This window comes from Dactylosporangium sp. NPDC050688 (assembly GCF_040654515.1).
Classification (GTDB): Bacteria; Actinomycetota; Actinomycetes; order Mycobacteriales; family Micromonosporaceae; genus Dactylosporangium.
Map to the genome: position 1 here is coordinate 1 of NZ_JBFAIC010000023.1, position 56,781 is coordinate 56,781.

Below are 56,781 nucleotides of genomic sequence, written 5' to 3' on the forward strand. Positions count from 1 at the left end.
CCCCCGGCCGCCCCCCCCCCCCCCCGCGACAGGGTGAAGGCCGCGACGCCGGGCGGCGTTAGCGGATCTGCCCGGGCGAGATGGTCACGGGAAACGGCAGGTCGGTGGCGAACGTGGCGCCGGCGGGCACTGTCGCCGTGGTCAGGTAGCCATCGGCGTGCGGGCCGGCCGCCGGGTCGGTGTGCACCGTCAGGGTGTGGCTGCGGGAGTCGAAGATCCAGAACTGCGGGATGCCCGCGGCGGCGTAGTCGTGGCGGCGCAGGACCAGGCCGGGCAGTGGGTTGCTCAGGGACATGACCTCGATGACGGCCAGGACGTCGGCGGCGGGGACCGCGTCGCCGTCGTCGTCGGGCGACTCGTCGAGGGAGCCGGCGATCGCCTCGGTCCCGGTCACGATCAGGTCGGGGACATAGGTGCGACCATCGCCACAGTCGACGCCGAGGCCGACGGCCAGGACGGTGAACTGCGAGGGGCACGCCTTGCGCAGGACCGTCTCGAGGCGGTGGCTGGCACGGCGGTGGGAAATGGCCGGCGTCGGGGGCGTGACCAGGGACTCGTCGGCCGCCCGACCCTGCACGCGCTGCGCTGTCATCACCGGCATCGTCATACCCGGCATGCTGCCACCAGGGTATGACATTTTCCTTTTCCACCTGGTGGAGCGGGTGGAACTCGGCTGAGCCGAGCGACACGGCTCTCGTAGGCTGGCGCCATGCAGCTCATCTCTTTCGCCCGTGGCGCACCCAGTCTGGACATCATCGACGTCGACGGGCTGAAGGCCGCTGCGGTGCGGGCCTTCGAGGCCGACCCGGCTGGCATCACGGCGTATGGCACGTCGGTCGGCTACCTTCCGCTGCGCTCGTGGATCGCGGCCAAGCACGGCGTCGACGCGGACCAGGTCATCGTGACCAACGGCTCGCTGCAGGCCGACGCGTTGCTCTTCGAACACGTGGTGAAGCCGGGTGACGCGGTGGTGGTGGAGAAGCCCACCTACGACCGGACCCTGCTCAACCTGCGCAACCTCGGTGCCGAGGTGCACCAGGTGACGGTCGACGCCGAGGGCATCGACATCGATGAGCTGCGCCGCCTGCTGGAGTCGGGGGTGCGCCCGACGCTGGCGCACATCATCCCCAACTTCCAGAACCCCGCCGGTGTCACCCTGTCGCAGGCGCGCAGGCAGGCACTGGTGCAGCTGGCCGAGGAGTTCGGGTTCACGATCTTCGAGGACGACCCGTACGCGGACATCCGCTGGCGGGGCGAGAAGCTGCCGACGATGCTGTCGCAGGACACGGCCGGGGTGGTCGTGCACGCGAGCTCGTTCACCAAGACGATCGCACCCGGGCTGCGGGTCGGTTACCTGGTCGGGCCGCAGGACACGATCGCGGCGATCGCGAAGCGGGCGACCAACCTGTACATCTCGCCGAGCATGGTCGCCGAGGCGATCACCCACCAGTTCTGCGTGAACGGCGACATCGAGCGGTCGATCGCGAAGGTGTCGGCGACGTTGGGTGAGCGGGCCCGGCTGCTCGCGGACGGGCTGCGCAAGCACGTGCCCGACGCGACGTTCGTGGAGCCCGACGGCGGCTACTTCCTGTGGGTGGAGCTGCCGGAGGACGTCGACACGACCGAGCTGGAGAAGGTGGCGGCGCGGGACTTCGGTGTCGCCGTGGTCAAGGGCAGCGACTTCCTGCTGGAAGGCGGGAAGCATTCGGTGCGGCTGGCGTTTTCGGCGGTACTGACGGACCAGGTCGACGAGGGCGTGTCCCGCCTCGCCGCCGCGATCGAAGCCGTCCGCAAAGGCTGAAGCAGGCGGCCCGAAGCGCTGAAGCGAGCGGTCTGCAATCGCTGAAGCAGACGGCCCGAAGCGCTGCGGCAGACGGTCCGAAGGCGCTGAAGCACGCGGTCCGGAAGGGCTTCGGCAAAAGCGACACCAAACCGTGATGGTGGGGTGGGTTCCGCAGTCGGCTCCGGATGGCCCAAAATCCAGCCCGGCGCGCTTTGCTGAATCGCGCTGCAGACATCACCCCCCGCCCCCCAACGGCACCGGGTGGGTCGACCGCGCCCCCACCCCCCACCTGCGGTCGACTCACCCGGTGCCTACTTTTTTGCCCCAGCTACGACACGGCGGGAGGTCGCGATGACCGACGAGCAACTCGCGGGCTCGTTCTCCAGGGCATTGGCCCGTCCGGTACGAGCGATGTCGCGCATCCTGAGCCCGGCCGCGCCCAGCACGGCGACGGTCGAGCCGCCGTCCACGACCAGTTCGATCGTCGACTGTGCGCTGTACGTCGACGGTGTCCGCCAGCCCGGCCAGTGGCACTACGCGGAGGCGCTCAACGCGGCCCGCAAGCACCGGAACGCGTTCGTGTGGGTCGGGTTGAAGGAGCCGGGCGGGCGGGAGATGGCCGCGATCGCCGAGACGTTCCGGCTGCACGAGCTGGCGGTGGAGGACGCGGTCAACTCCTCGCAGCGGCCGAAGGTCGAGCGGTACGGCGACATGACGTTCGTGACGATGCGCACCGCGCGGTACGTCGAGCACGCCGAGCTGACCGAGAGCAGCGAGGTCGTGGAGACCGGCGACGTGCTGATGTTCATCGGTGAGCACTTCATCATCACGGTCCGCCACGGCGACGCGTGCCGGCTGACGCCGGTGCGCACGGACCTCGAGCGGCGCCGGGAGGTCCTGGCGAGAGGGCCGTGGGCGGTCGCCTACGCGGTGGCCGACACGGTCGTCGACGTGATGATGGAGGTGGTCACGGCCATCGAGGAGGACGTCGCGATCATCGAGGACCAGGTGTTCAGCCCTTCCAGGGGCGGCAAGGGCAAGGACACCACCGATCGCATTCAGCGGGTGTACCAGCTCAAGCGCGAACTGATGGAGTTCAAGCGGGCCGTCCTGCCGCTGCAGCGTCCGCTGGGCGGGCTGGTCAACGGCCAGCTCGCCGAGGTGCCTGAGGAGATCCGCCGCTACTTCCGGGACGTCAACGACCACCTGATCCGCACGGTCGAGCAGGTCCTGTACCTCGACGACGTGATCAACTCGGTGCTGCAGGCGCGGCTTGCGCAGGTCAGCGTCGACCAGAACAACGACATGCGCAAGATCGCGGCGTGGGCCGGTATCGCCGCCGTGTGGACCTCGGTCGCCGGCGTGTACGGGATGAACTTCGACTTCATGCCGGAGACGAAGTGGGTCTTCGGCTACCCGGGCGTCATGACGCTGATGGTGGTCGCGTCGGCGCTGCTGTACCGCGCGTTCCGCCGGTCCGGCTGGCTTTAGCCTGCAAGAACAAAGAACAAAGTCTGCAGGAACAGAACGCGGACGGGCCGTCCCCCGTGGCTGGGGAGGGCCCGTCCGCGCGTCCGCGCGTCAGGAGCGGCTGTTCTTCGACGCCGCCGGCGGCATCGGGTGCTTGTCGTACTCGCCGCTGCCCGAGGGGCCGGTGTTGGTGGTCTTGCTGCCGATCAGGTCCGAGGCGCGGTCCTTGGCCGCCTCGCCCATCGTCTTGGCCTTGTCGACCCCGGCGTCCATCGTGGACTTCGCCGACTCGAGCATCGAGCCGGTGTCGCTGGTCGTGCGGGTCGAGCCGTACTCGTCCCAGGCCTGGTCGGCCCGGCGGCGCCGCATCATGGCGGTGGCCGCGCCGACCGCCGCACCCGCGATGAGCAGCCCGCCGAGGGTCATCGGCCAGCGGCGGCTGTTGCGGCTCTCCTTCTTCATCATCTTCGCTTTCCCCTTGCGCCCCATATTCTCGGCCTGCTTGCTCGCCTGGCGCGAACGGTCCCGCGCGATGACGACGATCGTCCCCGCCGTGCCGCCGGCCTTGGCGAGGCCCGGCTTGACCGCCTTGCGGGCCGTCTCGACACGGGGTGCCAGCGCACCCGAGGCGCCATCGGCGGCGTGCGCCGCGGCCAGCCGCAGGTGGCCCAGGCTTTCGCCGAGCTCCTCCTGCATGAGCCGGCGGTGCGTCTTCACCTCACGACGTCCAAACACTTGCTCCACCTCCATGGCCGCGAAACCTCGTCCTGCAGGGTTTACCCAGGCAGGACTTTCCGAACCGGTCCGCTGCTGGTCATCCTGCCGCGAACCGGCGGCCCGCACACCCGGATCCGCCAGAATCAGCGTCCGATACGGTGATGACGGAATGTCACCAAAGAAAGGGAGAACTGGTGGCCGAGCAACTGTTCGCGACGCTGCACACCAACGTCGGCGCCATCCGGCTGGAGCTGTTCCCCAACCACGCCCCGAAGACGGTTCGTAACTTCGTGGAGCTCGCCGAGGGCAGCAAGGAATACACCGACCCGCGCACGGGCGAGCCGGGCAAGGGCCCGTACTACAACGGCGTCATCTTCCACCGCGTGATCGACGGCTTCATGATCCAGGGTGGTGACCCGACGGGCACCGGCACCGGCGGTCCGGGCTACAACTTCAACGACGAGATCCACCCGGAGCTGCACTTCAACCGGCCGTTCCTGCTGGCCATGGCCAACGCGGGCATCCGCTTCGGCCAGGGCACCAACGGCTCGCAGTTCTTCATCACGCTCGGCCCGACGCCGCACCTCAACGGCAAGCACACCATCTTCGGCGAGGTCGTCGACGACGACTCGAAGAAGGTCGTGCAGCAGATCGGCGGCACGCCCACGGGCCAGATGGACCGCCCCCGCCAGGACATCGTCATCGAGCGGGTGGACATCGAACGGGTCTCATGAATGACGGCTGGCTAATCTTGTCAGCATGACTCAGCCGCCGGCGAACGTGGTCCCCCGCTGCTACCGGCACCCTGACCGCGAGACGTATGTCCGGTGCACCCGCTGCGACCGGCCGATCTGCCCGAATTGCATGAATGAGGCGTCGGTCGGCTTCCAGTGTCCGGAGTGCGTGCGCGAGGGTGCCAGGACGCAGCGTTCTGTCCGGACCGCGTTCGGCGGCGGCCGTGAAGGCGCCGCCGGTGCCGTGACGATCACGCTGATCGTCGTCAACGTGCTGGTGTTCATCGCCGGGGTGATCAGCTCCGGCAGCGCCGGGTCGATCGCCGGCGGCGGGCTCGGCGGGCTGCTGGGCGGCGGGACGCCACTGCACGAGTGGGGCTCGCTGGTCACGTACAACTCGCGGCCGGTGAGCCCGACCGAGGCGGAGATCGTCTCCGGCGGGCTGATCGACGGCCAGTACTACCGCCTCTTCACCTCGATGTTTCTGCACTACGGCGTGTTCCACCTGCTGATGAACATGTGGGCGCTGTGGGTGCTCGGCCGGCCGCTGGAGGCGATGCTGGGCCGGGCCCGCTTCGCCGCGCTCTACCTGGTGGCCGGGTTCGGCGGCAGCGTCGCCACCTATCTGTTCGCCAACCCGCTGAGCCAGACCGCCGGCGCGTCGGGCGCGATCTTCGGGCTGTTCTCGGCGCTGATCATCCTGCTGCGCAAGATGGGTCGCAGCGTCGCCGGGATCGTGCCGGTGCTCGTGCTGAACCTGATCATCACGTTCAGCGTGCCGGGCATCTCGATCACCGGGCACCTCGGCGGTCTCGTCGCCGGTGCGGCCGCGGCCACGGCGCTGGCCTACGCGCCGCAGCGGCACCGGACCATGATCCAGTCGGCCGTCCTGGCCGCCGTCGTGGTCGTGTTGGCGGTGCTGACCATGGTGCACACCGGTGGCCTCATGCCGACCGGCGAATACGTGGACCAGCTCAACCGGGGCAGCTAAGCCCGCCAGACACGGCCCTGCAGCAGCGAGTCGGCCCCGACCCAGACGAAGTTCATCATCCGCGTCGCGGTGTGGTCGGGGTCCTCCTCCTCGTGGTCGGCGAGCCAGTCGGCGAGGGACTCGGCGGCGCCGACGTAGGCGTAGGCCATCGCGGTGAAGTCGCCGGGGCGGCCGGGCACCTCCGCCGCGGTGGCGGCGCTCTCCAGCAGCCCGGCGACGACCTCGACGATCCTGGCCCGCATGCCGGCGAGCTCGCCGGCGAAGTGCGGCTCGCTGCGGGCCTGCCGGTAGAGGACCCGCCAGCCGTCGCGGTGCGCGCCGACGAAGGTGAAGAACGCCCGCAGGCCGTGCCACAGCTGCTCGTCGGGCCTGGCGGCGGGCCGCACCCCGGCCGCCACCGCCTCCATGAGCCTGGTGGCCTCCCGGTGCAGGCACGCGATGAACAACTCGTCCTTCGTGCCGAGATACGCGTAGACCATCGGCTTGGAGATGCCGGCGACTTCCGCGATCTCGTCCATCGACGCGGCGTGGAAGCCACGCTTGGAGAAGACGTGTACGGCGGCGTCGAGCATCTGCTGCTCGCGCACGACCCGCGGAAGTCGTTTCAGCACCTTGTCACCTTACCTACTCGTGCGTAAGGTTACGCATCAGTAGCTTATTTCCATGACCACGAAGGGCACACCGACATGGCCGACCTCGACGCACTGGGCGACTTCAACAACGTCGACCCGAAGCAGTTCGCGCAGCTCGTGAAGGGCGCGTCCGACGCGCAGCTCGGCGAGCTCATGGCGGGCCCGCAGCGCAAGGCGATCCTGGACACGATCTTCTCCCGCTTCCCGGAGCTGTTCCGCGCCGACCGCGCCGGCTCCACCAACGCGATCATCCACTGGACGATCACCGGCGCGCCCGACGGCGGCGCCGACACCTATGAGCTGGTCATCGCCAACGGCACCTGCGTGCTCTCGCCGAGCCCCGACCAGGAGCCGAAGCTCGCGATCACCGTCGGCCCGGTCGACTTCCTCAAGGTCGTCTCCGGCGCCGGCAACCCCATGATGATGTTCATGACCGGCAAGCTCAAGGCCAAGGGCGACCTGGGCCTGGCCGCCAACATCGCGAACCTGTTCGACATCCCGAAGGCGTAACGCGCCATGCCCGAGTTCTCGCTCGATCTGAACGAGGAACAGCGGGACCTCCGCGACTGGGTGCACGGCTTCGCCGCCGACGTCGTGCGCCCGGCCGCCGCGGAATGGGACGCCCGCGAGGAGACCCCCTGGCCGGTGATCCAGGAGGCGGCGAAGATCGGCCTCTACGGGTTCGAGTTCCTCGCCAACACCTGGGGCGACCCGACCGGCCTGTCGCTGTGCCTGTCCAGCGAGGAGCTGTTCTGGGGCGACGCCGGCATCGGCATGGCGATCTTCGGCACCAGCCTCGCGGTCGCCGCGATCTACGCCTCCGGCACGCCCGACCAGATGCTCGAATGGGTCCCGCAGTGCTTCGGCGACGCCGCCGACCCCAAGGTCGCTGCGTTCTGCACCACCGAGCCCGAGGCCGGCTCCGACGTCGGGTCGATGAAGACCCGCGCCCGGTACGACGAGGCCACCGACGAGTGGGTCATCAGCGGGCAGAAGGCGTACGCGACCAACGGCGGCATCGCCAACGTGCACGTGGTGACCGCCAGCGTCGAGCCGGAACTGGGCTCGCGCGGCCAGGCGGCGTTCGTCGTGCCACCCGGTACACCTGGACTCAACGGCAGCAAGAAGCTCAAGAAGCTCGGTCTGCGCGCCTCCCACACCGCCGACGTGTTCCTCGACGACGTGCGGGTGCCCGGCCGGTGCCTGCTCGGCGGCAAGGAGGCCCTCGACGCGCGGCTGGCCCGGGCCCGCGAGGGACGCCGGGCGCAGGGGCAGGCCGCGATGCGCACGTTCGAGCTGTCCCGGCCGGCGGTCGGGGCCCAGGCGCTCGGCGTGGCCCGCGCCGCGTACGAGTACGCGCTGGACTACGCGAAGGGCCGGGTGCAGTTCGGCCGGCCGATCATCGAGAACCAGGCCATCGCGTTCGCGCTGGCCGACATGCGCATGGAGATCGACGCCGCGCGCCTGCTGGTGTGGCGGGCCGCCTGGATGGGGCGCAACAACCGCCCGTTCGAGGCCGGCGAGGGCTCCATGAGCAAGCTCAAGGCCGGCGAGGTCGCCGTCGCGGTGACCGAGAAGGCCGTGCAGATCCTGGGCGGCGCCGGCTACCTGCGCGAACACCCCGTCGAGCGGTGGTACCGCGACGCCAAGATCTACACGATCTTCGAGGGCACCAGCGAGATCCAGCGCCTCGTCGTCTCCCGCGCAATCTCCGGCACCTACATCCGCTGACCGACGGCACCGGCCCCCCGCCGAGGGGCCGGTGCCGTTTTGAAGGAGCCATGGACACGCCCTTCATCCTGCGCACGATGGCAAGCCGGAAACTGCTCAACCCCGGCAGCCCCGCGCGGATCGTCCGCCAACTCAACGCGCTGCGCCGCTGGGGCTTCGGCCTCTACGGCGAGATGCGCTCCACGGCCGCCCGCGACCCCGACCGGGTGGCCGTGATCGATGAGGACCGCCAACTCACCTACGCCCAGCTCGACCTGCGGGTCCGCCGCCTCGCCAACGCCCTGCGGGCCGAGCACGGGGTCCGCGCCGGCGACCGGGTCGGCCTGCTGTGCAACAACTCCGCAGGCATGGTCGAGGCCATGCTCGCGCTGATCGCCCTCGGCGCCCAGGCCGTGCTCGTCAACACCGGCCTGGGCAACACGCAGCTCGAGGCGGTCGCCCACGACCAGTCGCTGACCCTGCTGGTGCACGACGACGACCTGCTCGGCCTGCTCGCCGCGGTGCCGCCGAACCTGCCGCGGCTGGCGATGTCGAAGACCGGCGGGCTGATCCACCGGGCCCCGTCGGCGGAGCTGCGACCACCGGCCGACGCCGGGTCGGTGGTCGTGCTCACGTCCGGCACGACCGGCGCCCCCAAGGGCGCGCGGCGGCGCAACCCGTCGAGCCTGGGGCCGCTCGCCTCCGTCGTGTCGCGGATCCCGCTGTACGCCGGCGAGCGCATGTTCGTCGCCGCGCCCCTGTTCCACACGTGGGGCCTCGCCGCCCTGCAGCTGTGCCTGGCGCTGCGGGGCACGATCGTCGTCGCCCGCCGATTCAGCCCCCAGTCGACGGTGGACGCCGTCCGCGCCACCGGCTGCACCTCGCTGTTCGCCGTGCCGGTGATGCTGCAACGGCTGCTGGAGGCGCCCGCGCCGATGCCGACGCTGCGGGTCGTGGCGACGTCCGGCTCGGCGCTCACCGGCCCTCTCGCGTCGCGGTTCATGGAGGTGTACGGGCCGGTGCTGTACAACCTGTACGGCTCCACCGAGGCGTCCTGGGCGTCGATCGCGACCCCGGACGAGCTGCGGGCCGCGCCCGGGACCGCGGGCCGCCCGCCGCACGGCACCCGGGTCGCGATCCTGTCCGACAACGGCACCGAGCTGCCGAACGGCGTCATCGGCCGGATCTTCGTCGGCAACGACATGCTCTTCGAGGGCTACACCAACGGCACCGGCCGCGAGTCGCACGGCGACCTGCTGGGCACCGGCGACCTCGGCCACCTGTCCGCCGACGGCCTGCTGTTCGTCGACGGCCGGGAGGACGACATGGTCATCTCCGGCGGCGAGAACGTGTACCCGGCCTCCGTCGAGGACGTGATCGCCGAGCTACCGCAGGTGCGTGAGGTCGCGGTGGCCGGGGTGCCGGACGAGGAGTGGGGGCAGCGGCTGGCGGCGTGGATCGCCCTGCACGACGGCGAGTACGTCGACCCCGACGCGGTCCGCGAGTACGTCCGGCACCGGCTGGCCCGGTTCTCCGTGCCCCGGGACGTGTACTTCGTCGCCGCGCTGCCGCGCAACGCCACCGGCAAGGTCGTGCGCCGACGTCTTCTCGGCGACTGACAGCGTCGGCGGTCAGGGGTATAGCGTCAACGCCGGCGTCATGACCAGGTCGATGAGCTGCTGCTCGGTGAGCGGGGTCGGCCCGCCGGGCGGCGTCGCACGGGTCAGGGCCAGCAGCAGGGTGCCATCAGGGCGCACCGCCCATACGTCGATGCCGTAGCCGCCCGTGACGTCGCTGCGGATCAGCAGCTCGGCGCCGCCGAGCGCGGCCGACCGGCAATGGCCTCCGGGCTGCGCGCACTGCTCCTGGGCGAACACCCGGAACTGCTCGGGGGTCTCCGTGGTGGCCTCGACCCGCACCGACATCACCCCGCCCTGGAGGTTGAACCCGGCGGTGTACCCGACCTGCGGGCCCCCTTCCTTCTGCACGAGGGCGGGCAGCGGACTGCCGTCCCGGGCGTTGGTGAACATGGCGCCCGGCACGAGGCGCGGCAGCAGCGCGGTGAGCTCGTCGCTGAGGCGGGCGATCGCGCTACCGCAGGGCTCGGTGACGGGCACCAGCGGTCGTAGCTCGGGCTCCTTGCCGGCGTTGCCGGACAGCGCGGTCACCGTGGGCGATGGCACGACGCACGCCGCCGGCGAACGGGTCGCGCCGGCTGCCACCGACGGCGGGGCGAGCCCGGGGCTGTGATCCGTCGGCTGTTGCGACAGGTACCAAGGCAGCGCGACCCCCGTGGCGAGGACCGCGACCGTCAGGGCCCCGGCCGCGGCCCGCAGGCGGCGGGAGCGGCGGCGCTCGCCGGCGATGAGCTGGTCGACGTCGATGCTCGTGACCGGCGGGTCCTGCGTGGCGGCGCGCATGGCATAGGTCAGGTCCACAGCGGTTCTCCCTCCTGGAGGCCGGCCCGCAGCGACTCCAGCGCGCGGGCGGCCTGGCTCTTGACAGTGCCCTCGCTGCAGCCGAGCGCCTGCGCGGTCTCCTCGACGGACAGGTCGCAGAAGTACCGCAGGACCAGCACGGCCCGGCGGCGCGGAGGCAGTCCGGCGAGGAGGGCGAGCACGTCGAGCCGCTGGTCGCTGTCCTTGCCGCTCGCCGGCCGGTCCGGCAGGCGGTCGGTGGACGACTCGCGCCGCCACGGCCGGCGGCGCTCGTCGAGCCACGCGGACATGAGCATGCGCCGCGCGTACGCGTCGAGATGGTTCATCTGCGACGCGCGTTTCCAGTGCCGCAGCAGCTTCACCAGCACGGTGGACGTGAGGTCATCGGCCAGGTGCCAGTCGCCGCATAGCAGATAGGCGGTACGCCGCAGGCGGTCCAGGTTGCCCGCGACGTATTCGCGGTATGCCTGCTCGGTGGGCATCCGTGCTCCCTCCCCATTCGGGTTCACCAGGAGAACGGAGGCTGGCGCACGCAGGGTTGCCTACGGGATCGTGATAGTGCCCTTTTCCGCGGCGAGCGCGATGTCGCTGCGGTGCTGCGCGCCGTCGAAGGTGACGCCGTCGACGAGACGGTAGGCGGTCGCGCGGGCCTCGGCCAGGGTGTCGCCGGTCGCGGTGCAGGTCAGCACCCGGCCGCCGGCGGTGACGAGGGCGCCGTCGGCGCGGCGGGCCGTGCCCGCGTGGATGACGCCGGGGACGCCGTCGGCGCCGGTGATGACGTCGCCCTTGCGGGCCGACTCCGGGTAGCCGGCGCTGGCCATGACCACGCACACGGCCGAGCCTGGCCGCCACGCCAGCGGCGGGTCCTCGGCCAGCTGACCGACCGCGGCGGCGTGCAGGACCCCGGCCAGCGGCGTCTCCAGCCGGGCGAGGACGACCTGGGTCTCCGGGTCGCCGAAGCGGCAGTTGTACTCGATGACCTTCGGCCCCTGGGCGGTCAGCGCCAAGCCGACGTAGAGCACACCGGAGAACGGCGTGCCGCGGTGCCGCATCTCGGCGAGGGTCGGCTGCACGATGCTCGCCATGACCTCCTCGACCAGGCCCGCCGGGGCCCAGGGCAGCGGCGAGTAGGCGCCCATGCCGCCGGTGTTGGGGCCGGTGTCGCCGTCGCCGATGCGCTTGAAGTCCTGGGCCGGCTGCAGCGGCACGGCCGCGGTGCCGTCGGTGACGACGAACAGCGACACCTCGGGCCCGGCGAGGTACTCCTCGACGACGACCCGCTCGCAGGCGGCGCCGTGCGCGAGGGCCTCGTCGCGGCTGCCGGTGACGACGACGCCCTTGCCGGCGGCCAGGCCGTCGTCCTTCACCACGTAGGGCGGGCCGAACGTGTCCAGCGCGGCCGCCAGCTCGCCGGCGGAGGTGCAGACGAACGAGCGGGCGGTGGGCACGCCCGCCGCCCGCATCACGTCCTTCGCGAACGCCTTCGAGCCCTCCAGCTGCGCCGCCGCCTTCGACGGGCCGAAGCAGGCGATGCCCTTGGCACGGACCGCGTCGGCGACCCCCGCCACCAGCGGCGCCTCCGGGCCGACCACGACCAGGTCGACGGCGCGCTGCACGGCGAGGCCGGCCACCGCGTCCGGGTCGAGCGGGTCGACCTCGGCGTTGACCGCAATCGCGGCCGTGCCCGGGTTGCCCGGGGCGCAGATGAGGTCGGTCACGGCCGGGTCGGCGGCCAGGGCCGCGGCGATCGCGTGTTCACGACCGCCGGAGCCGAGCAGGAGTACGCGCACGACGACAGATCGTACTGCCCTGCTAGATGAGGCTGTGCCGCACCACGTTCTCTTCACGCCCGGGGCCTACCCCGACGATCGACACGCGGGTGCCGGCGAGCTCCTCGATCCGCTCGATGTAGCGCTGCGCGTTGACCGGCAGGTCCGAGAACTCGCGGGCCTTCGAGATGTCCTCCCACCAGCCGGGGAGCTCCTCGTAGACCGGGGTCGCGTGGTGGAACTCGGTCTGCGTCATCGGCATCTCGTCGGTGCGCTTGCCGTCCACCTCGTACGCGACGCAGAGCGGCACCGTCTCCAGGCCGGAGAGCACGTCGAGCTTCGTGACGACCAGGTCGGTGATGCCGTTGAGGCGGGTCGCGTACCGGGCGACGACCGCGTCGTACCAGCCGGTGCGCCGCTCGCGCCCGGTCGTCGTGCCGTACTCCCGGCCGATCTTGCGCAGGTGCACGCCGAAGTCGTCGAACAGCTCGGTCGGGAACGGCCCCGAGCCGACCCGGGTGGTGTAGGCCTTGGTCACGCCGATGACCCGGGTGATCGCGGTCGGCGGCACGCCCGCGCCGACACAGGCGCCGCCCGCGGTCGGGTTGGACGACGTCACGAACGGATACGTGCCGTGGTCCATGTCGAGCATGGTCGCCTGGGCGCCCTCGAGCAGGACCGTGCGGCCCTCCTCCAGGCCCTTCCAGAGCACCTGGCGGGTGTCGGTGATGTACGGGCGGAGCCGCTCCGCGTAGGTGAGGTACTCCTCGACCACCGCGTCGACGTCGATCTCCTTGCGGTTGTACACCTTGAAGAGAACCTGGTTGCGCTCGCGCAGCACGATCTCGAGCTTCTTGCGCAGGATGCCCGGGTCGAGCAGGTCCTGGACCCGGATGCCCATCCGGGCCACCTTGTCGCCATATGCGGGGCCGATGCCGCGGCCGGTGGTGCCGATCCGGGACGAGCCGAGGTAGCGCTCCACGACCCGGTCCAGGGCCCGGTGATGTGGCATGATGAGGTGTGCGTCACCCGATATCATCAGGCGGGACACGTCGACGCCGCGCTCCGCGAGACCGTCGATCTCGACCAGCAGCACCTTCGGGTCGATCACGACCCCGTTGCCGATGACGATGGCCGCATTGGGCCACAGCGCCCCCGACGGCATGAGGTGCAGGGCGAATTTCTGCCCATCCGGCGTCACCACGGTGTGACCCGCGTTGTTGCCGCCGGAATAGCGCACGACGTAGTCGACGTCGCCGCCAATCATGTCGGTAACCTTGCCCTTGCCCTCGTCGCCCCACTGAGCGCCGATGAGCACGATCGCTGGCATCGTCTGTTGCCCTCTCCAAAGGGTCGGGCGCCTTAACGGGTCGCCCAGAGTGCCAGGCTAACAACCGCGTGAAAGGCAGGTTGACAACGGTGGTCGACGTGGTGGTGCTCGCGCTCGGCGAAGGCACGTCGTGTGCTTGCGATAACGGCGCGTGCGGCACGCGTACCCCTATTCTTGCCTGCCGTGACGCGCTGCGCACCGCAAGTGCGCAGGTCGAGACGGTTGTCGCGCACACCGACGCGGAGATCGACGCCGCGCTCAAGGCCCTGCCCGATGTGCGGCTCATCGTCGCCACGGCCGCCGACGGGCAGCTGCGGGCCGTCATGCGCCGCATGGTCCGCAGGTACGCGCCGGCTCCCAGCAAACGGTCGGAATCCGAGGCGGAGATCCCCGACGACCGGACCCTGCCGGACCTGCCGCCGATCGGCGTGCTGCCGCTGGGCCCCGACTCCACCGACCTCGTCACCCGGCTCGGCCTGCCCCGCGCCCCGGCCGACGTCGCCGCGGCCGTCCTCGGCGGCAAGGTGCGCCGCCTCGACCTGCTGCGCAACGACGGCGGCTCGGTCACCCTCGACGGCGTCCTGGTCGGCGGGGTCGACGCAAGCGGCTCGGCCAGCACCTATCTGGCCCGGGTCGAGGTCGACGACGCGGTCCTCGCCGACGGCACCGAGCCGGTGCTCATGTCGGTGGTGGCCAACGCGTCGCGGTACGCGACGGTCGACGGCCTGCCGCTGGTGCTCTCCCCCGACATGAGCGACGGCCGGCTCGACGTGGCGGTCGCGGTGCCCCGGGCCGCCCGCTCGCTCTTCCGCCGCCCCCGCGTCGAGATCGAGGTCCGCCGCGCCCAGGGCCGCGCGGTCGCCATCACGCCCCGGGTCGACGTGCCGTTCGTCGACGACGGCGCCGAGGGCGTCCTCACCCGCAAGCGCTCCTGGTGGATGGAGCGCGCCGCCTGGGCCGTCTACGTGCCCTGACGCCCGCCGCCGCCTTCGCATACGGTGCGGACTCGCATACGGTGGGAGACTGCGGGAGAGGAACAGCTGTGAACGACGCGCTCTGGCCGCCGGACGAGGTCATCTCGGGGCGGCGCACCGATCGACCCATCATCGCGGGGCAGGTGCGGCCCGACGACGAGGATGACGACGAGTTCCTGTTCGACGACGAGGAGCCGGCGGCGGCCGGCGGGGTCGTCGAGCACATCGGCTCGCCGTGGGCACAGCCGCCGGGGCGGATGGGACTGCCCGGAACCGGCCTGCCGGCGGGGCCGCCGCAGGACGACGGCGAGCCCGGGCCTCCCGGGCCGTGGCTGCAGTCACCACGGGCGTCCGATGCTCAGGCCGCCGGTCAGATTGCCGGCCAGATCGGCGGTCAGATCGGCGGCGGCATCCAGCACGGCCAGCCGGTCCCGCACGTGCCGGTCTCGGGCGCGCCGGTCCGCTCGCCGGTCGCCGGCCCTTCGGCGCCGATCCCGGTCTCGGGCGCCGGGCCCATCCCCGTCTCGGGCGCGGGCCCTGTCCCGGGGTCCGGTCCGGGCCCTGTCCCGGGGTCCGGTCCGGGCCCTGTCCCGGGGTCCGGTCCGGGCCCTGTCCCGGGGTCCGGTCCAGGCCCTGTCCCGGGGTCCGGTCCGGGCCCTGTCCCCGTCTCTGGGGCTGGGCCGGTTCCGGTCGCCCCGGCCAACGGGGTGCCGGTGGCGCGGCCTCCGGTCGTCCACCCGCCGCAGCCGCCGCAGCCGCAGCTTCCGCCACCTCCGGCGCCGACGGGGTTTCCGCCGGCGCCGACCGGATACCCCGCGCCGCCCGGATACCCCGCCGCGCCCGGCCACCCGGCACCGCCGGCCTCCTATCCGGCGCCACCCGCCGCACCGCCGGGGCCACCGCCCTCCTATCCCGCGCCACCGGTCGGGCCGCCAGCTCCACCGGTCGCGGCGCCGCAGATGCAGCACCGGCCGCCGACCGAGGCGCCACCGCCGGCGGCAAGCTGGTCCGACGGGAGCACGCCGACCGCGGAGGAGTTCTCCCGGCGCAGGCAGGCGCGGCCCGTCGACCCGGTCGCGGCGCGGGGCATGCGCGGCATCCTGTCCAAGGGGACGCTCGGCATGGTGTCGCTCGGGCCGGGGCGGCGCGAGCAGGAGTACCGGCACGACGTCGACCTCGTGCGGCGCAACTTCGGCGGGCTGCGGCAGGTGACCGTGGTCAACCCGAAGGGCGGCGCGGGCAAGACCGTCGCGGTGCTGCTGCTGGCGATGACGTTCGGGCAGAAGCGCGGCGGGTACGTGCTGGCCTGGGACAACAACGAGACGCAGGGCACCCTCGGGATGCGGGCGCAGCAGGACTTCCACACCCGCACGGTGCGTGACCTGCTGCGGGACCTCAACCACTTTCAGGGCGCGCAGGGGCGGGTCGGCGACCTGTCGCAGTACGTACGCGCCCAGGGCGAGGGCATGTTCGACGTGCTCGCCAGCGACGAGTCGGCCACGGCCGGTGAGATGCTCACGGCGCAGTCGTTCGGGGAGATCCGCGACGTGGTCAGCCGGTTCTACAAGCTGATCGTGGTCGACACCGGCAACAACGTGCGCGCGGAGAACTGGCAGGCCGCGATCGACGCCACGGACCAGCTGGTGGTGACCATGTCGGCGCGCAACGACTCGGCCGAGACGGCGTCGCGGATGCTGGACCACCTCGAGCAGCACGGCCGGCAGCGGCTGGTGCGGCAGGCGGTGACCGTGGTCTCGATGCCACCCAGCCGGCGCCACCTCGACGTGCCCGCGATCACCAGGCACTTCGCGGCGCGGACGAGGACGGTGCTGCTCACGCCCTACGAGCGGTTCATCGACTCGGGCGAGCCGATCCGCTACTCGGCGCTCACCGCCGCCAGCCGCGACGCCTGGTTGAAGGTCGCCGCGGCCATCTCCGAAGGGCTGTGACTACCGCAGGGCGGCGGTGGCGGCCGGGTCGCTGTCGTTGAGGAACTGCGCGCAGCGCTCGGCCTCGTCGGCCTCGCCGATCTGCCCCGCGGCCAGGCCGAGCGCGTTCAGCGCCCGCAGGAAGCCCTGGTTGGGCTCGTGCGACCACGGCACGGGGCCGGCGCCGCGCCAGCCGTTGCGGCGCAGCTGGTCCAGGCCGCGGTGGTAGCCGGTGCGGGCGTAGGCGTAGGCGGTCACGGGCTCGCCGTCGGCGAGCGCGAGCTCGGCCAGGCGGGCCCAGGCGGCACTGAACGCCGGGTGCGCCGCGGCGACGGCCTTGACGTCCTTCTCGGCGCCGGCGGCGGCGAGCTGCGCGGCGGCCTCGGGCTCGGCGGGAAGCAGCGTCGGGGATGGCTGTGGCAGCAGGTTCTGCATACAGCCATTCAACCAGGGTGGCTGAACGGTGGAGGGTACGTCCCGCGACCGGGGGGTGTGTCCCGTTCGGGCAGGTACTAGAAAGGGAAGTCCGGAGCCTCCCCAGGACCCGGTTACGCGGTGGCCCGATCTTCATGGTCGGGCCATCGCCCTTTTCAGCTGCTGGCAAGATGGCTGGGTGCCCACTCCGCCCCCGCCAGACGTGGTAGCGCTGCACGACCACTCGCCCGAAGAGATCGAGTCGCCGGAGGAACTGCTGTTCCACCTGGAGAACGGCTCTCTGGCGAGCAAGGTCGTGCAGGGCCTCGACCTGTCCGCTGTCGACCTGTCCGCCGTGGATGTACAGGACACCCTGTTCGTCGGGTGCCGCTTCGCCGCCCTCGAGCCGGTCGTCGACCTGCTGCTGCGGCGGGCGGTGGTGGTGCCCAAGTTCGACGGCGTGCCCTACCCGACGCACCCGTCGCAGCTGTACGTGCCGGCCGACCTCGCCGCCGGCTTCGAGTCCGACGGGTTCGCCGGGATGTTCGACACGGTGGTGTACGAGCACTTCCGGTCCAACGGCGGGGCCACGCCGGAGATCCGTGAGGCGATCGCGCAGCGGATGCACGACTCGGGGATCGACAACGCCCTGGCCAACGTGACCACCGGCTGGATCGCCGCGCGAGGGCCGGCCGCGGCGGTCGGCATCATGGGCGGTCACGCGGTGGCCCGGGGCGCGGCCGACTTCCGCACCGCCGCCGAGCTGGCGTGGCGCGTCGCCCGGGCGGACCGGCTCGTGGTGACCGGCGGTGGCCCCGGCGTGATGGAGGCGGCGAACCTCGGCGCGTTCCTGGCCGACCAGCCGCTGAGCACGCTTGCCGAGGCGATCGACCGGCTGGCGGCGGCGCCCGACTTCCGCGATCACGATCCGTACACGAGGGCGGCGCTGGAGGTGCGCGCGGCGTTCGGCCGGCCGGTCCCGCCGACGCCGGACTCGGTGCTCCCCGCGGACCAGGTGGCGGTCGACCCGGTGACCTGGGCGCGCCGCGGCGGCCTGGCGATCCCGACGTGGCTGTACGGCCACGAGCCCGCGAACCTGTTCGCCGCGAAGATCGCGAAGTACTTCTCCAACGCGATCCGCGAGGACACGATCCTGCGCCTGTCCCGTGGCGGGATCGTGTTCGCGCCGGGGATGGCGGGCACCGTGCAGGAGATCTTCCAGGCGGCGACGAAGACGTTCTACGCGACCGACGGCGTGAGCGGCCCGTTCGTCTTCCTGGACGTCAAGCACTGGACCGAGCGGCTGCCGGTCCGGGGCATGCTGGAGCCGCTGCTGGCCGCGTCCCCGGTCGGCGACCTGCGGCACCTGCTGCACATCACCGACGACGTCGCCGAGGCCGCGGAGATCCTGACCGCGTAGCCGCGGCGGCCGGCAGGACCGGCCCGGACACGAAAAGGCCCGGCCTCCGCGACGGGGAGCCGGGCCTTTTCGTCGGCAGAACTACTTGGACAGCGTGGTGCCGGTCGAGCGCAGGTGCTCGCAGGCCTCCACGACGCGCTTGGACAGGCCGGCCTCGGCCGCCTTGCCCCAGGCGCGCGGGTCGTAGGCCTTCTTGTTGCCGACCTCGCCGTCGACCTTCAGCACGCCGTCGTAGTTGCTGAACATGTGGGCCGCGACGGGGCGGGTGAACGCGTACTGCGTGTCGGTGTCGATGTTCATCTTCACCACGCCGTAGTCGAGGGCCGCGCGGATCTCCTCGAGCAGCGAGCCGGAGCCGCCGTGGAAGACCAGCGACAGCGGCTTGTCCTTGCCGTACTTGGCGCCGACCGCGTCCTGGATCTGCTTGAGGATCTCGGGGCGCAGCTTGACGTTGCCCGGCTTGTAGACGCCGTGGACGTTGCCGAAGGTCAGGGCGGCCATGTAGCGGCCCTTCTCGCCGAGGCCGAGCGCGTCGACCATGGCCAGGCCGTCCTCGACGGTGGTGTACAGCTTCTCGTCGATCGCGCCGACGACACCGTCCTCCTCGCCGCCGACGACGCCGACCTCGATCTCCAGCACGACCTTGGCCGCGGAAGTGAGGGCCAGCAGCTCCTCGGCGATCTGCAGGTTCTCGCCCAGCGGCACCGCCGAGCCGTCCCACATGTGGGACTGGAACAGCGGCTCCTCGCCCTTGGCGACGCGCTCGGCCGAGATGGCCAGCAGCGGCCGCACGAACTTGTCGAGGTTGTTCTTGGGGCAGTGGTCGGTGTGGAGGGCGACGTTGATCGAGTACTTCTTGGCGACCTCGCGGGCGAACGCGGCGAAGGCGACCGATCCAGTGACCATGTCCTTGACGGTGGGGCCCGAGAGGTACTCGGCACCGCCGGTGGACACCTGGATGATGCCGTCGCTCTCCGCATCGGCGAAGCCGCGCAGTGCCGCGTTCAGCGTCTGCGACGACGACACGTTGATCGCCGGGTAGGCGAACGCGCCGGCCTTGGCGCGGTCGAGCATCTCGGCGTAGACATCGGGAGAGGCGATGGGCATGACGGCGCTCCTTGGCTGTTTTGGATCGTGCGGTGTTTTGGAGCCGGGCGTGCGCGGCTCGTCGAGGACCGCGCTGTCCTGCAACGGAGTATCCCGCAGCGCTCGCCGCCCATGAACGGCGGGAGGGTGGGCGCGAGGTGAATTGCCCGGCTGGGCAGCGTTACGGCCGATTCGGTCGTACGGTTGGAGAGACCTGAGGGAGGACGCATGACTCAGCCCGACGAGGATCTGCTGACGTTCGACGACCGGCTCGACCCGGACGTGCGCGACCCGGAGGCGTCGCCCGCCGACGCGGCGGAGCAGGCACTGCCGACGGATCCGCTGGACCGCGGGCCGGTGATCAACCGTTCTCACCCCTGGGACGCGAACGAGTACGACGCCGTCGAGCAGGACCGCGAGGTCGCCATGGACGACGAGTACCGTTAGCCGGCGTACTGCGGGTGCGCGGCGGCCCAGGCCGGGACGGTCCCCTCGCGCAGCGCGGTCACCAGGCCGTCGCCGTCGGGCAGGACGGTGCGGTCCGGCCCGACGGGCAGCCTCAGCCCGGGCACCTGGGAGGTGTCGTAACCGGCCAGCAGGCCGGCCAGCATCGGCAGCGACACGTCGCCGAGGTGCAGGTCGAGGGTGCTCCCCGCGACCGGCATCGCCCTGGCCAGCTTCACCGGGTCGCCGAGCTGCCGGGCGAGCGCGGCGAGGAGCTGCCGCACGTGCGCGTCGCGGTCGTCGGCGCCGTTCGCGAGGGACTTGCGCTGCCGGACGTAGTCCAGCGCCTGCCAGCCGGCGAAGTGGCGGCAGCCAGGCTCGTACACGACGGGCTGCATCCCTGAGCGCAGCGGCGCCGCGTGGCCCGTGGACGGGTCGAGGCCGAGGTGGACGGAGACGGTCCGCTGGTCGACGCAGAGGTCGACGCCGCCGACCGCCTCCGTGACCCGCTGCACGGCGGTGAAGTCGATCACCGCGCCGCCGTCCACCCGCACGCCGAGCAGGTCGCCGACGAGGCGGGCGGTCAACTCGTAGCCGCCGAAGACATACGCGGTGCCGACCTGCTGGGTGCCGAACTTGGGCACGTCGACGAGCAGGTCGCGGGGGATCGACAGCTGGAAGACGGTGCGGGTGTCGGCGTCGACGTGCAGTAGCAGGATCGCGTCGGCGCGCACGGTGTCCCCCGCCGCCTCCGGCCGCCGGTCGGTGCCGAGCAGCAGGAAGTTGCCGACGTCGGGGCTGCTCGCCTCCAGCAGCGTCTCGGTGTGGACCGGCGGCCTGGGGTACTCCGGCAGCGCCAGCGGCACCGCGCCGGCGAGCGCCACCATGAGCGCGGTCGCGCCGGACAGCGTCCAGCGGCGGCGGGCCCGGCGCTTGCGGACCCCGGCGGCGATTGCCGGCCGCAGCGCCGCCGCGACGGGCACGTCCTGCTCGTGCCGGGCGAAGGCGGCGCTGAGCGCCGAAGCCAGCGGCGAGGCGGGCGGCTCGGCGGGGGACCGGTCGCTCATCGGACCTCACCGGCGATCAGGTCCGGCACGACCTCGGCGCGCAGCGTCGCGAGGGCCCTGGAGATCAGCGAGCGGACGGTGCCGATCGCGCAGTCGAGGACCTCGGCGATCTCGACGTCGCTGAGGCTCTCGTAGTACCGCAGGACCAGGGCGGCCCGCTGGCGCCGGGGCAGCTGGGCGAGCCACATCCACATCTGGTCGCGGTCCGCGGACGCCTCGGCGTGGTCGGCGACCGGCGGCGGGCCGAGCGGCTCGGTGAGCTCGGCCCGCAGCACCACCCGGCGCAGCCAGGAGCCGCGGTGCAGGTCGATGTACGCGTTGGTGAGCATGCGCTTGACGTAGTGCTCGGGCACGCTGGCGGCGGCGATGCGGCGCCACTTCACCTGCGCCCGGATCATCGTCTCCTGCACGAGGTCCTGCGCCGTGTGCGGATCACCGGTGAGCATGACCGCATAGCGCAGCAGCGCCTGCAGCCGCGCCTCGACGAACTCCTCGAACGTCAACCAGACCCCCTCCCCTGACCCTAATGACGGGTCAAGGCAGGGATCTGTTGCGGTACGTCAGGGAATCAGCGGAGGGTGGTTGGGATCCAACAGTCCGCGGTCGCGCAGCGCCTCGTACAGCGGCGTGGTCTGCGGGTAATGACCCCAGTGGTGGTCGCCGTCGGTGCCGTTGTCGTGGCCGTGCCCGCCGCCGATGTTGCCGACGCCGCCGAGCAACTGCTGCTGGACCGGGTTCAGCCCCGACCACCAGGGCCGTTGCGGCAGGCCGGCGACCTCGTCGCGGATGGCGATCCAGCGGTACGTGTACCCGAGGAACACGCACTTGCGCGTGATGGCGGAGAGGTTGTCGGACCGGGCGTGCCAGATGCGGCGGTCGAAGAACACGACGTCACCGGCGTCGACGGTGATCTGCCGGGCGCCGTCGGGCGTCGGCCACGGCACGTCCCGGGTCGGCGGGCCGGGTAGCCAGTTGGTGCGGTGGCTGCCGGGGATCAGGGTCAGGTTGCCCCGCCCGGTCTCCGACACGTCCGACAGCCAGTACGCGAGCTTCACCGACAGCCGCGGACGCGGGTCGGTCTCCAGCTCACGGTTCTGCCGGCCGCCGTCCTGGTGCCAGTGCCACCAGTTGGGCTTCGGTGCGGTCAGCGGAGGGTGCACGTCCAGGTGCGAGTGGTAGATGTGCACGTTCCAGCCGAGGATCGACCACACCAGGGGAAACGTCGCCGGGTGGTCGATCAGGTCGACCAGGTCCGGGTGGTGGGTGACCGGGCTGAGCAGGTGCAGCGACCCGTCCGCGGCGCGCGGGTGCCGCTGGTGCGCGGTTTCGAGCACCGACGCGTACTGGCGCACCTCGCCCTGGCTCAGCACGCCCTTGAGCACCAGGTATCCGTCGGCGTCGAACTGCTCGCGCTGCTCGCGGGTCATCGGCGTCCAGGTCGCGGTGTCGTTGCCCCGCGCTGCCGCAATCGCTGACATCCCCGTCTCCAGTTCCGGCGCCGTCCACAGGCGCCCTCACCGCCACAGACGTGAGGGGTCTCCACGACAGCGGTCGCCCGTTCGTGCCGCAATTTCTGGACATTCCGCCCGCAACGGATGAACCGCCAGCACCGTCTATGCAGAAAGGCGGAACGCCGGATAGCCGACGACCCTGTCCCTCGGCCCGCCGGTGTCGGCGGACGTGGCGAGGGCGAGTCGCTCGACCCGCGGCGCCCGGCGCCGGGCCCAGGTGAGCAGGCCGCGCAGCGGGTGCCGGCCGCAGGCGTCGCCGGTGCCGATCCGCTGCGGGGCGAGGTCCTCGATGGCGGCCGCGGTGGCGGCGTCGCGTCGGCGCGCCTCCTCGTCGGTCAGGTAGTGCGACAGGTCGGTGCTGCACAGCACGATCGTGTCCGGCCCGGCGACGACGTCGAGCAGCGCCGCGACGGCGGCCGGGTCGCCCGGCCCGACCAGCACGGGCAGCATCGTCCGCACGCGGACGCGCAGCAGCAGCGGCACCTGCACCTCGATGGAGTGCTCGGGTGCGTGCGGGCGGTCGTCGGCGACGGCGAGCCCGCGGTCGGTGAGCTGCCGGGCGCCCTCCAGGTCGATCCCGATGGGCCCGATCGGGCCGGCCCAGGCGGCGACGGTCGGCACGGCGGCGCCCCGCAGCGCCACGTGGTGCGCCGGGCCGAGCACCACCGCCCGCGTGAACGGCTCGGCACGGTCGCGCAGCTCGCGATAGACGTGCGCGGCGGTAGGGCCGGACCAGCGGTAACCGGCGTGCGGCACGACGTAGGCAACGGCATCGGGCGTGGCATCGGGCGTGGCATCGGGTGTGGCATCGGGCGTGGCGGAAGTCGGCGAAGCGGCGTCGAGCAGCGTGTCGATCATGGTGGTGAGCTCGGCCGGATCGGCCGGGTAGAACGTGCCCGCGACCGCCGCCGGGCGCGTCGTGGAAGGGCGCGTCATGAGAGGACCACCGGCAGCCGCTGCCGGCCCCAGTCGCCGGCCGGGCCGTCGAAGACCCCGGGCAGCCGGTGCCCGCAGTGCGTGCAGCGGCCGTCGTCGGTCAGGTCGTAGGCGCGCAGGTCGTACCAGTCGCGGACGATGACCGGCGCGTCGCACCCGGGGCACCGCGTGGTCTGGCCGTCGGGGTCGTGCACGTTGCCGGTGTAGACGAACCGGAGGCCGGCGTCCAGGGCGATCCGGCGGGCCCGGCGCAGCGTCTCCGGCGGGGTACGCGGGATGTCGCGCATCTTGAAGTCCGGATGGAACGCGGAGAAGTGCAGCGGGACGTCGGTGCCGAGGTGCTCCAGCAGCCAGTCGCACTGGCGGCGCAGCTCGTCATCGCTGTCGTTCTGGCCCGGGATGAGCAGCGTGGTGATCTCCAGCCACACGTCGGTGCCGCGCAGGTACTCCAGGGTCGACAGGACCGCGTCGAGGCGGGCGAACGTGATCTTCTCGTAGAACTTCTCGCTGAACGCCTTGAGGTCGATGTTGGCGGCGTCGATGTGCCGGTAGAACTCCTCGCGCGGCGCCGGGTTCATGTACCCGGCCGACACCGCGACCGTCTTGATCCCGGCCTCGCGGCAGGCGTCCGCGACGTCCATCGCGTACTCCATGAAGATCACCGGGTCGTTGTAGGTGAACGCGATGGACCGGCAGCCGAGCCGGCGCGCCGCCGCGGCGAGCTGCTCGGGGCCGGCCGCCGCGGCGAGCGTGTCGATCTCGCGGCTCTTGGAGATGTCCCAGTTCTGGCAGAAGCGGCAGCCCAGGTTGCAGCCGGCGGTGCCGAACGACAGCACCGGCGAGCCGGGCAGGAAGTGGTTGAGCGGCTTCTTCTCGACCGGGTCGACGCAGAAGCCGGAGGAGCGGCCGTAGGTGGTCAGCACGATCTCGTCGCCCTGGCGCTCCCGGACGAAGCAGAAGCCGCGCTGCCCCTCGTGCAGCCGGCACGCTCTGGGACAGACGTCACACTGCACCCGGCCGTCAGCCAACCGGTGCCAGTGCACGGTGGGCACCGTCGCCATAGTCCCGACTGTACGCCGGGCAAATCCGGCTGACCCACCGATAATCCGTGCGCCACGATGGCGGGGTGCTGCTGACCATCACCACCACCCATCACCCGGCGACCGACCTCGGCTACCTGCTCGTGAAGCATCCCGACAGGCTGCAGTCGTTCGAGGTCAGCGGCGGCACCGCGCACGTCTTCTACCCGGAGGCGACGCCGCAGCGGTGCACGGCGGCGCTCCTGCTGGACGTGGATCCGGGCGCCGCGCGCCCCGCGAAGCAGCCCGACACGTTCACGCTGCGCCAGCACGTCAACGACCGGCCCTACGCCGCGTCGAGCCTGCTGTCGGCGGCGCTGGGCCGGGTCCTGCGCACGGCGCTGCGCGGCGAGTCCCGCGACCGGCCGGAGCTCGCCGCCACGCCGATCCCGCTGGAGCTGCGGATCCCGGCGCTGCGCTGCAAGGGCGACGCCGAGACCTTCTTCGGCCCGCTCGGCTGGACCGTCGAGGCGACCCCGATCCCGCTGGACCCCACGCATCCGGAGTGGGGCCCCAGCCGGTACGTCGACCTGACCCTGCGCGGCACGCTGCGGCTCGCCGACGCGCTCAACCACGTGTACGTGCTGCTGCCGGTCCTCGACGACGCCAAGCACTACTGGGTGTCGACCGACGAGGTGGAGAAACTGCTGCGGGCCGGGACCGGATGGCTGGCCGAGCACCCGGCCAAGGCGGTCATCGCCCGGCGGTACCTCGCGCACCGCACGGCACTGACGAACGAGGCGCTGTCTCGGCTGTCCGATGTGGACGCCGACGCCGACACGGTCGACCAGGCGGTCACGGCCCGGCCCGAGTCGCTCGCCGCCCTGCGCCGCACCGCGGTCGTGCGGCAGCTGGCCGAGGCCGGCGCGCACCGGGTGCTCGACCTCGGCTGCGGCCCCGGCGCGCTGCTCGGCGAGCTGATCCGCGACCGGCGCTTCACCGAGATCGTCGGCGCCGACGTCTCCACCGTGTCGCTGGACATGGCGGCCCGCCGGCTGCGGCTGGACCGGCTCCCCGACCGGCAAAGGGAACGGATCCGGCTGCTGCAGACCGCGCTGACCTACCGCGACGACCGGCTGCGCGGCTATGACGCGGCCGTCCTCATGGAGGTCGTCGAGCACGTCGACCCGCCGCGGCTGCCGGCGCTCGCGGCGAGCGTGTTCGGTCACGCGGCGCCGAAGACGGTGATCGTGACCACCCCGAACGCCGAGTACAACGTCCGGTACCAGGGCCTGGAGCACGGCGGGATGCGCCATCACGACCACCGGTTCGAGTGGGACCGGGCGCAGTTCGGCGCGTGGTGCGACGAGGTCGCCGGGCGCTACGGCTACACCGTGACCCGGCACGGCATCGGCGAAGAGGACCCGGAAGTCGGCGCGTCGACCCAGATGGCGGTGTTCCAGCAGTGACCACGGTGACCATTCCCGACCTGTGCCTGGTGGCGCTCGTCGGCATCTCCGGCTCCGGCAAGTCGACCTTCGCCCGGCGGCAGTTCGCCCCGACGCAGGTGCTGTCCTCCGACGCGTTCCGCGCGCTGGTCGCCGACGACGAGAACGACCAGTCGGCCTCGGCGGAGGCGTTCGACGCGCTGCACTACATCGCCGGCAAGCGGCTGCGGGCCGGCCGGCTCACCGTCGTCGACGCGACCAACGTGCAGGCGCACGCGCGCAAGGCCCTGGTCGAGCTGGCCCGGACGCACGACGTGCTGCCCGTCGCGATCGTCCTGGACGTGCCGGAGGGCGAGTGCTGGGAGCGCACGCAGCTGCGCCCCGACCGCGACTTCGGCCGGCAGGTCCTGTCCCGGCAGCACCGCGACCTGCGCCGCTCGCTCCGGTCGCTCGGCCGGGAGGGCTTCCGCCAGGTGCACGTCCTGCACGGCACGGCCGAGGTCGACGCGGCGGTCGTGGCGTACCAGAAGCTCTACAACGACAAGAAGGAGCTGACCGGCCCGTTCGACATCATCGGCGACGTGCACGGCTGCCGCGAGGAGCTGGAGCGGCTGCTGGCGCGGCTCGGCTACACGATCGACCGGGACGCGCACGGCCGGCCCGCCGGCGCGCACCACCCGGACGGCCGCACGGCAGTGTTCGTCGGCGACCTGGTCGACCGAGGGCCCGACTCCCCCGGCGTGCTGCGCCTGGTGATGGGCATGGTCGCGGTCGGGCACGCGCTGTGCGTGTCGGGCAACCACGAGGCGAAGCTGCTGCGCAAGCTGCGCGGCGGCACCGTCCGGGTCACCCACGGCCTGCAGGAGACCCTCGACCAGCTCGACGCCGCCGACGCCCAGCTGGTCGACGCGGTGCCGGCGTTCCTGGACGGGCTGATCAGCCACTACGTGCTGGACGGCGGGCGGCTCGTCGTCGCGCACGCCGGGCTCAAGGAGGCCTACCACGGCCGGGCGTCCGGCCGGGTGCGGGCGTTCGCGCTGTATGGCGACACCACCGGCGAGACCGACGAGTACGGGCTACCGGTCCGCTACCCCTGGGCGCAGGAGTACAAGGGCGCGGCCACGGTCGTCTACGGCCACACGCCGGTGCCCTCCGCGGAGTGGGTGAACAACACGATCTGCGTCGACACCGGCTGCGTGTTCGGCGGGGCGCTGACCGCCCTGCGCTACCCGTCCCGCGAGCTGGTCTCGGTGCCGGCCGTCCGGGCGTATTACGAGCCGGTGCGGCCGCTGGTCGTACCGGCTGCGGAAGAACGCGGACTCGATCTCGCCGACGTGACCGGACGGCGGACCCTCGTCACACCCGCGGGCCGGGTGACGGTGGTGGCCGAGAACGCCGCGGCGGCGCTGGAGGTCATGAGCCGCTTCGCGGTCGACCCCCGCTGGCTGGTGTGGCTGCCACCGACGATGGCGCCCGCGTCGACGTCGACGGTCGAGGGCTACCTGGAGCACCCGGTCGAGGCGCTCGCCGACTACGTGAAGGCGGGCGTGCCCCGGGTCGTGTGCGAGGAGAAGCACATGGGCTCGCGGGCGGTGCTGGTCGTGTGCCGGTCGGACGCCGCCGGCCTGCGGAGGTTCGGCATCGAGGCGGGCGGGACGATCTACACGCGGACCGGCCGGCCGTTCTTCGGCGCCGGCTCGCCGCTGGAGACGATGATGCTGGACCGGGTCCGCGCGGCCGTGGACGCGGCGGGGCTGTGGGAGGAGCTCGGCACCGACTGGCTACTGCTGGACGGCGAGGTCCTGCCGTGGTCGGCGAAGGCCGAGCCGCTGATTCGCGAGCAGTACGCGAGCGTCGCCGCGGCCGCCGGTGCCGCCCTGCCCGTCGCGCACGCGGCGCTGGCGGCGGCGGCACGGCGCGGCATCGACGTGACCGCGCTCGAGTCGCGCTTCGCCGGGCGGGTCTCGTCGATCGCGGCCTTCACCGAGGTGTACCGGCGATACTGCTGGCCGACCGACGGGCTTTCGGGGCTGCGGCTGGCGCCGTTCCACGTGCTGGCCGGGGAGGGCAACTCGTACCTGCGCCAGGACCACGAATGGCACCTGGCGCTGATCGACCGGCTGGCCGTCGCCGACCCGTCGCTGATCGCCACCACGCGGCGGCTGGTGGTCGACCCGGCGTCCCCGGCGGACGTCGAAGCGGCGACCCGGTGGTGGCTGGAGCTGACCGGGGCCGGCGGCGAGGGCATGGTGCTCAAGCCGGCGGCCGACGCGGGCCCGCGGGTTCAGCCGGCGCTGAAGTGCCGCGGTCGGGACTACCTGCGCATCATCTACGGCCCGGACTACCTCTCGCGGCTGGACCGGCTGCGCGGCCGTGGGCTGCAGCGCAAGCGCGGCCTCGCGCTGCGTGAGCAGGGCCTGGGCCTGGCCGCGCTGGACGCGCTGGCCGCCGGCGGCTCCGCGCGGGCTGTGCATCAGCTGGTATTCGCCATCCTTGCCTGTGAAAGCGAGCCAGTTGATCCCCGTTTGTAGCAGGGCTCACGTACCCTGATTCGCCATGGAAGAAAAGACTCGCGCCGTCGGCGAGCTGCTCGCCTTCAACCCGCTCGACGCGAAAGGCCTGCTGAACACGTTCGGTGTGATCGGCGTCTGGATCATCATGTTCGTGGAGACGGGCCTGCTCGTGGGCTTCTTCTTCCCCGGAGACTCGCTGCTGTTCCTGGCCGGTGTCGGAGCCTCATCCGTCGCGCAGGAGCTGCTCGGCACCAAGCTGAACCTGACCCAGCTGCTCATCGGCGCGCCGCTGTGCGCGATCGCCGGTGCGCAGCTGGGTCACTACCTCGGCGCCAGGTATGGCCGCCGGATGTTCGACCGGCCAAACTCGCGCCTGTTCAAGAAGGAGTACGTCGAGAAGGCCGAGTACTACTTCGTGAAGTTCGGTCCGGCGAAGGCCGTGGTGCTCGCCCGGTTCATCCCGATTGTCCGCACCTTCCTCAACCCGGTCGCCGGCACCATCGGCATGCCGGCGAAGCAGTTCTTCCTGTGGAACGTCGTCGGCGGCATCCTCTGGACCGACGGCATCCTGATCGCCGGCTACGCCCTGGCGAAGCAGATCAGCGACCTGATCCCGCCGGAGAAGATCGACACGTACCTGCTGCCGGCGGTCCTGCTGATCGTCCTGATCTCGGCGATGCCGATCTTCATCGAGATCTTCCGCGGCTGGCGGGAGCGGCGGCACAACAAGGGCGTGGCGGCCGCGCCGGTCGAGGGCGGCCGCACCGGCGCCCACCGCGCCGCCGACTGACGTCGCACGTACTTCTGCACAGCGGACCCGGGGGCATCCCCCGGGTCCGCTGCCGTTCTGGCGGTCACCCCGTCCTGATCAAGGCCTGCAGGAAGATGTTGCCGATCTGCTCGGGGTCGGTGACGACGAACGAGCGGCCGCCGGTGGCGGCGGCGATCTCCGCCAGCTCCTGCTGCCGCACGTCGGGCCCGACGCCCAGCAGCACCACGCGCACCGGGCGGGTCGGGTCCGTGGCCCGCTCCAGCTCGAGTTTCAGCGTCTCCAGGCTCATGCCAGGCTTCGAGTTGGCGCCGTCGGTGAAGACGACGACCGTGTTGGAGCGGCCTTCCTTGTAGCCCTCCTTCAGCGCCTGGTACGCCGCGAGCACGGTCTCGTACAGCCCGCAGACGTCCGTGCCGACGGCCTTGGCCCCGGCGACGGCCGTGTTCAGCCTGGCCCGCTGGCCCTGGTTGAGCGGGTTGAGCGGGACGACCTCCTGGTAGTCCTTGCCGCCGGGCAGGCCGGACGCGTAGGCCCACAGGCCGAGCTCGCTGTCGTCGGTGAAGAGGCCGAGCCCGTCGGTGGCGGTCTTGCGCAGCACCTGCAGCCGCGACGGCGAGCCGCTGCCGGCCATCGGCCGGTTCACCGAGGAGGTGACGTCGACCAGGGTCAGGACCCTCGACGGGGCGGTCGTGGCGGTCCAGTACCCGAGGATGTCGTTGATCTTCTGCGGTTCGGCGAGCGGCTTGACCGTGACCGGGGCGGTCGTGGCGCCGCGGCCGGCGGGGAAGCCGGCGCTGGTGGAGCCGTCGGCGGCGCGGAAGCCGAGCCTGGCGAACAGGTCCCGGTTGCCGTCCGCGGTGAGGGCGGTGCGGAACAGCCCCGCCGCCTCCAGGCTGGCTCTGGGTTTGCCGGTGATCGTGGCGTACGGGTAGTCGAGCGTCACCGGCGGGTCGACCGGCAGCGCGGTGAGCGAGACGGGCGGGCCGGCCGAGTTGTAGGCGATGACCGCCTGCTCGCTCATGGGCGCGACCTGGGCCGGCCCGGCGCTCTTGGTGAGCGCGGCCTGGTCCGGCGCGACGGCGATCGACCGGTACGCCTTGACGACGTCGACGAGGTTCTTGGGGTCGGTGACGATGGAGTCGTAGAGCAGGCCGGCCCCGGCGAGCCCGGCGGTGCTGCGGCGGGGGTCGACCGCGGCGAGCTGGACCTGCTTGCCGGCGACCTTCGGCAGCAGCGCCGCGACCTGCGGTGCGCCGGCCGTGCCGCTGCCGCCTGCGCCGAGGGCGCCGGCGAGCTGGTCGGGCACGGCGAGGGTGACGGGGCTGGCGGCGACGGACGTGACGTCGGGCTCGAACGCCTCGCGGCTGACCGCCTGCATCCGCACGATCCACGCGGTCGAGTCGGGGATCCACACGGTCGGCACGTCGGCGTCGGCGGGCGAGGGCAGCGCGGTGGCGGCCACGTTGATCGCGCCGCCGGCGCGGGCGGCGAGCTGGTTGGCCACGTCGGCCGGCTCGGCGGCGCGCACCTGCACCTGGACACAGTCGCCGCCGACCTCAGGATTGGTGGCGCTCCAGCGGGCGGCGGCGTCGCGCACGGCGGGCGCGACGTCCGGGGCGGCGGCCACGACGAGCTTCACGCCACCGTCGCAGTTGCCGTCGCCGCCGGCGATCGCGCGGACGGCGACGACGGTGCCGCCGATCAGACCCAGTACCCCGACGATCGCCAACGGTGCCCGCAGCGAGCGTCCCCGGCGTTGCTCCACGTGCTCACCCTGCCCTTCGTCCGTGCAATCGGACGAGTGTAAGCGCAGGTCAGGCGGTTGCGGAGGGACGGTCGAGCCAGCCGGTGGGCACCGGCTGCAGCGCGCGACCCAGGGTTAACGCTCGGTAAGTCAACTGCGCCGCCTCCTCGAGATAGAGGGCGCGCTTGTGCGCCAGCTCGACGGAGTCGGCGATCACGGAGCAGCCGTGATGGGAGAGGACCACGCAGTTGACGCCGCCTGCGCACGCGGCCGCGGCGAGCTCACCGACCCGGGGGTCGCCGGGCGGGCTGAACGGGGTGGTCACGACCTGGCGCAGGTAGAAGGCGTGGTCGGTGGTGACGAGCCGGATCGGCTCGCCGATCGCGTCGAGCAGCAGCACCGTCTGCGGGTGCAGGTGGACGATCGCGTTGGCGTCGGGCCGCGCGCGGTACGTCGCGAGGTGCAGCCCGAGCTCAGAAGTCGGTGCACCGGTTGTGTCAAGTGCCGTGCCATCGCTGATTCGGACCCGTACGAAACAGTCCTCGGACAGCCGGTCGAGCCAGGTGCCGGCGGCCGTCACCCAGCACTCGTCGGAGCCGGGCGCTCGGGCGGACAGGTTGCCGCCCGAGCCCACGACCAGCCCAGCCTGCACGACCGACCGCCCGAGGCGGGCAAGCTGGTCGCGCAGGTCATCGGGCCGGTGAAACAAAGCCCTACCGAGGAGCCTTCTTGGTCGCCCGCTTGCGCGGGGGCGTCAGAAGGTCGGCGATGGTGCCGATGGCGGAGGGCACCAGGCGGTAGAACGCCCAGACACCCCGCTTCTCGCGCTCCAGCAGCCCGGCCTCGGTCAGGATCCGCAGGTGGTGGCTCACCGTGGGCTGCGAGAGCCCGAGCGGGGCCGTCAGGTCACACACACACGCCTCGCCGTCCGGCGCCGACTGGATGAGGCTCAGGAGCCGCAGTCGGGCAGGGTCGGCAAGTGCCTTCAGGACGCCGGCAAGACGCTCGGCATCGGCGCGGTCAATCGGCTCGCCGGCAAGCGGCGAGATCTGGGGCAGGGTCATCTCAGCCAGCGCAGTTCCCACGTTTCCATCCTTCCACCAACACCATCGACCCGGCTGCATATACGCAGGTCCGAATCGACAATTTTTCAGCCCTATTGGCCGAGGTCGGCCAACGAAAATGCTGAGCGATAGCTCAGCCCCGCGGCGCGGACCGCCTTTTCCGCCCCACGGTCGACGATAACCGCGACACCGACGACTTCAGCGCCGGCCTCGCGCAACGCCTCTACGGCAGTCAGAACGCTTCCTCCTGTCGTGGAGGTGTCTTCAACCGCCAGCACCCGGCGGCCCGCAACATCGGGTCCCTCGACCCTCCGCTGCAGACCGTGAGCCTTGTCACTCTTCCGGACGACGAACGCGTCGAGCTTGCGTCCCGTCCCCCGCGCGGCAGCCGCATGCAGCATCGCGCTGGCCACCGGATCGGCGCCGAGGGTCAGCCCTCCCACGGCGTCGAAATCCCAGTCGGCGACCAGATCGAGCAGCACCCGTCCGACGAGCGGCGCACCGGCATGGTGCAGCGTCAAGCGACGTAGGTCCACGTACCAGTCGGCTACTTGTCCCGACGACAGCGTCACACGACCTCGGACCACAGCCAGGTCGAGCACGAGTTTCAGCAGGTCGTCACGGTCGGTCATGACCGAAAGCGTACGCGCTAAATCTCCGGAGCGAATCGATGACCCGCACTCTCGCAGAAATATAGGGCCGTCAAGTGGACAAGGAGGAATACGAAGGTGATCGCAGCGATCACCACGAGTGACACGAGGGGTGATGGTGACAGGGGTCAACGAAGCGCACGTGAGGGAGATTCGCCTTGGTTTCGGCGGTTCCGCACCCTCGATCGGGGCCCGTCACATCGGCCCTGACCAGCGCAAACACCTCATTCAAGAGGCACGATGGACCCGTACTCAGCCCTTCGCCGTCCAAATCCGACCGTTCGGCGGCACCGTGACCACAATCATGTTCGATGTCGTCTCACTCAATGATCACCGCGACCGATGCGGCGCCTGGTGCCGCCCGCGACGCGCCGCACCAGACCCTGCGGCGCGTGCCGCACCCCGAAGACGACCATCTTGTACTTCCAGTCGGGCACGCTGACCAGCTTGCCCTTGCGGAGGTCGCGCAGCCCGTCGCGGACCACGCGCCCGGCGTCCAGCCACAGCCACGGCGGAGTTTTCGACATGTCGATGCCGGCCCGGTCGTGGAACTCCGTGCGGGTGTAGCCGGGGCACAGCGCCATCACGCGCACCCCCTTCGAGCGCACCAGCTGGCCGGTGGACTCGCTGAAGTTGGTGACCCACGCCTTGCTCGCCGGGTACGTGGAGCCCGGCATCATCGCGGCGAACCCGGACACCGACGAGACGTTGATGATGTCGCCCCGGCCGCGGGCGGTCATGGCGGGCAGCGCGGCGAGCGTGAGCCGCATGACCGCGTGGACGTTGAGCCGCAGCAGCAGTTCCTCCTGGTCCACGGTGGAGCGCGGGAACGGCGTGTTGAGGCTCATCCCGGCGTTGTTGACCAGCACATCCACGGGGCGACCAGGATCCGCGAGACGGGCCGCGACGAGATCGCAGCCCTCCGGCGTCGACAGATCCGCGGGCAGCACCTCGGCGCCGCCCAGCTCGGCCGCCAGCGCCTCCAGGCGGACCGCGTCGCGGGCGACCAGCACGAGGTCGTGCCCCTCGGCGGCGAGCTCGCGCGCGAACGCGGCGCCGATGCCCGCGGTGGCGCCGGTGACGAGGGCGACCGGACGTTGGCTCATGCCGCCCCCTCCGCTGCGCTCCGGCGCCAGCCTGAGCTCCACCCTGCGCTGCTGATTCGCAGCCCTCCGCTACGCTCCGGTCCGCTCATGCCCGACAATGTACTGAGGCCCCGGTTGCCCGGGGCCTCAGCGTGGTTCATACCGTCGGCGGACCGCTCGCCGGCGGCGGTGGCGGCGGCGGATACCCGGGGTCGCCCGTGCCGGGCACCGGCGGCTCCCACTGCGGCTCGATCTTGCGGAAGTAGGGGTGCGACGCCGGCAGCGCCAGCAGCACGATCGCGGCCAGGATCGCCAGCAGCAGCAGGACGCCCAGGATCGTCGACACCGGCTGATACCAGCCCGGCAGCTCCGAGTACAGCATCTCGTTGTACTGGTCCCAGGTGGGCAGCTTCGGGTCGTCCTTGCGCAGCTGCTCCCAGCCCGCCTTGCTGACGAAGGTCAGGCCGAACACACCTGCCGTGCAGCAGGTCGCGAGGCCGCCGACGACCCAGGTGAGGATACGACCGATCTGCTTGCCCTTGCTGACGAGGATCGCCAGCACGACGAACAGGGCGATGAGCAGCACCCCGAAGACGATGCTGACCGTCCCGGTGAGGGTCTGGTTGTCAGCCGTGCCCTCCTGGGACGTGCCGGCGAGCGCCTTCTTCGCGCCTTCGGCGAGCTTGCTCGAATACGCGAGGCCAAGGATGACGCTGATCAGTTCGATCGCGGCCGCCGCGTACAGCAGGTAGACGGCCAAGTTGACGGTGGACGGTCGGGCACGCGGCCCAGACGCTGGGTCGGCGAATGCCATCGGATCTCCTCCCAGGAAACCTTGAGGATCAACCGTATCGACGCTGCGTTGTTGCCGCAGGCCCGGGCCTCAGTTGTTGAGACGATCCTGCGCGTACCGGGTGAGCGTGGTGGTGCCCATCATGCAGCCGCTGAACGTGGTGACCTCGGCGTCCTGGCGGGCCAGGTGCTGCCAGGCGGCCCGGCCCGCGGCGGCGTCGATGTGGGTGAGCAGCTCCGCCGCGTAGAGCCGGCCGGCGGGTTTGGCCTGGTCGAGGAGCGCCTCCAGCTTGGGCCTCAGCTCGGCGCCGTGCCGGCGCAGGCCCTCCTCGACCGCGAAATACGCCTTGGTGGCCGGCAACAGCGTGCCGGCGAAGCCGACCCCGCCGAACGCCAGCGTGTCGGCGTCGGCGAGTTGGCTCAGCTCTTCAGCGAACGGACCGCTCTTCTTCCACAGCATCGCCCTCGTCCTTATCCGGCGCTGACGGTGAGCGCCTTCTTGTCGTCCGCCAGGTCCACGACGACCTTGTCGCCGTCGCGGATCGAGCCGGCCAGCAGCGCCTTGGCGAGCTGGTCGCCGATGGAGGTCTGCACCAGGCGCCGCAGGGGGCGGGCGCCATACACGGAGTCATACCCCAGACTGGCGAGCCAGTCACGTGCCGCGTCGGTGACGTCCAGCGCCAGCCGTCGATCCGCCAGCCGCCGGGCCAGTGCCTGCAGCTGGATGTCGACGATCGCACGCAGGTCGGCGGTCGACAGGGCATCGAACACGACCATGGCGTCGAGCCGGTTGACGAACTCCGGCTTGAAGTGCTGCCGCACCGCGGCGATCACGGCGTCGCGGCGCTGCTCCGCCGTCAGCGTCGGGTCGTCGGCGAGCACCTCGGAGCCCAGGTTGGAGGTGAGAATGAGGATGGCGTTGCGGAAGTCGACCGTGCGCCCCTGCCCGTCGGTGAGCCGGCCGTCGTCGAGGACCGCCAGCAGCACGTCGAACACGTCGGGGTGCGCCTTCTCGACCTCATCGAGCAGCACCACGGAGTAGGGCCGGCGGCGGACCGCCTCGGTGAGCTGGCCACCCTCCTCATAGCCCACGTACCCAGGCGGCGCACCGACGAGCCGGGCGACGGTGTGCTTCTCGCCATACTCGCTCATGTCGATGCGCACCATGGCGCGCTCGTCGTCGAAGAGGAACTCCGCCAGAGCCTTGGCCAGCTCGGTCTTGCCGACGCCGGTCGGGCCGAGGAACAGGAAGCTGCCGGTCGGCCGGTCGGGGTCGGCGATCCCGGCCCGGGCGCGGCGCACCGCGTCGGAGACGGCTTGCACCGCGGCCTCCTGCCCGACGACCCGGCTGCGCAGCGACTCCTCCATGCGCAGCAGCTTCGCCGTCTCGCCCTCCATCAGGCGGCCGGCGGGGATCCCGGTCCACGAGGCGACCACCGCGGCGATGTCGTCGGCGGAGACCTCCTCCTTCAGCATCGACCCGGCGGACTGCAGCTCCTGCAGCTCCACCTCGGCGGTGCGCAGCTCCTGCTCCAGGTCGCGGATCCGCCCGTAGCGCAGCTCGGAGGCCTTGGCCAGGTCGAGGTCACGCTCGGCCCGGTCGGCCTCGCCGCGCAACTGCTCCAGCTGCTCCTTGATCGTGGAGACGGCGGAGATGTGCTGCTTCTCGTTCTGCCAGCGCTCGGTGAGTGCGGTCAGGTGCTCGCGGCGGTCGGCCAGCTCGGCGCGCAGCCGCTGCAGCCGCTCCGCGGAGGCGGGGTCGGGCTCCTTGGCCAGCGCCATCTCCTCGATCTCCAGCCGGCGCACGGTCCGCTCGACCTCGTCGACCTCGACCGGCCGCGAGTCGATCTCCATGCGCAGCCGGGACGCCGACTCGTCGACCAGGTCGATCGCCTTGTCCGGCAGGAAACGGTCGGAGATGTACCGGTCGGACAGCGTGGCCGCGGCGACCAGGGCGGCGTCGGTGATCCGGACGCCGTGGTGCACCTCGTAGCGCTCCTTGAGCCCGCGCAGGATGCCGATGGTGTCCTCGACCGTCGGCTCGCCGACCACGACCGGCTGGAAGCGCCGCTCCAGCGCCGGGTCCTTCTCGATGTGCTCGCGATACTCGTCCAGCGTGGTCGCGCCGACCATCCGCAGCTCGCCGCGGGCCAGCATCGGCTTGAGCATGTTGCCGGCGTCCATGGACCCTTCGCCCTTGCCGGCGCCGACGACGGTGTGCAGCTCGTCGAGGAACGTGATGACCTGCCCCTCGGAGCCCTTGATCTCCTCCAGGACGGACTTGAGCCGCTCCTCGAACTGGCCCCGGTACTGCGCGCCGGCGACCATGGCCGCCAGGTCGAGGCTGACCAGGCGCTTGTCGCGCAGCGACTCGGGCACGTCGCCGGCCACGATGCGCTGGGCGAGGCCCTCGACGATCGCGGTCTTGCCGACGCCGGGCTCACCGATGAGCACCGGGTTGTTCTTCGTGCGGCGCGACAGCACCTGGATCACCCGGCGGATCTCCGAGTCCCGGCCGATGACCGGGTCGATCTTGCCGTCGCGGGCGGCCTGGGTCAGGTCGACGCCGTACTTCTCCAGCGCCTGGAAGGTCTGCTCAGGGTCGGCCGTGGTGACCCTGCGGTCGCCGCCGCGCACCTGCGGGAAGGCCGCGACGAGGGTCTGCTCGGTGGCCCCGGACTCCTTGAGCCGGGTCGCGACCGCACCGCCGACGCGGGCGAGGCCGGCCAGCAGGTGCTCCGTGGAGGTGTATTCGTCGCCGAGCGGGCGGGCGATCTGCTCCGCCGCCGCGATCGCGTTGGCGAACTCGCGGGCGACATTGGGCTCGACGACGCTGGATCCCTTGGCGCTGGGCAGCCGGTCGACGGCGTGCAGCGCGGCGCGGCGGATGTCGGCGGGGTTGGCCCCGACGGCCCGCAGCAGGCCGGCCGCGGTCGACCCGCCCGTGTCCAGCAGCGCCAGCAGCAGGTGCCAAGGTTCGACGGTCGCGTGTCCGCGCTGGCTCGCCGCGTCAACGGCGGCCTTGATGACCTCGCGACTCTTGGTGGTCAGGCGTTCGGCGTTCATCGGCTCCTCGTTCCGGTCCGTACCCGTACGCCAGGTACGACGTCTCCGAGGTTGAGTCTATTCCACTCAAGTCTTATCGTGCAGCGACAGCGACCCTCGACCACTCACAATTCTTGTCTTTCACCTCGCACAGCCACACCTCACCCGACTGCTGCCCCGGATAGCCGAGGATCACCGTGCCGGAGAGCCGGCGGAGCCGGAAGACCAGCCGTCCGCCCTGGTCACGGCTGCGCCGGTCGCTGTCGACGGTCCAGACGCCCTGCCCGCTGGCGACCAGCAGCCGGCCGCCTGGCAGCACCTCGGCGCTGTACACCTCGGCGACCTCACGCATCGCGCTCGCCTCGACCCAGGCGCCGGTGGCGGTGCGGCGGGCCGCGAACTGGTTGCCGACGAGCCACACGTCGGACCCGTCGGGGGCCACCACCACGTGCGGCTCCACCCCGCTCTGCTGCGGCAGCCGCGCCGAGCCCTCGGCGCGCCAGGAGCGGCCGTGGTCGGCGCTGCTCCAGACGCTGACCGTGAGCATCGGCGCCGCGGTGGCCGAGGTCTCCACCGCCTGGGCCGTCAGCCAGAGCTTGCCGTCAGTCTGCAGCTTGCCGTCAGTCTGCAGCTTGCCGTCGGCCTGCGCGACGAGGCTGGTGAAACGGTGGTCGCCGGCCGGGCGGCCGGGCAGCGCCGCCCGCTTGCCGTCGTCGGTGACCTCGATCAGCTGGCGCACCGGGCAGTCGACGGTGCCGTCGAGGCAGCCGACGCTGAAGCGTGGCTCGGTGAGGTTGAGCTCCGGCGGCGCCGGGATCAGCGGGTGCTGCTGGAAGGTGAGGCCGGTGTCGCGGGAGACGTACCAGCCGCCGGGCACCGTGCGCAGCAGCAGCACGTTGCCCCGGCCCAGGCGCATCTCGACCTCGGTGGCGTCGTCGAAGGGCACCTTGCGGGCCACCCACGACTGCCCGCCGTCGAGCGTGATGACCAGGCCGACCTGGCAGGCGAGCCCGCTGACGCACGAGCTGAACAGGGCATAGCCGGTGTCGGCGTCGGCGAACTCGACCCCGCGCGGCGAGGTGCCCTTCGGCACCTGCACGATCGACTGCCGGTTGCGCGGATCCTCGGATCCGGCCGGGGCCGGTTGCGGGTCCTCCTGGTAGGAGACGTCCGGAGCGGGATCTTCGACCGGCTCGTTGCCGGGCGTACATGAGCCGGCGGTCAAGGTCAGGGTGAGCGCGACGGCCAGGACGGTAGCGAGTGGGCGGCGCCTCACCAACGCCACCGCCAGAACCTGCGCTGGTACCGCAACTTGACGCTGCTGGTGGAGACCTCGCCGCTGATACGGAACTGGACGCCTCCGCCCGACGGCTCGATCCGCGACTTCACGGTGCTGGCATGGGTGTAGATGCTGTCGACGTCGGCGACGGCACCGGCCGGCAGGACCAGCTCGACCGAGCTGGAATGCGCGTCGAGCACGACGTCCACGACGGCGGCGCCGAAGATCGCCTCGGTGAAGTCGAGCTTCACCGAGCTCGACAGGGTGACGATCGTCAGCCGGCGGGGGACCGTCCAGCGGCCCCGCCGCTTCAGCGACGACGACCGGCTACGGAGCTCGCTTTCCTCGGGCGGCTTGACCTGCTGCACGGGCAGGTCGGTCACATACGGCTCGATCTCGCCGAACGTGCGCGCGCGCAGCACGCCGTCGACCCGGTCCTCGAACTCCGCGATGGTCAGCCGGCCCTCGGCCACGGCCGTATTCAGCTGGGCCACCACACGCTCGCGCTCCGCGTCGGAGATACGCATGTCGCGATGGTCCATGCTCACGACGACACTGTAGACCCCGCCGGAACCATTGATATAGCCCATATCGCGGCGGACTTATCGGCATAAAGCCACCCGTATGGCGGTATCCGGAGAGTAACCGACCCCTTCGGCTCTTCCGTAGCTGCTAGGTGGCGGGCTAAGTTGCCTGCGACTCCAGGACCTCTGGCGATCACATACCCGCTGGCCACGGGAGCTGACGGTGAGCGTGCAACAAGCGGGCTTCCGGGGCTTTGCCAACCCGGTCGACCCTACTCCAGCAGAGCTGCGAGCGTGGGCCTACCACCCCGACGCGTCGCTGCTGCAGACCATGCCGCCGGACTGGGACCTTCTGGTCGCCGGCGATCGGCTGATCGGCACGCTGTTCGACCTGGCGATGGACCCGGCCTGTCCGGCCCGCCGGTTCGCACTGCACTGCCTGTACATCTACGCCGCCGACGGCATCCGCACGCATTTTCGGGCCCACCCGAAGCGGCGCCTGCGCAAGTTCGTCGAGCAGGCCGAGGAGCGCGGCGACGAGCTGCTGACGACCTGGGCGCACAACGCCCGGATGCTGCTGGCCCGGCCCGAGCTGTTCGAGTATCACGACTGGTGTGAGGGCGGCCTGGTCCGCGCACCGCGCCGGATCAGCTGAAAGGGCGCCGTCGTGGACGGCGCCCTTTCAGCTTGACCACACCCTGCGGGCATCCGGTCAGCCCTCCGGATGACCACACCATTCCCTGCGCACCTGATGCCCGGTGGCATGGGAAGGCAAACACGCTATTTCTGGCGCGGCCGCCACACCACCAGCGCGGTCTGGTGCTGGTTGGTCGGCACCAGGTCGCGCCTCGGGAAGCCGGTCGCCTCCATCTGGGCGAGCCGGGTCCGGGTCCGGATCAGCTCGTCCTCCAGGTCGGCGACGCGCTGGCGCAGGTCGCCGACCATGCCTTCGAGCTCGATGATGCGTTTGATGCCGGCGAGGTTGACGCCCTCTTCCTGGCTGAGCCGCTGCACCTCGCGCAGCAGCGCCACGTCGCGCTCGCTGTAGCGGCGCCCGCCGCCGGAGGTGCGGCCGGGCTGCACCAGTCCCATGCGGTCGTACTGCCGCAGGGTCTGCGGGTGCATCCCGGCCAGCCTGGCCGCAATCGAGATGATCAGCACCTTGGCGTCGGAGACCGCCTCGAAGCTGATGAAGACCTCGCGCTCATCATCGTTCATAGCTGCTGCGCTCCCGTGCGATCGCGTCGAGCCGCTCCCTCGGCGCCGGCGGCGCCGCTGCCGCATAGTCGGAAAGTGCCTGCCGGGCGGCCTCGGAGAGCTCCGCCGGCACATGGACGTCGATGGTGACGAGCAGGTCACCGACCTTCCCGTCGCGCCGGGCGACCCCCTTGCCGCGCACCCGCAGCGTCCGGCCGCTCGGCGTGCCCGGGGGCACCCGCAGCGTCACGGCCGCGTCGAGGGTCGGCACCCGGAGGTCGGCGCCGAGCGCCGCCTCCGCGAAGGTCACCGGCACCGTCAGGGTCAGATCGTCGCCGCTGCGGCCGAAGACCGCGTCGGGACGCACCCTGATCAGCACGAACAGGTCGCCGGCCGCACCGCCCCGGGTGCCCGGCTCACCGCGGCCGCTCAGCCGGATCCGCTGACCCTCGGCGACCCCCGGAGGGATACGCACGTTGATCGTGCGGGTCTTGGTCACGCCGCCGCTGCCGACGCACTCCGGGCACTTCTCGTCGACGATGGTGCCGACGCCCTGGCACTCACGGCACGGCTCGGTGAAGCTGAACGAGCCCTGGTTGCTGCTGACCACGCCCTGACCCCGGCAGTTGGGGCAGGTCCGCAGCGTGGAGCCGGGGGCGGCGCCGTTGCCGTGGCAGGTCTCGCACGTGCCGGGCGTGCGCAGCGTGATCGGCAGCGTGGCGCCCTGCACCGCGTCGGCGAAGTTGAGCACCACCTCGGTCTCGACGTCGCGGCCGCGGCCGCGGCGCCCCGGCGGCGCGCCGGTTGGTCCGCCGCCGCCGGAGAAGATCGAGCTGAACAGGTCCGAGAAACCCGCGCCGCCGAAGCGGCGGTCCCCACCGACACCGGCGCCGGGGCCGGCCGAGCCGCCGCCCTGCGCCCCGTTGGCGAACAGATCGGAGAAGTCGAAGCCGGGCCCGCCCGCGCCGTGGCTGCCCGCCCGCGCGTTGCGCCGGAACGCGCCCGCGCCGAAGAGCGACCGCATCTCGTCGTACTCCTTGCGGCGGCCGGCGTCGGAGAGCACGTCATACGCCTCCGACACCGCCTTGAACTGCTCCTCGGCCGCCGCGTTGTTCGGGTTGCGGTCGGGGTGCAGCTCCCGCGCGAGCTTGCGGTACGCCTTCTTGATCTCATCAGTGGAAGCGGACTTGGTGACGCCCAGAACCGCGTAGAAATCCTTTTCCAACCAGTCCTTGGAACTCATTGCGCCACCTCCTCCACGCGTCTCTTACTCCGGGTCGGCAACGGCCACCAGGGCCGGTCGCAGCAGCCGCTCGCCCAGGAGATAGCCGCGCCGCATCACGTCGATGCAGGTCGGCTCGGTCACCTCGGCCGAGGTCAGGTGGGCCACCGCCTCGTGGCGGGTCGGGTCGAACGGGTCGCCCTTGGCCCCGAACACGGTCAGCCCGAACTTGGTCAGCGCCGCGGTCAGCGCCTCGGCGACCGCGCCGAACGGCCCGACCAGGTCGCCGTGGTCACGGGCCCGGTCGAGGTCGTCGAGCACGGGCAGCAGGGCGCCGAGCACGTTGGCGCTGGCCTGCTCGACCACCAACGCGCGGTCGCGGTCGACCCGCTTGCGGTAGTTGGCATATTCGGCGGTGACCCGCTGCAGGTCCCGGGTGCGCTCCTCGAGGTCCGTCCGCAGCGCGGCCAGCTCGGCGCCGAGGCCGTGCTGGTGCGCGTCGTCGGTGGTGCCCTGTGCTGCCGCCTCACCCGGCGCGGCCGGCGGCGGCGCGTGGACCGTGAACGTCTCGTCCACGATCTCGCCCTCCACCGGCGTCTCGTCGGTGTCCGGCTCCAGCGCCTCGGCCTTCTCGGCTACGGTCTCGGTCTCCTCGACCTCCACGTCGGCCTCCTCCGCGGTGTGTCCGGTGTCGGGTGTCTCGGCCGGCTTGCCATTGACCGACACCTTCCGCTTGTCCTTGATCACAACGCGCTCCGCCGGCCCTTCCGGGCCGGCGGCGCGGGCTTCGTCGGTCACTTCTTGTTGTCCTCGTCGATGATCTCGGCGTCGACAACGTCATCCGGGCCGTTGCCCTGGGCCTGCGTGCCGGCCGAGTCGCCGCCGCCGAACCCGGCACCGGGCGCCTCGCCCGTGGCACTCTGCTGACGCTGCTGCTCGTAGAGCGCGCTGCCGGCCTGCTGCGAGACCTGCGCCAGCTTCTCGTGCGCGGCCTTGATCCGCTCGGTGTCGTTGCCGCCGAGCGCGCTGCGCAGGTCGCCCAGTGCCTCGTTCATCTGGTCACGGGCGTCGGACGGGATCTTGTCGCCGCTCTCCGCGAGGAACTTCTCCGTCTGCCACTGCAGCGCCTCGGCCAGGTTGCGGGTCTCGGCCTCCTCGCGGCGACGCTTGTCGTCGTCGGCGTGCTCCTGCGCGTCGCGCATCATCCGCTCGATGTCGTCCTTCGGCAGCGCGGAGCCGCCGGTGATCGTCATCGACTGCTCCTTGCCCGTGCCGAGGTCCTTGGCGGACACGTGCACGATGCCGTTGGCGTCGATGTCGAAGGTGACCTCGATCTGCGGCACGCCACGCGGCGCCGGCGGCAGGCCGGTCAGCTCGAAGGTGCCGAGGCGCTTGTTGTAGGCCGCCATCTCCCGCTCACCCTGGAAGACCTGGATGAGCACCGACGGCTGGTTGTCGTCGGCGGTGGTGTAGACCTCGGAGCGCTTGGTCGGGATGGTCGTGTTGCGCTCGACCAGCTTGTGCATGATGCCGCCCTTGGTCTCGATGCCCAGCGACAGCGGGGTGACATCGAGCAGCAGGACGTCCTTGACCTCGCCCTTGAGGACACCGGCCTGCAGGGCGGCGCCGACGGCGACGACCTCGTCCGGGTTGACGCCCTTGTTGGGGTCCTTGCCGGTGAGCTGCTTGACCAGCTCGGTCACGGCGGGCATACGGGTCGAGCCACCGACGAGGATGACGTGGTCGAGCGCGCCGACCTTGATGCCGGCGTCCTTGATCGCGTTCTCGAACGGCACCTTGGTGCGGTCGAGCAGGTCCTGCGTCATCCGCTGGAACTCGGCGCGCGACAGCTGGGTGTCCAGGTGCAGCGGGCCGTCGGGGCCGGCGGTGATGTAGGGCAGGTTGATCGAGGTGGTGGTCGCCGCCGACAGCTCGATCTTGGCCTTCTCGGAGGCCTCACGCAGGCGCTGCATGGCCATCTTGTCGGCGGACAGGTCGATGCCGTGCTGGCCGCGGAAGGTCTTGACCAGGTGGTCGATGACCCGCTCGTCCCAGTCGTCACCACCGAGGTGGTTGTCACCGGAGGTCGACTTGACCTCGACGACGCCCTCGGCGAGCTCCAGGACCGACACGTCGAAGGTGCCGCCACCGAGGTCGAAGACCAGGACGGTCTGCTCCTTCGGGCCCTTGTCCAGGCCGTAGGCCAGGGCGGCCGCGGTCGGCTCGTTGACGATGCGCAGCACGTTGAACCCGGCGATCTCGCCGGCCTCCTTCGTGGCGGTGCGCTGCGAGTCGTTGAAGTATGCCGGCACGGTGATGACCGCGTCGGTGATCTGCTCGCCGAGGTAGGCCTCGGCGTCGCGCTTGAGCTTCATGAGCACCCGCGCGGAGATCTCCTGCGGGGTGTACTTCTTGCCGTCGATGTCGATGGCCCAGTTGGTGCCCATCTCACGCTTGACGGATCGGATGGTCCGGTCCGGGTTGGTGACGGCCTGGCGCTTCGCGACCTCGCCGACCAACACCTCGCCGTTACGGGCGAACGCGACGATGGACGGCGTCGTGCGCGCACCTTCGGCGTTGGCGATGACGCTGGGCTCGCCGCCCTCAAGGACACTGACCACCGAGTTGGTGGTTCCGAGGTCGATGCCGACCGCACGTGCCATAGCTGCTTGACCTCCAGGTGGCAGTCGGCCGAACGCGCCGGCTGCGAAGTTGAGTGACTTGCACTCAATAGTGCCACGCATGTCTCGATCGTCAAGTCGAACCTTGAGTGTGACCGGCGCAACTTGTCCCATCATGGATGGCGCTGTGGGAGGTCATGGGTGAAGTTGCGCTCGGTGATATCGATGCTTACGGCCATTGCATGGCGCTCGACAGCGTCATCGTGCACGCTTTAGCAGTGACCACACAGGGCGAGTCGGTGTCCGCCCGGTCGGCGGCCACCAGCCCTTCAGCTGATGGCCAGTCCACCGGTCGGCCCCCACGCGCCCGCGAGCCGGAGCGCTCGCCCGTCGCCGATCTCGTCCGTGCCCTCACCGACCTCCGCGACCTGGGCAAGGAGACCCGTTTCGCCCTGCCGCTGCCCAGCGCCGAGCGGGCCACCACGGTCGCCGCCGCCATGGTCGACCAGCTCGACGACTACCTGCTGCCCAGGCTCGACCGGCTCGACGCGCCGCTGCTGGTCGTCGTCGGCGGCTCCACCGGCGCCGGCAAGTCGACCCTGGTCAACAGCCTGATTCGCACCCCGGTCAGCCCCGCGGGCGTGCTGCGCCCCACCACCCGGGCACCGGTGCTGGTCTGCCACCCGGCCGACATGCCCTGGTTCGCCAAGGCCAACGTGCTGCCGTCGCTGACCCGGACCACCGGCGCCAGCAGCGACGCCCGCACCCTGCAGGTGGTGTCCGCGCAGGCGCTCACCCCCGGCCTGGCCCTGCTCGACGCGCCCGACATCGACTCCGTCGTCGACGCCAACCGGCAGCTCGCCTCGCAGCTGCTCGCCGCCGCCGACCTCTGGCTCTTCGTCACCACCGCCGCCCGCTACGCCGACGCGGTGCCGTGGGGGATGCTGCGCACCGCCCGCAGCCGGGGCACCGCCATCGCGCTGGTGCTCGACCGGGTGCCCGGCGGCGGCGCGGCCGACGAGATCACCCCGCACCTGACCTCGATGCTGCAGGAGCAGGAGCTCGGCGGAGTGCCGCTGTTCGTGCTGCCCGAGGCCCGCCTGGACAGCCAGGGCCTGCTCAACGAGGCCCAGGTCGCGCCGCTGCGGGACTGGTTCGGCCAGCTGGCCCGCTCCGCCGAGGCCCGTGCCGCGGTGGTCCGCCAGACCGTCGGCGGGGCGGTCGACGCACTCACCATGGACGTCGGGGTCCTGGCCGCGGCCGCCGAGGACCAGGTCACCGCCGCGAAGTCGCTCGAGGACGCCGTGCGCGGGTCCTACCGGGCCGCCGCCTCCTCCGTCGAGCAGGGCATCCACGACGGGGCGCTGCTGCGGGGTGAGGTGCTCGCCCGCTGGCAGGAGCTCGTCGGCACCGGCGACATCATGCGCGCGCTGCAGGCCCGCGTCGGGCGGGCCCGCGACCGGATCGTCGCCGCCCTCACCGGCCGGCCGGCGCCCGGCGAGCGCTTCCAGGAGGCGATCGGCTCGGGCCTGGCGACCCTGCTCAAGGGCACCGCGACCGACGCCGCCGAGCGGGCCGGGGCCGCCTGGAAGGCCCATCCGGCCGGGGCCGCGCTGCTGGCCGCCGCGCCCAACCTGGCGCGGCCCTCCGACGACCTGGACGAGCGGATCGCCCGGCTCACCCGCGACTGGCAACGCTCGGTCCTCGATCTGGTGCGCGCCGAGGCGGGCGACAAGCGGGTGCTCGCCCGGGCCGGCGCCTACGCGGTCAACGCCACCGGCCTGCTGGTGATGGTCTCGGTCTTCGCCGCCACCGCGTTCATCCCCACCGGCCTGGAGATCGTGGTCGCCGGCGGCACCACCGTCACCGCGCAGAAGGTGCTCGAGGCGATCTTCGGCGACCAGGCGGTGCGGTCACTCGCCGAGCGGGCCCGGCAGGACCTGCTGGAGCGGGTCGGCGCCCTCTTCGACGAGGAGGCCGGGCGCTTCCGCAGCGTGCTGGCCGGCGCCGGGATCGACGACGACTTCGCCGGCCGGCTGCGCGCCGCCAGCACCGCTGTCCAGCTTGCCCGCGCCGACGTCCGACTGGATGCAGCGTGAGCGGGCCGCAGCGCAGCGGAGGAGCCGCTCACCATGGGCTCAGTTTTGGCTCGCGGCGGCGCCGGAGCGCAGCGGAGGGGGCGACGTGAGCGGGCCGCAGCGCAGCGGAGGAGCCGCTCACCATGGGCTCAGTTTTGGCTCGCGGCGGCGCCGGAGCGCAGCGGAGGGGACGTCGTGAGTCTTGTGGAACGGATCACGTCGGCGATCCCCAGGCAGGGTGGTGGTCCCGTGGACGCTGACCGGCTGGTCGAGCGGGTCGACGGGCTGCGCCGGTTCGTGCGGGCGGCCGAGGACCACGTGCCCGACGCCCAGCTGGTCACCGCCCGCACCGTGATCGACCGGGCCGGCGAGCGGCTCGCACTGTCCCGGGCGCACACCGTCGTCGCGCTGGCCGGCGCCACCGGTAGCGGCAAGTCCAGCCTCTTCAACGCGCTGTGCCGTTTCCAACTGTCCCGCGTCGGGGTGCGCCGCCCGACGACCGGGGTCGCGCACGCCTGCGTGTGGGGGCCGCAGGGCGCCGGCCCGCTGCTCGACTGGCTCGGCGTGCCGCCCAACCGGCGCTTCACCCGCGAGAGCGCGCTGGACGGCGACGACGAGGCCGGCCTGCGCGGCCTGGTCCTGCTCGACCTGCCCGACTTCGACTCGATCGAGGCCCGGCACCGGCTCGAGGTCGACCGGCTGCTGCGCCTCGTCGACCTGGTCGTGTGGGTGCTCGACCCGCAGAAGTACGCCGATCGCGTCGTACACCAGCAGTACCTGTCGCAGTTCCAGCGGCACCGGGACGTGACCGTCGTGGTGCTCAACCAGGCCGACCGGCTCAACCGGGCCGACAGCGAGCGGCTCGTCGCCGACCTGCGCCGGCTGCTGGAGGCCGACGGTCTCGGCGGGGTGCCGGCGTTCCCGACGTCGGCGAAGGGCCAGCCGGGGCTGGACGTCCTGCGCGCCACGCTGGAGCGCACCGTCGCGCAGCGCCAGGCCGCCCTGCAGCGGCTCGCCGGCGACGTGAGCGGCGCGGCCGGCGAGCTGGAGCCGCTGGTGGCCGCCGATGTCCGCGGCGAGAGGATCCAGCCGGCTGCCGTCGACCGGCTGGCCGGCTCCCTCGCGGTCTCGGCCGGGGTGCCGATCGTCGTCGCCGCGACCGAGCGGACCTACCGGCACCGCGCCACCGGCGTGCTCGGCTGGCCGGTCGCCCGCTGGGCCCGCAAGCTTCGGCCGGATCCGTTGCGCCGGTTGCATCTGGATCAGCCTGCCGGCAGTACACCTGCCGCATCGTCATTACCGGAGTCCTCGGCGGCGCAGAAGGCCGCCGTCGCGCTCGCGTCGCGCGAGCTCGCCGAGCAGGCCGGGGCGGGGCTGCCGGAGCCGTGGCCGGCGGCCGTCACCGCGGCGTCGCGCTCCCACCTGGACGACGTGCCCGACGCGCTCGACGTCGCGGTCGCCTCCGCCGATCTCGGTCTGGCGCGCAGGCCCTTCTGGTGGCGGCTGGTCGGCGCCCTGCAGTGGCTCGGCGCCGCCGTCGCCCTCGCGGGGCTGCTGTGGCTGGCGGTGCGGGCGGTCTTCGCGTTCCTCGGCCTGCCCGGCATCGACGCGCCGCAGGTCGGGCGGGTCCCGCTGCCGACCGCGCTGTTCTTCGGCGGCCTGCTCTTCGGGCTGCTGCTGTCGATCGTCGTACGCCCGCTCGTCCGGCTGGCCGCGCGGCGGGCCAGGGCGCGCGCCGACCGCCGGCTGCGGGCCGCGATCGCCGAGATGGCGGACGTGCACATCGTCGCTCCCATGCGTGGGGTGCTCCGCTCGTACGATGACGCCCGTGACGCATTGCGAACCGCCGCTCGCTGACCGGCGGTGCTGATGGACCTGCAGTATCTGAAGGAGCACCCGGGGCAGCTACCGGTGTTCATCAAGCACCAGCGGATCCGTGAGACGCCGGTGCCGGGCGGGTCGATCTGCACCGCCCAGCGGCTCACGTTCGACGACGGCAGTTCGATCTTCTGCAAGTCCCTGCCCGACCCGCCGGAGGGGTTCTTCGCCGCCGAGGCCGCCGGGCTGCGCTGGCTGCGGGAGGCCGGGGCGGTGCCGGTGCCGGAGCTGATCGTCGAGCTGCCGGACCTGCTCGCCCTGGAGTGGATCGAGCACGGCGAGGCCACCCCGGACGGCGCCGAGCGGCTCGGCCGGCGGCTGGCCGCGCTGCACCGGGCCGGCGCGCCGGCGTTCGGGGCGCCGTGGGCAGGGTTCATCGGCACGGCGGCGCTGCCCAACGACGCCTCGGACGCCGCCTGGGGACCCTGGTTCGCGCAGCGGCGGCTGCTGCCCTTCCTGCGCGCCTCGATCGACAACGGCGCCCTGACCGGCGCGGACGTCACAGGGGTGGAGCGTGTGATCGCCGGCATCGAGGGGTACGGCGGCGACGAGCCCCCCAGCCGCATCCACGGCGACCTGTGGCCGGGCAACGTGCTGTGGGACCGCTCCGGCGACGGCTGGCTCATCGACCCGGCCGCCCACGGCGGGCACCGCGAGACCGACCTGGCGCTGCTCGGCCTGTGGGGTGGCGCGCCGCATTACGACCGGATCCTGGCCGCGTACTGCGAGGCGTGGCCGCTCGCCGACGGCTGGCGGGAGCGGGTGCCGCTGCACCGGCTCTATCTTCTGCTGGTGCACACCGCGCTGTTCGGCGCCTCGTTCCGGGAGTCGGTCCGCTCGATGCTGCGAGCGCTCTGAACTGTCATACCGCTGGGGTACCGTTTCGGCATGACGCTTTCGGAGCCGCTCGGTGCCGGTCTTGCCGACCGCCATGGCCGCGTGGCGACCGACCTGCGGGTCTCGCTGACCGACCGGTGCAATCTGCGGTGCACGTATTGCATGCCCGCCGAGGGGCTCGACTGGCTGCCCAGCCCGACGCTGCTCACCGACGACGAGGTCGTGCGGCTGATCGGGGTCGCGGTCACGCACCTCGGCGTGACCGAGGTCCGGTTCACCGGCGGTGAGCCGCTGCTGCGCCGCGGGCTGCCGGGCATCGTGCGGGCCGTCGCGGCGCTGGAGCCGCGGCCGAGCACCATGTTGACGACCAACGGCATCGGTCTGACCCGCCTGGCCGGGCCGCTGGCCGAGGCGGGGCTCGACCGGGTCAACGTCTCGCTGGACACGGTCGACCCGACGCGGTTCCAGGCGCTGACCCGCCGCGACCGGCACGCCGACGTGGTCGCCGGGCTCGCCGCGGCCGCGGAGGCCGGGCTGGTGCCGGTGAAGATGAATGCGGTGCTGCTGCGCGGCGTCAACGACGACGAGGCGGTGCCGCTGCTGCGCTTCGCCCTTGAGCACGGCTATGAGCTGCGGTTCATCGAGCAGATGCCGCTGGACGCCGGGCACACCTGGCGGCGCGAGGAGATGGTGACCGGCGAGGAGATCCTCGGCCGGTTGCGGGAGGCGTTCGACCTGCGACCCGACCCGGCGCTGCGCGGCGGCGCGCCCGCCGAGACGTGGCTGGTCGAGGGGTATGCGGGCATCGGCGGCGGACCGGCGAAGGTCGGCGTGATCGCGAGCGTGTCCCAGCCGTTCTGCGGCGCCTGCGACCGCACCCGGCTGACCGCCGACGGCGCGGTGCGCTCGTGCCTGTTCAGCCAGGAGGAGACCGACCTGCGCGGAGCGCTGCGGGGCGGGGCCACCGACGGCGAGCTGGCCGATCTGTGGCGCAAGGCGATGTGGGCGAAGCCGGCCGGGCACGGCATCGACGACCCGAAGTTCCTGCAGCCTGCCCGTCCCATGTCGGCGATCGGGGGATGACCGCGGTGCTGCTCGTGCGCTACTTCGCCGGGGCCCGCGCGGCCGCCGGCGTGCCCGAGGAGAAAATCGAGGCGGCGACGCTCGGCGAGCTCGAGGCCGCAGTGACGGCCGGCCGGCCGAAGCTCGCCGCTGTGCTCACGGCGTGTTCGTTTCTGGTCGACGGCACCTCCTGGCGCGACCGCGACGCGGCGCTGCCGGCGACGGCGACCGTCGACGTCCTTCCACCATTCGCGGGCGGCTGAGCACGTGTTCATTGCGCTTTTCCTGGTCGTCGTGCTGCTTATCGTCGGCGGGATCCACTGGTACCTGTGGAGGCGGCTCGTCAAGGACGTGGTGACCACGCGGCGCGGCCGGCGGGTCGGCACGCTGGTCGTCGTGCTGCTCGGGGTGCTGATCCCGGTGACGCTGGTCGGCTCGCGGGTGCTGCCGCTGGAGCAGCAGCCGGTGCTGGCGTGGCCCGGGTTCCTGTGGCTGGCGCTGATGTTCTACCTGCTGGTGACGCTGGCCCTGCTGGAGCTGCCGCGGCTGGCGCTGCGCGTGTGGACCCGGCGGCGCGAGCCACAGCCTGTGGATAACCCTGTGGACAGCAGCGTGATGTCTGTGGACAGCGCGGGCCGTCCTGTGCAGGGGACTGTGGATGGGCAGGTCACGGCTGTGGACAGCCCGGCGACCGCGGCGCCCGGCGGGGCCGTGGGCAGCGGTGTTGTGGACAGTCCGCCTGTGGACGGCGCGCCTGTGGACGGGCGGTTCGACCCGGCCCGGCGGCTGCTGCTGGGCCGGTCGCTGGCAGCGACGGCCGGGGCGCTGTCCGTGGCTGCCGTGGGCATCGGCACCTGGCAGGCCAAGAGCGCGCCGGTGCTCAAGCGCGTCCCGATCCGGCTGGCGAAGCTCCCGGCCAGCATGAGCGGATTCAAGATCGCCCTGGTGTCCGACATCCACCTCGGGCCGCTGCTGGGCAAGTCGCACACCGAGCGGATCGTCCGGATCATCAACTCGGTCGGCGCCGACGTGGTCGCGGTCGTGGGCGACCTGGTCGACGGCTCGGTCGCCGAGCTCGGCCCGGCCGCCGAGCCGCTGCAGGACCTCCAGGCCCGGCACGGCAGCTTCTTCGTGACCGGCAACCACGAGTATTTCTCCGGCTACCAGGAGTGGATCGACGAGGTCAACTCGCTGGGCGTCCGCGTCCTGCGCAACGAGCGGCTCGACGTCCAGGGCCTCGACCTGGCCGGCGTCAACGACGTCACCGGCAAGGACGTGGGCGACGGACCCGACTTCGCCAAGGCCCTGTCCGGCCGCGACGCCTCCCGCCCCGTCGTGCTGCTCGCCCACCAGCCGGTCCAGGCGCACGAGGCGGCGAAGCACGGCGTCGACCTGCAACTGTCCGGCCACACCCACGGCGGCCAGATGGTGCCGTTCAACCTGCTGGTCGGCTTGGAGGCGCCGGTCGTGTCCGGCCTGGGCACGGTCGACGGCACCCAGGTCTACGTGACCCGCGGGGCCGGGTTCTGGGGGCCACCGGTCCGCTTCGGCGCACCCCCGGACATCTCCGTCATCGAGCTTCACCGCGCGTAGGCTGTCGCTTTCAAGGCCGCGCGCCACCAGCCTTTTGCTGCCGCTGGGTCCTTCCGGCGTCGGGCAGCTTTCCAGCGTCGACGGCTTTCCAGCGCTGGCGGTCTTCCAACGCTGAAGCTTCCAACGCTGGCGGTCTTCCGGCCTCGGCGGTTTCCCGGCGCCAGGCGGCTTTGCGCCGGCTGCCGGCGGAAGGCTGCTTTGCACCGGCTGCCGGCGCTGAGCGGCTTTCCGGCGCTGAGCGGCTTTCCGGCGCTGGAGATCACCGACTGTCGGCTGCTGCGCTCCCCTTCTCGGCGCCACCGTCGGCGGCAAAGGCCCAGCCTGTCGCCAAACTGGCGCACCACTCACGCAATGTGATGACTCCCGGAAACGCAACGCGCGTCATCTGCGGCAGATGCAGATGGCATGGCGGCTCCTCGCCCGCAGAAGAGGTACGGAAATCGGTTCGCCAACCCCAACTTCCCTACCCCTTCCGTGAAAGTGAGGGCTCCCTTGCGAGTCCACTGCGGATACACCAGCCCGGAGGGCGGCGGCGCCCGAGGGCTGCTCGCACGCCGCCCACACCGCGACGCGTCTGTCTGCGGCAGACGCAGATGGCATCGCGGCTGCGCGCCCGCAGAAGAGGTACCGAAATCGGTTCGCCAACCCCAACTTCCCTACCCCTTCCGTGGAAGCGAGGGCCCGCGGGGCGTTACCGGCTGCTCGGCCTGCCGTGGCACGCCCGGGAGGGCTGCTCGCACGCGGCTGCACCGCGACGCGTCTGTCTGCGGCAGATGCGGATGGCATCGCGGTTCCTCGCCCGCAGAAGGGGTACGGAAATCGGTTCGCCAACCCCAACTTCCCTACCCCTTCCGTGAAAAGTGAGAGCTCCAGCGTGAGTCCACTGCGGATACACCAGCCCGGAGGCGCCGGCGCCCGAGGGCTGCTCGCACGCCGCCTGCACCGCGGCTCGTCCAAGCCGTGCGCAAAAGGCAGGTGTCGTGGATCGCTGTGGGCAGGGTGCCGCCGGTCGCTGGGTGGTGGCGGCGGCGGATGGTGCTGCACATCTCGATCGTTGTGCGGCACGGCGCGTAGCGGGCGGGGGTTGGTGGGGGTGTGACAGGATGCGGCGTGCCTTCGAACGTCTCCGACCACTCGTTCGTCGCCGACCTGCACATTCACTCGAAGTACTCGCGGGCGTGCAGTCGGGACCTCAGCATCGAGACGCTCACGTGGTGGGCCCGGCGTAAGGGCATCACGTTGCTCGGCACGGGGGACTTCACGCATCCGGCCTGGCACGACCACCTGCGTGAGGCGCTCGTGCCGGCGGAGCCGGGGCTGTTCCGGCTGCATCCGGAGCGGGAGGCGGAGATCCTGCGCCGGCTGCCGGGGCGGTTGTCCGACGGGGCGGACGGGGCGCCGGTCAGGTTCATGTTGTCGGTCGAGATCTCGACGATCTACAAGCGGGGCGACCGGACCCGGAAGGTGCACCACCTGGTGTACCAGCCGGACTTCGAGGCGGTCGGGCGGTTCAACACGGCGTTGGGGCGCATCGGCAACCTCGGGTCCGACGGGCGGCCGATTCTGGGGCTGGACTCGCGTGACCTGCTGGAGATCACGCTGGAGGCGAGTTCCGACGGGTACCTGGTGCCGGCGCACATCTGGACGCCGTGGTTCTCGGCGCTGGGGTCGAAGTCGGGGTTCGACGCGATCGCCGACTGCTACGCGGACCTGGCCGAGCACATCTTCGCGGTCGAGACCGGGCTGTCGTCCGACCCGGCGATGAACTGGCGGGTGTCGTCGCTGGACCGCTACCGGCTGGTGTCCAACTCCGACGCGCACTCGCCGCCGGCGCTGGCGCGCGAGGCGACGCTGCTGACCAGCGAGCTGGACTACTTCAAGGTGCGGGACGCGCTGCGGACCGGTGACGGGCTGGCCGGGACGATCGAGTTCTTCCCCGAGGAGGGGAAGTACCACGGCGACGGGCATCGCGCCTGCGATGTGAACTGGCTGCCGGCGCAGACGCGGGAGGCCGAGGGGCTGTGCCCGGTCTGTGGCAAGCCGCTCACCGTGGGTGTGCTGCACCGGGTCGAGGAGCTGGCCGACCGGCCCGACGGGTACGTGCCGCCTGACGCGCCCCAGGTCACCCACCTGATCCAGCTGCACGAGATCCTCGGCGAGATCCACGGCGTCGGCGCGAAGTCGAAGACCGTCGACACGCAGCTGGCGTCGCTGGTCGCGGAGCTGGGCTCGGAGCTGGCGATCCTGCGCGAGGTGCCGGTCGACGAGATCACCCGGGTCGGCGGGGAGCTGCTCGGCGAGGGCATCGCCCGGCTGCGGCGCGGCGAGGTCAGCCGCACGCCCGGCTATGACGGCGAGTACGGCGTGATCAAGCTGTTCAGCCCCGATGAACTGCGGGTGCAGGAAGACGTGCTGTTCGACGTACCGATGCCGCAGTTGCCGAAACAACGCAAGGCCGAGGCGGCTCCGAAGGCTGCGCCGAAGCGCCGCCGGCCCGTCCCGGTCGAGGCGCCCGCGCCACCACCGCCGATCTCTTCGCCGGCGTCGCCGCACGAGCCGCTCGAGCCGATGCTGGCGGGGATGGAGGAGGTCGGCACGGGCCTGCTCGACCGGCTCGACGCGCTGCAGCGGGTGGCGGCGTCGGCGCCCGGCGGGCCGTTGCTGATCGTGGCCGGGCCGGGCACGGGCAAGACGCGGACGCTCACGCACCGGATCGCGTACCTGTGTGCCGAGCTGGACGTGTACCCGGAGGAGTGCCTGGCGATCACGTTCACCCGGCGGGCCGCGGAGGAGCTGCGGGAGCGGCTGGAGGGGCTGCTCGGGCCGGTGACCGAGGCGGTGACGGTGTCGACGTTCCACGCGCTGGGGCTGTCGATCCTGCGGGAGAACGCCGCGGCGGTGGGGCTGACCCCGAAGTTCCGTATCGCGGAGGAGGCTGACCTGCTGGCGGCCCTGGACCCGCTGCCGGAGCGGGAGGCGCGCCGGGCGCTCGCCGCGATGGAGCCGTCGACCAGGGAGTCCCTGGCCAAGGCGTTGCGGGCGAAGGACATGGTGTCGCTCGACGAGCTGCTGACGCTCAGTGTGCAGCTGCTCACCGAGTCGGCGGCGCTGGTGGACCGGTACCGGGACCGCTGGCAGTGGATCTTCGTGGACGAGTACCAGGACGTCGACCCGGTGCAGTACGACCTGCTGCGGCTGCTGTGCCCGCCCGGTGGCAACCTCTGCGCGATCGGCGATCCTGACCAGGCGATCTATTCGTTCCGGGGAGCCGAGGTCTCGTTCTTCCTGCGGTTCTCCGCGGACTTCTCCACGCCGGACATCGACGCCCGGGTCGTGCGGCTCACGCGGAACTACCGCTCGTCCGCGCCGATTCTGGCGGCCGCGGTACAGGCGATCGCGCCGACGACGCTGGTGCCGGGGCGGCGGCTGGACCCGGCGCGGCTGGACCTGGAGGCGCCGATGGTCGGGGTGTACCCGGCGAGCTCGGTGGCCGACGAGGCCGATTTCGTGGTGCGCACGGTGGACGAGCTGGTTGGCGGCCTGTCGCACCGCTCGCACGACAACCGGGTGGACTCGCGCGCGACGGTCGGCGCCATGTCGTTCTCCGACATCGCCGTGCTGTACCGGACCGATTCGCAGGCCGCGCCGATCGTCGACGCCCTGTCGCGGGCCGGGGTGCCGGTGCAGAAACGCTCGCACGACCGGTTGCTGGACCGGCCCGGTGTGGCGGCGATCGCCCGCGAGCTGCGGTTCGCCACGGGTCTCGGTGGTTCGATCGCGGCTCGGGTACGGCTGGCGGGCCAGGTCGTCGCGGGGCGGTGCGGGCAGCTCGACACCGACGTCATCGGGCTGACCGAGGCCGACGTGTGGACGGCGGTCGAGCTGATGACGCCGCCGGCGTTGCGGGCGGGCAGCGACCTGGATGAGTTCCTCGGCGCGCTGGCCACCGGCGCGGAGGTCGACGGCTGGGATCCGCGCGCGGACCGGGTGACGCTGCTGACGCTGCACGCGTCGAAGGGGCTCGAGTTTCCCGTCGTGTTCATGGTCGGCTGCGAGGACGGGCTGCTGCCGCTGCGCATGCCGGGCTCGCAGGGCCGCTCCGAGGACGAGGTCGCGGAGGAGCGCCGGCTGTTCTTCGTGGGGCTGACCCGGGCGCAGGACCGGCTCTTCCTGTCGCACAGCCGATCCCGCTTCCGGCACGGGTCGGAGCGGGAGATGTCGCCGACGCCGTTCCTGTCGTCCATCGACCCCGGGCTGCTGGAACGGCGGGGTCCCGCGGCCCCCCGGAAGCCCAAGGATCGGCAGCTCCGGCTCATCTGAACTCCCAGCTGTCGTAAATCTGTGAGGTGGAAGTGTCGGGGGGTGGCGCTACCGTAGCTGCATCGTCGCAACTAGGCTGCCTGGAGCTTCGCGGAGCAGGAGGATCACATGTCGGGTTACGGACCGCCAGGCCCGTACCAGGGCCAACCCCAGGACCCCTGGCAGGGCGGCCAGCAGGATCCCTATGGCCAGCCGGACCCCTACGGTCCGCCTCCGGGATATGGGCAGCGGCCTGATCCCTACGGCCCGCCGGACCCTTACGGCCAGCCGCCGCAGTGGGGGCAGCAGCCGCAGTCGGGTGGCCCTTATGGGAACAACTACCCGCCGACCGGCACCTATCAGCAGCCGACCGGCACGTATCAGCAGCCGGCCTACGGTCAGCCGCCCGGTCCCGGTCCCGGTCCCGGTCCCGGCTTCGGCGGACCGCCGCCGGTGCCGCCGCGGAGGGGTTCCGGTGGCACGGTCGCGCTCGTCGTCATCCTGGTGCTGCTGCTGTGCGGCGGTGGCGCCGCCGGCCTCTGGTATGTCCTGAAGAGCGAGAAGACGACGCCCACGACGACCTCCTCGACGGCGCCGAAGGCGAGCACCTCGGCCAAGGCGTCCACGAGCGCCGCGCCGAGTGGCGGCGCGTCGTCGCCGGGTGGCGTGCAGGCGGGCGACGCCAAGACGGTCAAGGTCGGCGAG

Annotated in this window: 51 protein-coding genes (1 of these 51 only partly in view); 23 read left to right on the plus strand and 28 right to left on the minus strand. The window is 71.8% G+C overall.

Annotation, left to right across the window (positions count from 1 at the left end):
* Nucleotides 1-58: 58 nt before the first annotated feature.
* Complete coding sequence (locus tag AB0H83_RS22310) at nucleotides 59-592, minus strand: Uma2 family endonuclease (protein ID WP_360097021.1); 534 nt, start codon at nucleotides 590-592, stop codon at nucleotides 59-61.
* Nucleotides 593-709: 117 nt separating this feature from the next.
* Here AB0H83_RS22310 and AB0H83_RS22315 point away from each other — a divergent pair, with 117 nt between their 5' ends.
* Nucleotides 710-1,801 (plus strand): PLP-dependent aminotransferase family protein, encoded by a 1,092-nt coding sequence (locus tag AB0H83_RS22315; RefSeq protein WP_360097024.1) that lies wholly within the window; start codon nucleotides 710-712, stop codon nucleotides 1,799-1,801.
* A gap of 333 nt (nucleotides 1,802-2,134) precedes the next feature.
* Nucleotides 2,135-3,274, plus strand: coding sequence for a magnesium/cobalt transporter CorA (gene corA / locus AB0H83_RS22320; RefSeq protein WP_360097027.1), 1,140 nt, complete (start codon nucleotides 2,135-2,137; stop codon nucleotides 3,272-3,274).
* A 90-nt stretch (nucleotides 3,275-3,364) separates the two neighbouring features.
* On the opposite strand, the gene AB0H83_RS22325 is transcribed toward corA, so the two are convergent.
* A complete protein-coding gene (locus AB0H83_RS22325; RefSeq protein WP_360097030.1) occupies nucleotides 3,365-3,988 on the minus strand; it encodes a hypothetical protein in 624 nt (207 codons plus the stop codon).
* A gap of 176 nt (nucleotides 3,989-4,164) precedes the next feature.
* On the opposite strand from AB0H83_RS22325, the gene AB0H83_RS22330 reads away from it, so the two are divergent.
* Nucleotides 4,165-4,704, plus strand: coding sequence for a peptidylprolyl isomerase (locus AB0H83_RS22330; protein WP_033367257.1), 540 nt, complete (start codon nucleotides 4,165-4,167; stop codon nucleotides 4,702-4,704).
* A gap of 25 nt (nucleotides 4,705-4,729) precedes the next feature.
* Complete coding sequence (locus tag AB0H83_RS22335) at nucleotides 4,730-5,695, plus strand: rhomboid family intramembrane serine protease (RefSeq protein WP_360097033.1); 966 nt, start codon at nucleotides 4,730-4,732, stop codon at nucleotides 5,693-5,695.
* Here AB0H83_RS22335 and AB0H83_RS22340 read toward each other — a convergent pair.
* Complete coding sequence (locus AB0H83_RS22340; protein WP_360097335.1) at nucleotides 5,692-6,267, minus strand: TetR/AcrR family transcriptional regulator; 576 nt, start codon at nucleotides 6,265-6,267, stop codon at nucleotides 5,692-5,694. The genes AB0H83_RS22335 and AB0H83_RS22340 overlap by 4 nt on opposite strands.
* 114 nt (nucleotides 6,268-6,381) lie before the next feature.
* On the opposite strand from AB0H83_RS22340, the gene AB0H83_RS22345 reads away from it, so the two are divergent.
* Genes AB0H83_RS22345 through AB0H83_RS22355 form a run of 3 tightly spaced genes read left to right on the plus strand, consistent with a single transcriptional unit; the run spans nucleotide 6,382 to nucleotide 9,656 of the window.
* The gene (locus AB0H83_RS22345) at nucleotides 6,382-6,837 is read left to right on the plus strand and encodes an SCP2 sterol-binding domain-containing protein (RefSeq protein WP_360097036.1); all 456 of its coding nucleotides are present in this window, start codon (nucleotides 6,382-6,384) and stop codon (nucleotides 6,835-6,837) included.
* A 6-nt stretch (nucleotides 6,838-6,843) separates the two neighbouring features.
* Nucleotides 6,844-8,058: an acyl-CoA dehydrogenase family protein gene (locus AB0H83_RS22350; protein ID WP_360097039.1), complete on the plus strand. Its 1,215-nt coding sequence runs from the start codon at nucleotides 6,844-6,846 to the stop codon at nucleotides 8,056-8,058.
* A gap of 50 nt (nucleotides 8,059-8,108) precedes the next feature.
* On the plus strand, nucleotides 8,109-9,656 hold the full coding sequence (locus tag AB0H83_RS22355; RefSeq protein WP_360097042.1) for an AMP-binding protein: 1,548 nt from the start codon (nucleotides 8,109-8,111) through the stop codon (nucleotides 9,654-9,656).
* 12 nt (nucleotides 9,657-9,668) lie between these two features.
* On the opposite strand, the gene AB0H83_RS22360 is transcribed toward AB0H83_RS22355, so the two are convergent.
* The 4 genes from AB0H83_RS22360 to AB0H83_RS22375 are packed head-to-tail and all read right to left on the minus strand — an operon-like array spanning nucleotide 9,669 to nucleotide 13,574.
* On the minus strand, nucleotides 9,669-10,475 hold the full coding sequence (locus AB0H83_RS22360; protein ID WP_360097045.1) for a hypothetical protein: 807 nt from the start codon (nucleotides 10,473-10,475) through the stop codon (nucleotides 9,669-9,671).
* Nucleotides 10,466-10,957, minus strand: coding sequence for a SigE family RNA polymerase sigma factor (locus AB0H83_RS22365; RefSeq protein ID WP_360097048.1), 492 nt, complete (start codon nucleotides 10,955-10,957; stop codon nucleotides 10,466-10,468). Before AB0H83_RS22365 ends, AB0H83_RS22360 begins: the two co-directional genes overlap by 10 nt.
* A 60-nt stretch (nucleotides 10,958-11,017) precedes the next feature.
* A complete protein-coding gene (purD, locus tag AB0H83_RS22370; RefSeq protein WP_360097051.1) occupies nucleotides 11,018-12,265 on the minus strand; it encodes a phosphoribosylamine--glycine ligase in 1,248 nt (415 codons plus the stop codon).
* A 22-nt stretch (nucleotides 12,266-12,287) separates the two neighbouring features.
* Complete coding sequence (locus tag AB0H83_RS22375; protein ID WP_360097054.1) at nucleotides 12,288-13,574, minus strand: adenylosuccinate synthase; 1,287 nt, start codon at nucleotides 13,572-13,574, stop codon at nucleotides 12,288-12,290.
* 89 nt (nucleotides 13,575-13,663) lie between these two features.
* Here AB0H83_RS22375 and AB0H83_RS22380 point away from each other — a divergent pair, with 89 nt between their 5' ends.
* Both AB0H83_RS22380 and AB0H83_RS22385 read left to right on the plus strand, forming a co-directional pair.
* Nucleotides 13,664-14,548: a diacylglycerol kinase family protein gene (locus AB0H83_RS22380; protein WP_360097057.1), complete on the plus strand. Its 885-nt coding sequence runs from the start codon at nucleotides 13,664-13,666 to the stop codon at nucleotides 14,546-14,548.
* A gap of 398 nt (nucleotides 14,549-14,946) precedes the next feature.
* On the plus strand, nucleotides 14,947-16,497 hold the full coding sequence (locus AB0H83_RS22385; RefSeq protein WP_360097338.1) for a chromosome partitioning protein: 1,551 nt from the start codon (nucleotides 14,947-14,949) through the stop codon (nucleotides 16,495-16,497).
* Here the strand turns inward: AB0H83_RS22385 and AB0H83_RS22390 are convergent, their stop codons facing one another.
* Nucleotides 16,498-16,911, minus strand: a complete 414-nt coding sequence (locus tag AB0H83_RS22390; RefSeq protein WP_360097060.1) for a DUF3151 domain-containing protein — start codon at nucleotides 16,909-16,911, stop codon at nucleotides 16,498-16,500.
* A gap of 178 nt (nucleotides 16,912-17,089) precedes the next feature.
* Between AB0H83_RS22390 and AB0H83_RS22395 the strand changes: the two genes are divergently transcribed.
* Nucleotides 17,090-18,310 carry a hypothetical protein gene (locus AB0H83_RS22395; protein WP_360097063.1) on the plus strand — a complete coding sequence of 407 codons (1,221 nt, stop codon included), beginning with the start codon at nucleotides 17,090-17,092 and terminating at the stop codon, nucleotides 18,308-18,310.
* Between the two features lie 81 nt (nucleotides 18,311-18,391).
* On the opposite strand, the gene fbaA is transcribed toward AB0H83_RS22395, so the two are convergent.
* Complete coding sequence (gene fbaA, locus AB0H83_RS22400) at nucleotides 18,392-19,417, minus strand: class II fructose-bisphosphate aldolase (RefSeq protein WP_360097066.1); 1,026 nt, start codon at nucleotides 19,415-19,417, stop codon at nucleotides 18,392-18,394.
* A 207-nt stretch (nucleotides 19,418-19,624) separates the two neighbouring features.
* Between fbaA and AB0H83_RS22405 the strand changes: the two genes are divergently transcribed.
* A complete protein-coding gene (locus AB0H83_RS22405) occupies nucleotides 19,625-19,843 on the plus strand; it encodes a hypothetical protein (protein WP_360097069.1) in 219 nt (72 codons plus the stop codon).
* On the opposite strand, the gene AB0H83_RS22410 is transcribed toward AB0H83_RS22405, so the two are convergent.
* From AB0H83_RS22410 to amrS, 5 genes are all read right to left on the minus strand, one after another.
* Nucleotides 19,840-20,907, minus strand: coding sequence for an LCP family protein (locus tag AB0H83_RS22410; RefSeq protein WP_360097072.1), 1,068 nt, complete (start codon nucleotides 20,905-20,907; stop codon nucleotides 19,840-19,842). The genes AB0H83_RS22405 and AB0H83_RS22410 overlap by 4 nt on opposite strands.
* Nucleotides 20,904-21,410 carry a SigE family RNA polymerase sigma factor gene (locus tag AB0H83_RS22415; protein ID WP_360097075.1) on the minus strand — a complete coding sequence of 169 codons (507 nt, stop codon included), beginning with the start codon at nucleotides 21,408-21,410 and terminating at the stop codon, nucleotides 20,904-20,906. Before AB0H83_RS22415 ends, AB0H83_RS22410 begins: the two co-directional genes overlap by 4 nt.
* Before the next feature lie 57 nt (nucleotides 21,411-21,467).
* On the minus strand, nucleotides 21,468-22,385 hold the full coding sequence (locus AB0H83_RS22420; protein ID WP_360097078.1) for a phytanoyl-CoA dioxygenase family protein: 918 nt from the start codon (nucleotides 22,383-22,385) through the stop codon (nucleotides 21,468-21,470).
* Between the two features lie 135 nt (nucleotides 22,386-22,520).
* Nucleotides 22,521-23,354: an AmmeMemoRadiSam system protein B gene (gene amrB / locus AB0H83_RS22425; RefSeq protein WP_360097081.1), complete on the minus strand. Its 834-nt coding sequence runs from the start codon at nucleotides 23,352-23,354 to the stop codon at nucleotides 22,521-22,523.
* Nucleotides 23,351-24,415, minus strand: coding sequence for an AmmeMemoRadiSam system radical SAM enzyme (gene amrS, locus AB0H83_RS22430; RefSeq protein ID WP_360097084.1), 1,065 nt, complete (start codon nucleotides 24,413-24,415; stop codon nucleotides 23,351-23,353). Before amrS ends, amrB begins: the two co-directional genes overlap by 4 nt.
* Before the next feature lie 65 nt (nucleotides 24,416-24,480).
* On the opposite strand from amrS, the gene AB0H83_RS22435 reads away from it, so the two are divergent.
* The 3 genes from AB0H83_RS22435 to AB0H83_RS22445 are packed head-to-tail and all read left to right on the plus strand — an operon-like array spanning nucleotide 24,481 to nucleotide 29,124.
* Entirely contained in the window at nucleotides 24,481-25,842 is a 1,362-nt protein-coding gene (locus AB0H83_RS22435; RefSeq protein ID WP_360097087.1) for a 3' terminal RNA ribose 2'-O-methyltransferase Hen1, read from the plus strand.
* Nucleotides 25,839-28,352, plus strand: a complete 2,514-nt coding sequence (locus AB0H83_RS22440) for a polynucleotide kinase-phosphatase (protein WP_360097090.1) — start codon at nucleotides 25,839-25,841, stop codon at nucleotides 28,350-28,352. Before AB0H83_RS22435 ends, AB0H83_RS22440 begins: the two co-directional genes overlap by 4 nt.
* A 25-nt stretch (nucleotides 28,353-28,377) precedes the next feature.
* Nucleotides 28,378-29,124, plus strand: a complete 747-nt coding sequence (locus tag AB0H83_RS22445) for a VTT domain-containing protein (protein WP_360097093.1) — start codon at nucleotides 28,378-28,380, stop codon at nucleotides 29,122-29,124.
* A 64-nt stretch (nucleotides 29,125-29,188) separates the two neighbouring features.
* On the opposite strand, the gene AB0H83_RS22450 is transcribed toward AB0H83_RS22445, so the two are convergent.
* From AB0H83_RS22450 to AB0H83_RS22495, 10 genes are all read right to left on the minus strand, one after another.
* Nucleotides 29,189-30,871 (minus strand): VWA domain-containing protein, encoded by a 1,683-nt coding sequence (locus AB0H83_RS22450; RefSeq protein WP_360097096.1) that lies wholly within the window; start codon nucleotides 30,869-30,871, stop codon nucleotides 29,189-29,191.
* 49 nt (nucleotides 30,872-30,920) lie between these two features.
* Complete coding sequence (locus AB0H83_RS22455) at nucleotides 30,921-31,559, minus strand: class II aldolase/adducin family protein (RefSeq protein WP_360097099.1); 639 nt, start codon at nucleotides 31,557-31,559, stop codon at nucleotides 30,921-30,923.
* A 4-nt stretch (nucleotides 31,560-31,563) separates the two neighbouring features.
* Entirely contained in the window at nucleotides 31,564-31,914 is a 351-nt protein-coding gene (locus AB0H83_RS22460; RefSeq protein ID WP_360097341.1) for a metalloregulator ArsR/SmtB family transcription factor, read from the minus strand.
* Nucleotides 31,915-32,006: 92 nt separating this feature from the next.
* Nucleotides 32,007-32,546 (minus strand): orotate phosphoribosyltransferase, encoded by a 540-nt coding sequence (gene pyrE, locus AB0H83_RS22465; protein ID WP_360097102.1) that lies wholly within the window; start codon nucleotides 32,544-32,546, stop codon nucleotides 32,007-32,009.
* Nucleotides 32,547-32,887: 341 nt separating this feature from the next.
* Nucleotides 32,888-33,670 carry an SDR family oxidoreductase gene (locus AB0H83_RS22470; RefSeq protein ID WP_360097105.1) on the minus strand — a complete coding sequence of 261 codons (783 nt, stop codon included), beginning with the start codon at nucleotides 33,668-33,670 and terminating at the stop codon, nucleotides 32,888-32,890.
* 136 nt (nucleotides 33,671-33,806) lie between these two features.
* On the minus strand, nucleotides 33,807-34,463 hold the full coding sequence (locus AB0H83_RS22475; protein ID WP_360097108.1) for a hypothetical protein: 657 nt from the start codon (nucleotides 34,461-34,463) through the stop codon (nucleotides 33,807-33,809).
* Nucleotides 34,464-34,532: 69 nt separating this feature from the next.
* Nucleotides 34,533-34,901: a hypothetical protein gene (locus tag AB0H83_RS22480; protein WP_360097111.1), complete on the minus strand. Its 369-nt coding sequence runs from the start codon at nucleotides 34,899-34,901 to the stop codon at nucleotides 34,533-34,535.
* Nucleotides 34,902-34,912: 11 nt separating this feature from the next.
* Nucleotides 34,913-37,507, minus strand: a complete 2,595-nt coding sequence (gene clpB, locus AB0H83_RS22485) for an ATP-dependent chaperone ClpB (RefSeq protein WP_360097114.1) — start codon at nucleotides 37,505-37,507, stop codon at nucleotides 34,913-34,915.
* A gap of 73 nt (nucleotides 37,508-37,580) precedes the next feature.
* Complete coding sequence (locus AB0H83_RS22490) at nucleotides 37,581-38,762, minus strand: hypothetical protein (protein WP_360097117.1); 1,182 nt, start codon at nucleotides 38,760-38,762, stop codon at nucleotides 37,581-37,583.
* A complete protein-coding gene (locus AB0H83_RS22495; RefSeq protein WP_360097344.1) occupies nucleotides 38,759-39,307 on the minus strand; it encodes a DUF1707 domain-containing protein in 549 nt (182 codons plus the stop codon). The genes AB0H83_RS22490 and AB0H83_RS22495 overlap by 4 nt, the downstream gene beginning before the upstream one ends.
* A gap of 205 nt (nucleotides 39,308-39,512) precedes the next feature.
* Between AB0H83_RS22495 and AB0H83_RS22500 the strand changes: the two genes are divergently transcribed.
* Nucleotides 39,513-39,944, plus strand: a complete 432-nt coding sequence (locus AB0H83_RS22500) for a hypothetical protein (protein WP_360097120.1) — start codon at nucleotides 39,513-39,515, stop codon at nucleotides 39,942-39,944.
* A gap of 125 nt (nucleotides 39,945-40,069) precedes the next feature.
* On the opposite strand, the gene AB0H83_RS22505 is transcribed toward AB0H83_RS22500, so the two are convergent.
* From AB0H83_RS22505 to dnaK, 4 genes are read right to left on the minus strand one after another with little or no spacing between them, the layout of a single operon-like run.
* A complete protein-coding gene (locus AB0H83_RS22505; RefSeq protein ID WP_360097123.1) occupies nucleotides 40,070-40,507 on the minus strand; it encodes a helix-turn-helix transcriptional regulator in 438 nt (145 codons plus the stop codon).
* The gene (gene dnaJ / locus AB0H83_RS22510; RefSeq protein ID WP_360097126.1) at nucleotides 40,497-41,729 is read right to left on the minus strand and encodes a molecular chaperone DnaJ; all 1,233 of its coding nucleotides are present in this window, start codon (nucleotides 41,727-41,729) and stop codon (nucleotides 40,497-40,499) included. The genes AB0H83_RS22505 and dnaJ overlap by 11 nt, the downstream gene beginning before the upstream one ends.
* A 24-nt stretch (nucleotides 41,730-41,753) precedes the next feature.
* Nucleotides 41,754-42,506 (minus strand): nucleotide exchange factor GrpE, encoded by a 753-nt coding sequence (gene grpE, locus AB0H83_RS22515; protein ID WP_360097129.1) that lies wholly within the window; start codon nucleotides 42,504-42,506, stop codon nucleotides 41,754-41,756.
* Nucleotides 42,503-44,371 (minus strand): molecular chaperone DnaK, encoded by a 1,869-nt coding sequence (dnaK, locus tag AB0H83_RS22520; protein ID WP_360097132.1) that lies wholly within the window; start codon nucleotides 44,369-44,371, stop codon nucleotides 42,503-42,505. Before dnaK ends, grpE begins: the two co-directional genes overlap by 4 nt.
* Nucleotides 44,372-44,571: 200 nt before the next feature.
* On the opposite strand from dnaK, the gene AB0H83_RS22525 reads away from it, so the two are divergent.
* The 8 genes from AB0H83_RS22525 to AB0H83_RS22560 all read left to right on the plus strand — a co-directional run.
* Entirely contained in the window at nucleotides 44,572-46,428 is a 1,857-nt protein-coding gene (locus AB0H83_RS22525) for an ABC transporter (protein ID WP_360097135.1), read from the plus strand.
* Between the two features lie 228 nt (nucleotides 46,429-46,656).
* On the plus strand, nucleotides 46,657-48,264 hold the full coding sequence (locus AB0H83_RS22530; protein WP_360097138.1) for a GTPase: 1,608 nt from the start codon (nucleotides 46,657-46,659) through the stop codon (nucleotides 48,262-48,264).
* A gap of 12 nt (nucleotides 48,265-48,276) precedes the next feature.
* On the plus strand, nucleotides 48,277-49,143 hold the full coding sequence (locus tag AB0H83_RS22535) for a fructosamine kinase family protein (RefSeq protein WP_360097141.1): 867 nt from the start codon (nucleotides 48,277-48,279) through the stop codon (nucleotides 49,141-49,143).
* Nucleotides 49,144-49,173: 30 nt separating this feature from the next.
* Nucleotides 49,174-50,205 carry a GTP 3',8-cyclase MoaA gene (moaA, locus tag AB0H83_RS22540; RefSeq protein WP_360097144.1) on the plus strand — a complete coding sequence of 344 codons (1,032 nt, stop codon included), beginning with the start codon at nucleotides 49,174-49,176 and terminating at the stop codon, nucleotides 50,203-50,205.
* Nucleotides 50,202-50,447, plus strand: a complete 246-nt coding sequence (locus AB0H83_RS22545) for a MoaD/ThiS family protein (RefSeq protein ID WP_033359964.1) — start codon at nucleotides 50,202-50,204, stop codon at nucleotides 50,445-50,447. The genes moaA and AB0H83_RS22545 overlap by 4 nt, the downstream gene beginning before the upstream one ends.
* A gap of 4 nt (nucleotides 50,448-50,451) precedes the next feature.
* The gene (locus tag AB0H83_RS22550; protein WP_360097147.1) at nucleotides 50,452-51,777 is read left to right on the plus strand and encodes a metallophosphoesterase; all 1,326 of its coding nucleotides are present in this window, start codon (nucleotides 50,452-50,454) and stop codon (nucleotides 51,775-51,777) included.
* A 1,110-nt stretch (nucleotides 51,778-52,887) separates the two neighbouring features.
* Entirely contained in the window at nucleotides 52,888-56,097 is a 3,210-nt protein-coding gene (locus AB0H83_RS22555) for a UvrD-helicase domain-containing protein (RefSeq protein ID WP_360097150.1), read from the plus strand.
* A 108-nt stretch (nucleotides 56,098-56,205) separates the two neighbouring features.
* A protein-coding gene (locus AB0H83_RS22560; protein WP_360097153.1) for a hypothetical protein crosses the window boundary here: on the plus strand, nucleotides 56,206-56,781 show its 5' portion. Its footprint extends 204 nt past the window's final position; 576 of the gene's 780 nt are visible here — the first part of the coding sequence; its start codon is at nucleotides 56,206-56,208; its stop codon lies beyond the right edge, outside the window.

Excerpts from the sequence above, each read along its gene's own strand:
- AB0H83_RS22310 (WP_360097021.1), bottom strand. The coding sequence starts at position 592 with ATGACAGCGCAGCGCGTGCAGGGTCGGGCGGCCGACGAGTCCCTGGTC.
- AB0H83_RS22315 (WP_360097024.1), top strand. The coding sequence starts at position 710 with ATGCAGCTCATCTCTTTCGCCCGTGGCGCACCCAGTCTGGACATCATC.
- corA (WP_360097027.1), top strand. The coding sequence starts at position 2,135 with ATGACCGACGAGCAACTCGCGGGCTCGTTCTCCAGGGCATTGGCCCGT.
- AB0H83_RS22335 (WP_360097033.1), top strand. The coding sequence starts at position 4,730 with ATGACTCAGCCGCCGGCGAACGTGGTCCCCCGCTGCTACCGGCACCCT.
- AB0H83_RS22340 (WP_360097335.1), bottom strand. The coding sequence starts at position 6,267 with ATGCTCGACGCCGCCGTACACGTCTTCTCCAAGCGTGGCTTCCACGCC.
- AB0H83_RS22345 (WP_360097036.1), top strand. The coding sequence starts at position 6,382 with ATGGCCGACCTCGACGCACTGGGCGACTTCAACAACGTCGACCCGAAG.
- AB0H83_RS22350 (WP_360097039.1), top strand. The coding sequence starts at position 6,844 with ATGCCCGAGTTCTCGCTCGATCTGAACGAGGAACAGCGGGACCTCCGC.
- AB0H83_RS22355 (WP_360097042.1), top strand. The coding sequence starts at position 8,109 with ATGGACACGCCCTTCATCCTGCGCACGATGGCAAGCCGGAAACTGCTC.
- AB0H83_RS22365 (WP_360097048.1), bottom strand. The coding sequence starts at position 10,957 with ATGCCCACCGAGCAGGCATACCGCGAATACGTCGCGGGCAACCTGGAC.
- AB0H83_RS22375 (WP_360097054.1), bottom strand. The coding sequence starts at position 13,574 with ATGCCAGCGATCGTGCTCATCGGCGCTCAGTGGGGCGACGAGGGCAAG.
- AB0H83_RS22390 (WP_360097060.1), bottom strand. The coding sequence starts at position 16,911 with ATGCAGAACCTGCTGCCACAGCCATCCCCGACGCTGCTTCCCGCCGAG.
- fbaA (WP_360097066.1), bottom strand. The coding sequence starts at position 19,417 with ATGCCCATCGCCTCTCCCGATGTCTACGCCGAGATGCTCGACCGCGCC.
- AB0H83_RS22405 (WP_360097069.1), top strand. The coding sequence starts at position 19,625 with ATGACTCAGCCCGACGAGGATCTGCTGACGTTCGACGACCGGCTCGAC.
- AB0H83_RS22410 (WP_360097072.1), bottom strand. The coding sequence starts at position 20,907 with ATGAGCGACCGGTCCCCCGCCGAGCCGCCCGCCTCGCCGCTGGCTTCG.
- AB0H83_RS22420 (WP_360097078.1), bottom strand. The coding sequence starts at position 22,385 with ATGTCAGCGATTGCGGCAGCGCGGGGCAACGACACCGCGACCTGGACG.
- amrB (WP_360097081.1), bottom strand. The coding sequence starts at position 23,354 with ATGACGCGCCCTTCCACGACGCGCCCGGCGGCGGTCGCGGGCACGTTC.
- amrS (WP_360097084.1), bottom strand. The coding sequence starts at position 24,415 with ATGGCGACGGTGCCCACCGTGCACTGGCACCGGTTGGCTGACGGCCGG.
- AB0H83_RS22445 (WP_360097093.1), top strand. The coding sequence starts at position 28,378 with ATGGAAGAAAAGACTCGCGCCGTCGGCGAGCTGCTCGCCTTCAACCCG.
- AB0H83_RS22460 (WP_360097341.1), bottom strand. The coding sequence starts at position 31,914 with ATGACCCTGCCCCAGATCTCGCCGCTTGCCGGCGAGCCGATTGACCGC.
- pyrE (WP_360097102.1), bottom strand. The coding sequence starts at position 32,546 with ATGACCGACCGTGACGACCTGCTGAAACTCGTGCTCGACCTGGCTGTG.
- AB0H83_RS22470 (WP_360097105.1), bottom strand. The coding sequence starts at position 33,670 with ATGAGCCAACGTCCGGTCGCCCTCGTCACCGGCGCCACCGCGGGCATC.
- AB0H83_RS22475 (WP_360097108.1), bottom strand. The coding sequence starts at position 34,463 with ATGGCATTCGCCGACCCAGCGTCTGGGCCGCGTGCCCGACCGTCCACC.
- AB0H83_RS22480 (WP_360097111.1), bottom strand. The coding sequence starts at position 34,901 with ATGCTGTGGAAGAAGAGCGGTCCGTTCGCTGAAGAGCTGAGCCAACTC.
- clpB (WP_360097114.1), bottom strand. The coding sequence starts at position 37,507 with ATGAACGCCGAACGCCTGACCACCAAGAGTCGCGAGGTCATCAAGGCC.
- AB0H83_RS22495 (WP_360097344.1), bottom strand. The coding sequence starts at position 39,307 with ATGGACCATCGCGACATGCGTATCTCCGACGCGGAGCGCGAGCGTGTG.
- AB0H83_RS22505 (WP_360097123.1), bottom strand. The coding sequence starts at position 40,507 with ATGAACGATGATGAGCGCGAGGTCTTCATCAGCTTCGAGGCGGTCTCC.
- dnaJ (WP_360097126.1), bottom strand. The coding sequence starts at position 41,729 with ATGAGTTCCAAGGACTGGTTGGAAAAGGATTTCTACGCGGTTCTGGGC.
- dnaK (WP_360097132.1), bottom strand. The coding sequence starts at position 44,371 with ATGGCACGTGCGGTCGGCATCGACCTCGGAACCACCAACTCGGTGGTC.
- AB0H83_RS22525 (WP_360097135.1), top strand. The coding sequence starts at position 44,572 with ATGGCGCTCGACAGCGTCATCGTGCACGCTTTAGCAGTGACCACACAG.
- AB0H83_RS22535 (WP_360097141.1), top strand. The coding sequence starts at position 48,277 with ATGGACCTGCAGTATCTGAAGGAGCACCCGGGGCAGCTACCGGTGTTC.
- moaA (WP_360097144.1), top strand. The coding sequence starts at position 49,174 with ATGACGCTTTCGGAGCCGCTCGGTGCCGGTCTTGCCGACCGCCATGGC.
- AB0H83_RS22545 (WP_033359964.1), top strand. The coding sequence starts at position 50,202 with ATGACCGCGGTGCTGCTCGTGCGCTACTTCGCCGGGGCCCGCGCGGCC.